This is a genomic window from Pantoea sp. B566, from assembly GCF_024793925.1.
GTDB lineage: Bacteria > Pseudomonadota > Gammaproteobacteria > Enterobacterales > Enterobacteriaceae > Pantoea > Pantoea ananatis.
Window position 1 is genome coordinate 229,375 of the sequence record NZ_JANUQL010000003.1, and the last position, 57,671, is coordinate 287,045.

General features: G+C 51.7%; 59 protein-coding genes (2 of these 59 only partly in view). 32 read left to right on the top strand and 27 right to left on the bottom strand.

Translation table 11 applies throughout. The annotated features are described in order from the left end of the window. Positions 1-104: the end of a LysR family transcriptional regulator gene (locus tag NYE92_RS02800; protein ID WP_196492566.1), read on the top strand. It extends 784 nt beyond the left edge of the window; only the last 104 of its 888 coding nucleotides appear in the window; its start codon lies off the left edge, out of view; it ends in the stop codon at positions 102-104. A 145-nt stretch (positions 105-249) separates the two neighbouring features. Here NYE92_RS02800 and NYE92_RS02805 read toward each other — a convergent pair whose 3' ends face one another. After that, positions 250-528 (bottom strand): hypothetical protein, encoded by a 279-nt coding sequence (locus tag NYE92_RS02805; protein WP_014605934.1) that lies wholly within the window; start codon positions 526-528, stop codon positions 250-252. A gap of 890 nt (positions 529-1,418) precedes the next feature. Here NYE92_RS02805 and umuD point away from each other — a divergent pair. From umuD to NYE92_RS02830, 5 genes are all read left to right on the top strand, one after another. After that, the gene (gene umuD / locus NYE92_RS02810) at positions 1,419-1,838 is read left to right on the top strand and encodes a translesion error-prone DNA polymerase V autoproteolytic subunit (RefSeq protein WP_014605933.1); all 420 of its coding nucleotides are present in this window, start codon (positions 1,419-1,421) and stop codon (positions 1,836-1,838) included. A 2-nt stretch (positions 1,839-1,840) separates the two neighbouring features. After that, complete coding sequence (gene umuC / locus NYE92_RS02815; protein WP_013025641.1) at positions 1,841-3,103, top strand: translesion error-prone DNA polymerase V subunit UmuC; 1,263 nt, start codon at positions 1,841-1,843, stop codon at positions 3,101-3,103. A 148-nt stretch (positions 3,104-3,251) separates the two neighbouring features. Next, positions 3,252-4,097 carry a glyoxalase III HchA gene (hchA, locus tag NYE92_RS02820; RefSeq protein ID WP_015700389.1) on the top strand — a complete coding sequence of 282 codons (846 nt, stop codon included), beginning with the start codon at positions 3,252-3,254 and terminating at the stop codon, positions 4,095-4,097. Between the two features lie 140 nt (positions 4,098-4,237). Beyond that, positions 4,238-4,879: a TetR/AcrR family transcriptional regulator gene (locus NYE92_RS02825; protein ID WP_014593623.1), complete on the top strand. Its 642-nt coding sequence runs from the start codon at positions 4,238-4,240 to the stop codon at positions 4,877-4,879. A gap of 153 nt (positions 4,880-5,032) precedes the next feature. Then, complete coding sequence (locus tag NYE92_RS02830; RefSeq protein ID WP_013025644.1) at positions 5,033-5,236, top strand: hypothetical protein; 204 nt, start codon at positions 5,033-5,035, stop codon at positions 5,234-5,236. Positions 5,237-5,444: 208 nt separating this feature from the next. Here NYE92_RS02830 and ycgZ read toward each other — a convergent pair whose 3' ends face one another. The 4 genes from ycgZ to NYE92_RS02850 form a co-directional block, all read right to left on the bottom strand. After that, positions 5,445-5,684, bottom strand: a complete 240-nt coding sequence (gene ycgZ, locus NYE92_RS02835; protein WP_014605931.1) for a regulatory protein YcgZ — start codon at positions 5,682-5,684, stop codon at positions 5,445-5,447. 233 nt (positions 5,685-5,917) lie between these two features. Beyond that, a complete protein-coding gene (locus NYE92_RS02840; RefSeq protein ID WP_014605930.1) occupies positions 5,918-6,187 on the bottom strand; it encodes a hypothetical protein in 270 nt (89 codons plus the stop codon). Positions 6,188-6,758: 571 nt separating this feature from the next. Beyond that, positions 6,759-6,986, bottom strand: coding sequence for a YgdI/YgdR family lipoprotein (locus NYE92_RS02845; RefSeq protein ID WP_014605929.1), 228 nt, complete (start codon positions 6,984-6,986; stop codon positions 6,759-6,761). A 31-nt stretch (positions 6,987-7,017) separates the two neighbouring features. Then, positions 7,018-7,251, bottom strand: a complete 234-nt coding sequence (locus tag NYE92_RS02850) for a YgdI/YgdR family lipoprotein (protein ID WP_014605928.1) — start codon at positions 7,249-7,251, stop codon at positions 7,018-7,020. Positions 7,252-7,481: 230 nt separating this feature from the next. On the opposite strand from NYE92_RS02850, the gene uraH reads away from it, so the two are divergent. The 5 genes from uraH (at position 7,482) to pdxY (ending at position 11,528) form a co-directional block, all read left to right on the top strand. Then, a complete protein-coding gene (gene uraH / locus NYE92_RS02855; RefSeq protein WP_072138018.1) occupies positions 7,482-7,901 on the top strand; it encodes a hydroxyisourate hydrolase in 420 nt (139 codons plus the stop codon). A gap of 303 nt (positions 7,902-8,204) precedes the next feature. Next, positions 8,205-8,519 (top strand): MliC family protein, encoded by a 315-nt coding sequence (locus NYE92_RS02860; protein WP_013025650.1) that lies wholly within the window; start codon positions 8,205-8,207, stop codon positions 8,517-8,519. Positions 8,520-8,542: 23 nt separating this feature from the next. Then, positions 8,543-9,199 carry a pyridoxamine 5'-phosphate oxidase gene (gene pdxH, locus NYE92_RS02865; protein WP_015700385.1) on the top strand — a complete coding sequence of 219 codons (657 nt, stop codon included), beginning with the start codon at positions 8,543-8,545 and terminating at the stop codon, positions 9,197-9,199. A 137-nt stretch (positions 9,200-9,336) separates the two neighbouring features. After that, positions 9,337-10,611, top strand: coding sequence for a tyrosine--tRNA ligase (tyrS, locus tag NYE92_RS02870; RefSeq protein WP_014605927.1), 1,275 nt, complete (start codon positions 9,337-9,339; stop codon positions 10,609-10,611). Positions 10,612-10,667: 56 nt separating this feature from the next. After that, positions 10,668-11,528 (top strand): pyridoxal kinase PdxY, encoded by an 861-nt coding sequence (gene pdxY, locus NYE92_RS02875; protein WP_013025653.1) that lies wholly within the window; start codon positions 10,668-10,670, stop codon positions 11,526-11,528. 28 nt (positions 11,529-11,556) lie between these two features. Here pdxY and gstA read toward each other — a convergent pair whose 3' ends face one another. Both gstA and dtpA read right to left on the bottom strand, forming a co-directional pair. After that, positions 11,557-12,162: a glutathione transferase GstA gene (gstA, locus tag NYE92_RS02880; protein ID WP_014605926.1), complete on the bottom strand. Its 606-nt coding sequence runs from the start codon at positions 12,160-12,162 to the stop codon at positions 11,557-11,559. A gap of 153 nt (positions 12,163-12,315) precedes the next feature. Then, complete coding sequence (gene dtpA / locus NYE92_RS02885) at positions 12,316-13,800, bottom strand: dipeptide/tripeptide permease DtpA (RefSeq protein WP_013025655.1); 1,485 nt, start codon at positions 13,798-13,800, stop codon at positions 12,316-12,318. A 599-nt stretch (positions 13,801-14,399) separates the two neighbouring features. On the opposite strand from dtpA, the gene NYE92_RS02890 reads away from it, so the two are divergent. After that, positions 14,400-15,098, top strand: a complete 699-nt coding sequence (locus NYE92_RS02890) for a CTP synthase (RefSeq protein WP_014605924.1) — start codon at positions 14,400-14,402, stop codon at positions 15,096-15,098. A 55-nt stretch (positions 15,099-15,153) separates the two neighbouring features. Here the strand turns inward: NYE92_RS02890 and nth are convergent, their stop codons facing one another. The 9 genes from nth to ydgT form a co-directional block, all read right to left on the bottom strand. Then, the gene (gene nth / locus NYE92_RS02895; RefSeq protein ID WP_015700384.1) at positions 15,154-15,786 is read right to left on the bottom strand and encodes an endonuclease III; all 633 of its coding nucleotides are present in this window, start codon (positions 15,784-15,786) and stop codon (positions 15,154-15,156) included. Continuing rightward, complete coding sequence (locus NYE92_RS02900) at positions 15,783-16,487, bottom strand: electron transport complex subunit E (protein ID WP_014605923.1); 705 nt, start codon at positions 16,485-16,487, stop codon at positions 15,783-15,785. Before NYE92_RS02900 ends, nth begins: the two co-directional genes overlap by 4 nt. Further along, a complete protein-coding gene (gene rsxG, locus NYE92_RS02905) occupies positions 16,480-17,112 on the bottom strand; it encodes an electron transport complex subunit RsxG (RefSeq protein ID WP_164886586.1) in 633 nt (210 codons plus the stop codon). The genes NYE92_RS02900 and rsxG overlap by 8 nt, the downstream gene beginning before the upstream one ends. Before the next feature lie 3 nt (positions 17,113-17,115). Then, positions 17,116-18,174, bottom strand: a complete 1,059-nt coding sequence (rsxD, locus tag NYE92_RS02910; protein ID WP_072138019.1) for an electron transport complex subunit RsxD — start codon at positions 18,172-18,174, stop codon at positions 17,116-17,118. After that, positions 18,175-20,619 carry an electron transport complex subunit RsxC gene (gene rsxC, locus NYE92_RS02915; RefSeq protein ID WP_104933350.1) on the bottom strand — a complete coding sequence of 815 codons (2,445 nt, stop codon included), beginning with the start codon at positions 20,617-20,619 and terminating at the stop codon, positions 18,175-18,177. Next, on the bottom strand, positions 20,612-21,190 hold the full coding sequence (gene rsxB, locus NYE92_RS02920) for an electron transport complex subunit RsxB (protein ID WP_013025662.1): 579 nt from the start codon (positions 21,188-21,190) through the stop codon (positions 20,612-20,614). The genes rsxC and rsxB overlap by 8 nt, the downstream gene beginning before the upstream one ends. Then, on the bottom strand, positions 21,190-21,771 hold the full coding sequence (rsxA, locus tag NYE92_RS02925) for an electron transport complex subunit RsxA (protein WP_013025663.1): 582 nt from the start codon (positions 21,769-21,771) through the stop codon (positions 21,190-21,192). The genes rsxB and rsxA overlap by 1 nt, the downstream gene beginning before the upstream one ends. 123 nt (positions 21,772-21,894) lie before the next feature. Further along, positions 21,895-22,338: a DUF2569 domain-containing protein gene (locus tag NYE92_RS02930; protein ID WP_013025664.1), complete on the bottom strand. Its 444-nt coding sequence runs from the start codon at positions 22,336-22,338 to the stop codon at positions 21,895-21,897. A 106-nt stretch (positions 22,339-22,444) separates the two neighbouring features. Beyond that, a complete protein-coding gene (ydgT, locus tag NYE92_RS02935) occupies positions 22,445-22,660 on the bottom strand; it encodes a transcription modulator YdgT (protein WP_014605919.1) in 216 nt (71 codons plus the stop codon). A gap of 666 nt (positions 22,661-23,326) precedes the next feature. Between ydgT and ytfQ the strand changes: the two genes are divergently transcribed. The 5 genes from ytfQ to NYE92_RS02960 all read left to right on the top strand — a co-directional run bounded on the left by ytfQ (position 23,327) and on the right by NYE92_RS02960 (position 29,957). Then, positions 23,327-24,283, top strand: a complete 957-nt coding sequence (gene ytfQ, locus NYE92_RS02940) for a galactofuranose ABC transporter, galactofuranose-binding protein YtfQ (protein ID WP_013025666.1) — start codon at positions 23,327-23,329, stop codon at positions 24,281-24,283. A gap of 54 nt (positions 24,284-24,337) precedes the next feature. Then, entirely contained in the window at positions 24,338-25,858 is a 1,521-nt protein-coding gene (locus tag NYE92_RS02945) for a sugar ABC transporter ATP-binding protein (protein WP_014605918.1), read from the top strand. After that, on the top strand, positions 25,851-26,867 hold the full coding sequence (gene ytfT / locus NYE92_RS02950; protein ID WP_014593626.1) for a galactofuranose ABC transporter, ATP-binding protein YtfT: 1,017 nt from the start codon (positions 25,851-25,853) through the stop codon (positions 26,865-26,867). Before NYE92_RS02945 ends, ytfT begins: the two co-directional genes overlap by 8 nt. Further along, positions 26,864-27,850 (top strand): galactofuranose ABC transporter, permease protein YjfF, encoded by a 987-nt coding sequence (gene yjfF / locus NYE92_RS02955; RefSeq protein ID WP_014605917.1) that lies wholly within the window; start codon positions 26,864-26,866, stop codon positions 27,848-27,850. Before ytfT ends, yjfF begins: the two co-directional genes overlap by 4 nt. 526 nt (positions 27,851-28,376) lie before the next feature. Then, entirely contained in the window at positions 28,377-29,957 is a 1,581-nt protein-coding gene (locus NYE92_RS02960) for a sensor domain-containing diguanylate cyclase (protein ID WP_110015091.1), read from the top strand. 84 nt (positions 29,958-30,041) lie between these two features. Here the strand turns inward: NYE92_RS02960 and NYE92_RS02965 are convergent, their stop codons facing one another. Continuing rightward, positions 30,042-30,500 (bottom strand): hypothetical protein, encoded by a 459-nt coding sequence (locus NYE92_RS02965; protein ID WP_309600955.1) that lies wholly within the window; start codon positions 30,498-30,500, stop codon positions 30,042-30,044. Next, positions 30,493-31,398 carry a winged helix-turn-helix domain-containing protein gene (locus tag NYE92_RS02970; RefSeq protein WP_014593630.1) on the bottom strand — a complete coding sequence of 302 codons (906 nt, stop codon included), beginning with the start codon at positions 31,396-31,398 and terminating at the stop codon, positions 30,493-30,495. The genes NYE92_RS02965 and NYE92_RS02970 overlap by 8 nt, the downstream gene beginning before the upstream one ends. Before the next feature lie 1,764 nt (positions 31,399-33,162). Between NYE92_RS02970 and NYE92_RS02975 the strand changes: the two genes are divergently transcribed. The 7 genes from NYE92_RS02975 to NYE92_RS03005 all read left to right on the top strand — a co-directional run bounded on the left by NYE92_RS02975 (position 33,163) and on the right by NYE92_RS03005 (position 41,039). Beyond that, positions 33,163-33,849 carry a DUF1120 domain-containing protein gene (locus NYE92_RS02975; RefSeq protein ID WP_231858583.1) on the top strand — a complete coding sequence of 229 codons (687 nt, stop codon included), beginning with the start codon at positions 33,163-33,165 and terminating at the stop codon, positions 33,847-33,849. Positions 33,850-33,904: 55 nt separating this feature from the next. Then, positions 33,905-36,265, top strand: coding sequence for a fimbrial biogenesis outer membrane usher protein (locus tag NYE92_RS02980; RefSeq protein ID WP_259018494.1), 2,361 nt, complete (start codon positions 33,905-33,907; stop codon positions 36,263-36,265). After that, positions 36,237-36,941 (top strand): fimbria/pilus periplasmic chaperone, encoded by a 705-nt coding sequence (locus NYE92_RS02985; RefSeq protein WP_013025675.1) that lies wholly within the window; start codon positions 36,237-36,239, stop codon positions 36,939-36,941. The genes NYE92_RS02980 and NYE92_RS02985 overlap by 29 nt, the downstream gene beginning before the upstream one ends. A 51-nt stretch (positions 36,942-36,992) precedes the next feature. Continuing rightward, complete coding sequence (locus NYE92_RS02990) at positions 36,993-37,241, top strand: helix-turn-helix domain-containing protein (protein WP_013025676.1); 249 nt, start codon at positions 36,993-36,995, stop codon at positions 37,239-37,241. A 684-nt stretch (positions 37,242-37,925) separates the two neighbouring features. Then, the gene (locus NYE92_RS02995) at positions 37,926-38,201 is read left to right on the top strand and encodes a helix-turn-helix transcriptional regulator (protein ID WP_022622731.1); all 276 of its coding nucleotides are present in this window, start codon (positions 37,926-37,928) and stop codon (positions 38,199-38,201) included. Next, a complete protein-coding gene (locus tag NYE92_RS03000; protein ID WP_259018495.1) occupies positions 38,202-39,095 on the top strand; it encodes an N-acetylmuramoyl-L-alanine amidase in 894 nt (297 codons plus the stop codon). A gap of 513 nt (positions 39,096-39,608) precedes the next feature. Further along, positions 39,609-41,039 (top strand): cytosine permease, encoded by a 1,431-nt coding sequence (locus NYE92_RS03005; protein ID WP_259018497.1) that lies wholly within the window; start codon positions 39,609-39,611, stop codon positions 41,037-41,039. A gap of 89 nt (positions 41,040-41,128) precedes the next feature. Here the strand turns inward: NYE92_RS03005 and NYE92_RS03010 are convergent, their stop codons facing one another. Beyond that, on the bottom strand, positions 41,129-42,076 hold the full coding sequence (locus NYE92_RS03010) for an AraC family transcriptional regulator (protein ID WP_259018499.1): 948 nt from the start codon (positions 42,074-42,076) through the stop codon (positions 41,129-41,131). A gap of 79 nt (positions 42,077-42,155) precedes the next feature. On the opposite strand from NYE92_RS03010, the gene NYE92_RS03015 reads away from it, so the two are divergent. The 5 genes from NYE92_RS03015 to NYE92_RS03035 all read left to right on the top strand — a co-directional run bounded on the left by NYE92_RS03015 (position 42,156) and on the right by NYE92_RS03035 (position 47,228). Beyond that, the gene (locus NYE92_RS03015) at positions 42,156-43,043 is read left to right on the top strand and encodes an SDR family oxidoreductase (RefSeq protein WP_259018500.1); all 888 of its coding nucleotides are present in this window, start codon (positions 42,156-42,158) and stop codon (positions 43,041-43,043) included. A gap of 581 nt (positions 43,044-43,624) precedes the next feature. Continuing rightward, complete coding sequence (locus NYE92_RS03020) at positions 43,625-44,728, top strand: mechanosensitive ion channel family protein (protein ID WP_015700371.1); 1,104 nt, start codon at positions 43,625-43,627, stop codon at positions 44,726-44,728. 172 nt (positions 44,729-44,900) lie between these two features. Continuing rightward, complete coding sequence (locus NYE92_RS03025; RefSeq protein ID WP_014593637.1) at positions 44,901-45,482, top strand: histidine phosphatase family protein; 582 nt, start codon at positions 44,901-44,903, stop codon at positions 45,480-45,482. Positions 45,483-45,586: 104 nt separating this feature from the next. Beyond that, positions 45,587-46,294, top strand: coding sequence for an alpha/beta fold hydrolase (locus NYE92_RS03030; RefSeq protein WP_019105268.1), 708 nt, complete (start codon positions 45,587-45,589; stop codon positions 46,292-46,294). 106 nt (positions 46,295-46,400) lie between these two features. Continuing rightward, a complete protein-coding gene (locus tag NYE92_RS03035) occupies positions 46,401-47,228 on the top strand; it encodes an MBL fold metallo-hydrolase (RefSeq protein WP_015700369.1) in 828 nt (275 codons plus the stop codon). Positions 47,229-47,688: 460 nt separating this feature from the next. Here NYE92_RS03035 and NYE92_RS03040 read toward each other — a convergent pair whose 3' ends face one another. From NYE92_RS03040 to NYE92_RS03060, 5 genes are all read right to left on the bottom strand, one after another. Further along, entirely contained in the window at positions 47,689-48,072 is a 384-nt protein-coding gene (locus NYE92_RS03040) for a hypothetical protein (protein ID WP_015700368.1), read from the bottom strand. 665 nt (positions 48,073-48,737) lie between these two features. After that, a complete protein-coding gene (locus tag NYE92_RS03045) occupies positions 48,738-49,241 on the bottom strand; it encodes an Lrp/AsnC family transcriptional regulator (RefSeq protein WP_014605903.1) in 504 nt (167 codons plus the stop codon). A gap of 10 nt (positions 49,242-49,251) precedes the next feature. Then, positions 49,252-50,619, bottom strand: coding sequence for an aspartate aminotransferase family protein (locus NYE92_RS03050; RefSeq protein WP_259018501.1), 1,368 nt, complete (start codon positions 50,617-50,619; stop codon positions 49,252-49,254). 14 nt (positions 50,620-50,633) lie between these two features. After that, positions 50,634-51,599 carry a phosphotransferase gene (locus tag NYE92_RS03055; RefSeq protein ID WP_259018502.1) on the bottom strand — a complete coding sequence of 322 codons (966 nt, stop codon included), beginning with the start codon at positions 51,597-51,599 and terminating at the stop codon, positions 50,634-50,636. A 115-nt stretch (positions 51,600-51,714) separates the two neighbouring features. After that, entirely contained in the window at positions 51,715-52,380 is a 666-nt protein-coding gene (locus tag NYE92_RS03060; protein ID WP_013025691.1) for a haloacid dehalogenase type II, read from the bottom strand. A gap of 292 nt (positions 52,381-52,672) precedes the next feature. Here NYE92_RS03060 and NYE92_RS03065 point away from each other — a divergent pair, with 292 nt between their 5' ends. Beyond that, positions 52,673-53,155 carry a cold-shock protein gene (locus NYE92_RS03065; protein ID WP_013025692.1) on the top strand — a complete coding sequence of 161 codons (483 nt, stop codon included), beginning with the start codon at positions 52,673-52,675 and terminating at the stop codon, positions 53,153-53,155. 393 nt (positions 53,156-53,548) lie between these two features. Continuing rightward, on the top strand, positions 53,549-54,088 hold the full coding sequence (locus tag NYE92_RS03070) for a DUF2058 domain-containing protein (RefSeq protein WP_014593642.1): 540 nt from the start codon (positions 53,549-53,551) through the stop codon (positions 54,086-54,088). 88 nt (positions 54,089-54,176) lie between these two features. On the opposite strand, the gene NYE92_RS03075 is transcribed toward NYE92_RS03070, so the two are convergent. Further along, positions 54,177-54,767, bottom strand: coding sequence for an ABATE domain-containing protein (locus NYE92_RS03075; RefSeq protein ID WP_024471574.1), 591 nt, complete (start codon positions 54,765-54,767; stop codon positions 54,177-54,179). 97 nt (positions 54,768-54,864) lie between these two features. Here NYE92_RS03075 and NYE92_RS03080 point away from each other — a divergent pair, with 97 nt between their 5' ends. After that, entirely contained in the window at positions 54,865-55,800 is a 936-nt protein-coding gene (locus NYE92_RS03080) for an alpha/beta fold hydrolase (RefSeq protein WP_014605899.1), read from the top strand. Between the two features lie 101 nt (positions 55,801-55,901). On the opposite strand, the gene NYE92_RS03085 is transcribed toward NYE92_RS03080, so the two are convergent. Together NYE92_RS03085 and NYE92_RS03090 are read right to left on the bottom strand one after the other, a co-directional pair. Beyond that, a complete protein-coding gene (locus tag NYE92_RS03085) occupies positions 55,902-56,600 on the bottom strand; it encodes an RluA family pseudouridine synthase (RefSeq protein ID WP_109706479.1) in 699 nt (232 codons plus the stop codon). A gap of 156 nt (positions 56,601-56,756) precedes the next feature. Continuing rightward, a protein-coding gene (locus tag NYE92_RS03090) for a LysR family transcriptional regulator (protein WP_014605897.1) crosses the window boundary here: on the bottom strand, positions 56,757-57,671 show its 3' portion. It continues 21 nt past the right edge of the window; 915 of the gene's 936 nt are visible here — the last part of the coding sequence; its start codon lies beyond the right edge, outside the window — the gene reads right to left on this strand; it ends in the stop codon at positions 56,757-56,759.

The window sequence follows — 57,671 nt, forward strand, 5'->3', positions numbered from 1 at the left end:
TCGGCAGCTACTGGCTAACCTGGCTCCGTTCAAAGAAGATGACGCCATCGATGGAAATATTCCGTGAATGGATAGGGCGGCGGGCAACAGGCGAAGGCGAATAGCCGGATAAGCCGGACAGCCTGTTGTGAATAACATTACTCGGGTCGAGGTAACCCGCGTTAACCGGATTAAGAGAGCAAGGCGGCCTGTGAGCCGCCAGCGGTTTTTTCACTGGCCCCTTCGTCACAGGCGTAAAAAAACAGGGATTCATTTTATTATGCCCACTCTGCGTTCAGGAATGCTCTGCGCCGCTTTTTCATTTTCGCTGGTTTCCCGGTAATTAAGAAACCAGATGATAAACTCACTGTTATTTTTCACGCCAAGCTTTTTCATGACACGTTGCTTAATATAATATGCAGCGTGCACGGGAAGCGCCATCCAGTCTGCTATTTTATTCATTTCCATTCCCGTCATAAAAAACCACGTTAATGAAATTTCATCGGTTGTTAAAGATACTTTCTGTCCGTGACGGTTTTTTAATTCCATGCTGTGCTCCTTTCCCTTATAAGGCTGTCAGGTCAGGGCGCATCATAGCGCTGGGCGGCGGTGAGAACACTTCACGTATTCTTTACTTATCTTAATAATTATATTAACAGTTAAATCAGGTGTTTATATGTCTTCATCAGATCTGATCTACGCAGGCATGATCAGAAGCAGTCAGGAAAAGCATCTCTTACCGCACCGCGATATCGGGCGCGCCCCGCCGGGGGCCAGCTGAAACGGCTTATCACTGACGGGCCTGGTTTCTGTGATTCCGCTTTATCGAACGGTGTGCTGTGCGTGCGGGGATAAATACCCTGTCCTGGCATCAGGCCGGGAAGAAGAATAAAAACGGCCGGAGGTTAACGCAACAGGCGGCGCCTTGTGTCTTTCATGTTGTGTCTTTCATCAAATCGCTATCTGAATAGCGATACGTCGGTATTAATATAAGGCATAACGACAATCATTATTTGCAGTTTATTATTGGCAGAAAATTAAATCAGTCAGCGCCAGAATACAAATGCTGTCGATGTTTACGCTGCCGTTCATCGGGACCAAACAGAAAAGCGCGTTAATTAACGGGAAACATGCAGGTGAACGGCCCACTGAAATACCGTGCGTGTAACCGTTTCAGGGTCGTGAACATGACGCAGCCACGGCGTCAGACAAAAAGCGCGCCACGAACAAAACAGGCTAAGGCGCAGAGAAAGCCGCAGGTGAAAGAATGACCTGAATGCAGGATTGCTGAACAGTTGCGTAAAACCTGCCCGGCGCGGCTGCAAAAAAATCTGTATCCACATCAACCGCTTCATATAAACCCTTGCCATTTCACTTGATCAAACCCGTTGATCACGATTACTGTAATTATATACAGTTATTTTGGAAGGGAGGTAAATGTGGAGCTTATCAGGCCAGCAAACGTCAGTGCGTTACTCGCGTTGCCGCTGTTTATGGAGCGGGTGCCATGTGGTTTTCCATCGCCGGCTCAGGACTACGTAGAGCAACGTATTGATTTGAACAAGCTGATCGTTCAGCACCCCAGTTCGACCTACTTTGTACGGGTAAGTGGAGAGTCGATGACCGGCGCAGGCATTAATGACGGCGATATGCTGGTGGTGGACAGCGCGCTAAGAGCCTCGCATGGCGATATCGTGGTCGCCTCTGTCGAGGGGGAATTTACCGTTAAGCGTCTTCAGCTTCAGCCCTGTCTGCAACTGATGCCGATGAACCGGCAGTTTAAACCGATTGCGATTAGCACGGAGGATGCGCTGGAAGTGTTTGGTGTGGTGACCTATGTGATCAAGTCGGTTTATTAATCATGTTTGCGCTGGTGGACGTGAACAACTTTTATGCCTCCTGTGAAACGGTGTTTCGGCCCGATCTCAAAGGAAAGCCCATTATTGTGTTATCTAACAACGATGGCTGTGTGATTGCACGCAATGCGGAGGCAAAAGCCCTGGGCATTACGATGGCCGTGCCCTTTTTCAAAATGCGGGAGATTATTGCCCGTCACAACGTGCAGGTTTTTAGTTCCAACTACGCCCTTTATGCGGATATGAGTACCAGAGTGATGACGCTGCTGGAGGAAATGGCGCCCTCGGTAGAGATTTATTCCATTGACGAAGCCTTTCTGGATCTGACGGGCGTCAGTCACTGTATGTCGCTCGACACCTTCGGCCGCGAGATCAAAACCCGAATAAAAAAAGAAGTTCATCTCAATGTGTGCGTCGGCATTGCCCCCACTAAGACGCTGGCAAAGCTGGCTAACCATGCCGCAAAAAAGTGGAGTAAGACAGGCGGTGTTCTGGATTTGTCCAACAGAGAACGACAGAAAAAGTTGCTTTCACTTGTGCCGGTCGCCGATATATGGGGCGTTGGCAGACGGCTCAGCCAGCGACTTGAGGAAATGGGGATTAAAACGGCAGATGATTTAGCCTGCCAGAGCACCAGCCTGATTCGTAAAAATTTCAGCGTGGTGCTGGAGCGCACCGTAAGAGAGTTGCGCGGCGAACCCTGTCAGGATCTGGAGGCGCTCGAACCCACCAAACAACAGATTATGTGCTCACGCTCCTTCAGCAGTCGCCTGTCAGACTATGCGCAGGTGCGGCAGGCCGTCTGCACCTACGCCGAACGTGCGGCCGAAAAACTTCGCAAAGAAAAACAGTACTGCAGACAAATCGGTGTGTTTTTGCGCACCAGTCCACACGCGCCCGGCGAAAATTTTTACGGTAATCAGGCCACGGGGCAACTCCTGACGCCGTCTCACGATACGCGCGACATCATCCGGGTGGCGACCGAGATGCTCGACTATATCTGGATAGAAGGGCATCGCTATATCAAGGCCGGCATTGTCCTGAGTGATTTTTTCGACCATGGCGTAACGCAGCTGGATCTGTTCGACGAACGATCGGTTAACCCCGGCCGTAACGATCTGATGCAGGTGATCGATTTGATTCACAAAGAGGGCAAAGGAAAGATGTGGTTTGCTGGGCAGGGGACGGAAAAACGCTGGGCCATGAAGCGCGAGATGCTGTCGCCGGCTTACACCACCCGCCTGAGCGATTTGCCCGTGGTGAAGTGACGGCGGCCGTCGTGACATCGGTTTCAGGCGCGGTCATAAGACGGAATGCTCTCATAAAGGGTCCGTTTTGTGCTGCCGCTCTGCGTAAACCAGGCTTTCTGGTCTAGGATGAAACAGGTATTCATTCGCCCTTAAGGAGAGCATTGTCATGTCAGAACTCAGTAAATCTCCAGTGGCCGATCAGGCTGAACATAACGCGTTTTTCCCGTCAGCCTATTCTCTTGACCAGTTCACCAGCCCTAAATCCGATCTGAGCGATGCTGAATACGCGCAACCGTACTCAGGGCACAAAAAAATTCTGGTCATCTGCGCTGACGAGCGCTATCTGCCGCTGGATAACGACACGCTGTTTTCAACCGGGAATCATCCCATTGAAACCCTGCTGCCGCTGTACCACCTGTATCAGGCCGGCTTTCAGTTTGACGTGGCCACGCTGTCCGGACAGATGGTGAAGTTTGAACACTGGGCAATGCCCCAGCAGGATGAGGTGGTGGTCGGATTTTACAACCATTGCCTGGCGCTGTTCCGTTCACCTTTAACGCTAAGCGACGTGGTGGCATCACTTACGCCTCATTCAGACTATGCCGGTGTGTTTATTCCGGGGGGGCACGGTGCGTTGATTGGGTTGCCAGAAAGTGAGGCGGTCGCAGAGGCGATTCGCTGGACGCTGGCAAACGATCGTCATCTGATATCGCTATGCCATGGCCCGGCAGCGTTTCTTGCGCTGGGTAAAGGGGAAAACCCGCTTAACGGCTACGCTATCTGCGCATTCCCGGATTCAGCGGATAAGCAAACGCCCGATATCGGCTATATGCCGGGGCATTTAACCTGGTATTTTGGCGAGAAGCTTCAGGCAATGGGGCTCACGCTGGTCAACAGTGATATCAAAGGCACCGTACATAAAGACCGTCGGGTATTAACCGGCGACAGCCCGTTTGCCGCCAATGCGTTGGGTAAACTGGCTGCAGAAGCATTACTTAACGCTAACCGCTAAAGGCTCGCACCTGCGCCCTGAGCGGTCGCCTGCAATGCCTTCGTGCAGGCTTCTGCATCAGGGCTGGGATTCGGGGTATACTTGTGATCCACGCCTGAGATACAATCACGGGTGCATATCGTTTTCGGCCAGTGCCGAAGATGTCGCCTTTCACATTGGTCGTCATGAACAGCCAGCTATCTACAGCCTGTAAACACAGAGAACGCGGTCGGCCCAGAGAGTTCAATATGGAACAGGCTCTGGACAAGGCAATGATTGTGTTTCGGCAAAAAGGCTATCATGCCGCATCGCTGGCCGATCTCGGTGAAGCAATGAACCTCTCTGTCGGCAGCATCTACAAGGCTTTCCAGGATAAGCGTTCATTGTTTTTGCTGGTCTTTCAGCGCTATATCGCCGTTCGCAATGCGGATTTGCGGGAGCGGCTGGCTCAATACGCCACCGGCCGCGCGAAGCTAAGCGAGCTGTTGCAGTTTTATCTGGACTCCTCTCGTGGTGGTGAAGGGCGCACCGGCTGTCTCGTGGTCGGCAGTGCCATTGAGCTACAGGTGCTCGACGCAGAGCTGTCGCAGTTGGTTGCCCAGGTGATCAACCGCAATAAGCACTTTCTGATGTCATTACTGGAAGAAGGGCAGCACGATGGCTCAATATCCGCCGATCTTGATATTGAAACGGCCGCAGGCCTGATTTTGCGTATCGCATTTGGCATGCGCGTCACGGGCAAGGTCGCCGATGTTGCCAATGAGCAAGCGACCATCGCCCTGGCCTTGAAAATACTGGATTAACATTTGTCTATTTAGGAAGCGAATATTTCCTAAATTATAGCGCGAAGATGACAGCTAACGCATGCGATCTGATGCGCTAACAGGACGAATGGAAAAGCGCCATTTTGATAAACGAATGAATATTAAATGAAAAGTAAAGTTTGAGGAAAATGCGTGAAACAAAACAGGACAGAGATCGGTGAAGAAATACACGCGCTTTTAGGAAGGATTGTGTCAGGTATTCTTCAGCCCGGAGAAGCGGTGACGGTACAGGACATTATCAGCGCGCTGCACCAGCAAAGTCTTCAGACGGCGTGCGAAAAGACCAGGCTGACTTGCGAACAGGCCATCCGCATCCTGGCGCATAAACTTCACTAGCGTGTGAGGATCATTTGCCGGACAGGGTTCTGCAAAGCAGCGGAAGCAACAGAAACAGTAAAAGTAGTAGAAACAACAGAAACAGTAACAGCACCAGAAACAGTAACAGCACCAGAAACAGTAATAGCACCAGAAGCAGTAACAGCGGTTATGCCGCTACTGCTCTGACAAAGATGACCCGCCCGAATAACGGCAGTCAGTTGCCGTGTCACCGCCCAAACAGCAACCCAATCAATTCACGACAAAGACGCTCTTCTTCCTGACTTGCCGACAGCTCAAGGCGGCGCAGCAGTTTAGTACAGATAGATTTACGGTTTACGTTCTGACCTGCGCGTAAAATATCAACAACGATCTGTCCCAGCAGCTCTTGCTGTGAAGGCAGGTTCGCCGCAGAAAAATAACGTGAGATATCGTCGGCGCTCTGAGGTAGGCGATGATTGTGTTGCATAGGTGCTCTCGCAGTGGTCCAAAAGTCGTCAGTTGAAAGTAGCATAAAGTTATACAATAAAATAAAACTTGTACAGCTATTTCGATGTAAAAATGAACGGTTGCTGGCGGAGAGGGAAAAAGCAGGCTGCAACAGCCCGTTAACAAGGGAAAACAAAGAAGAGAGCAGGGCCGCACCAAGGTAACGCGGACGCACAGCGCGCCCGCGTGGAGGGATAACCCCTGACCGGAGGGTTAGTGTTCGGTCAGGTTGGCAGGCACCTGGCCAGTAACGGCCATCCAGTTGAGTTCTGCCCGCTCCCGTGTCGCGACGTTAATAAAGCTCTTCAGCCATTTACGGGCATCCGCGATTTGAATGACCCGCTCGTCGTCGATTTCATTATCCGCCATAACGCTCAGCTGACGGATCAGCGAAACCACAGTTATCTCCTCATCCTGTAGGGCCAGGTTCACCGCAGCTTCACCAATAATCTTATGGCCGGTAGCTTCATCGTGAAAATACATATGCACCTCCTGAGTGAGTGAGAATGTCGTCGACCCAGTAATTAGTCTAGTAAAAGAAATGCATAGTGAAAGCCTAATTTCATTAGGCATTACCTATCAAATAAAGCCGTGAAAAAAGTGAACTTTGTGATAAGCGCGCTAAGTTCTTAAAAAGCAGGGAAAAAGCGCAATCAGAGAGATTTTCCAGAAAGAAATTGAAGTGATTAAAGCACTAGATACGCGGTCATTGGCCTGAAATTAAGATAGGTGCTTGACAGTTAAAGGCCGAAATTGCGGCACTATTCGGATCGTAGCAGGTAAAATAAACCTGTTATGAGGCCCTGAAAGCGTTAAAAAAAGATCGCCAGACCGGCGAAAAGTCAGACGCAAGATGAAAAATCACCTTAATCTGGAAGCCGATAGCAGAAAACAGAACGGGTCTGACGTCACCCTGTTTACATTCGATTCTGACATCAGAATAAACTGGAGCGTGAGCGGCGTATTAACGAGCAGGGGAGACGATAAGGCGAGGGGAAACAGAACAGGGCTGCGGGCAATAAAAAAAGCCGCCCTGTTTGGGGCGGCGCGTTTATTAGTTTGGAACTTCTGAAACGGCTTTAACGTCGGTTTTATTAATCTGCTGTTTCACACCGTTTGCATCGGTGTAGCCCAGTAAACCGGCATCAGATTCAGAAGGTTTGCCGTCACTAATAATGGTACGGCCATCGTTAGTGTGAATGGCATAGCTGGTACGAGTACAGCCACTTAATGCGGCCATGCCGATCAAAACGGCCAGCGGTAAAATCAGCGTCTTCTTCATAGTCTTCACCTTATATCCATGATGGAATTAATTAGTTATCAAGTTCACTCATGTTGCTGATCTGATCGCGATTAATTTGTTCGGTTTTGCCTGTTTGTGCATCACGATAAGAAACCAGCCCCGTATCGCTGTCAATTTGAGGCTTACCGTCGGTCACTATCGTGCGGCCGTCTGATGTTTTAATAGATTGGTTTGAAGAGCAACCTACTAACGTTGCCAGGGACAGGGCAAGTAAAACGGCAGCTGAGAAGGATTTAGTATGCATTTCATCTCCTTGAAGTGGACCTTGAATTAAACAGCATAGACGCTTTTGAGATTTTTGCAGGCCAAAGCGCGAAACGACATAAATGATGAAAAGAAAATAGCGCGAATAGCTAAAACAGAGCAGGAAAGCATCCTGTCTCTCAGAAAATTCACATTTAACGCCTGTCGTTAGGTATTTCATCGGGCGCTCTGTAACCTTGGTAACAGGTTAACTAAATAAAGGAATCGACAATGAAATGGCAAATGAGTGCAGTCGCAGCGTTATTAATGGGTTCAGTGAGTGCTTATGCAGCAGAATCAGACAGCATGAAAAATCCTCTGAGCGTTCATGTATTAAATCTGGAGTCGGGCACGCCAACGCCGGGTATTTCCGTTGACCTTGAACATAAAGAGCAGGATAAGTGGGTAAAACTTTCCTCCGGTGTTACCGATAAAAACGGCAGAATTAGCGCGCTGTTTCCCGAAGGGAAAAAAGTTGAAACAGGCGATTACAAAGTCGTCTTTAAAACAGGCGATTATTACCAGAAAGTTCAGCACAAATCCTTTTTCCCGGAAATTCCGGTGATATTCCACATGGAAAGCAGCGAGCCTCATTACCATATTCCGTTACTGCTGAGTCCCTATGGCTATTCAACCTATCGCGGTAACTAATTTCACCCGGCAGCGTCACTGCTCAGAGGCACTGCCGGCCCAGTGAGGGGCACTTCGCGTAGGCAGCATGCCGCTGCTGACCCTCTACCTGCCGCCCTGCGTCTCCTGCAGGGTGGCGGAACGCGCCCGCCGTATTCGTCTTTATTCCACTGCCTTATTTAAACACTTTTGCTGATGCCCAGGCTATCATCGGTTAAATTGCCCTGACAGGCCGGTGCGCCCGCGTGGCTCTCCGGCGAAGGTCAATGACACCTAATCAAGCAGAACGCCCCATGCCCTGCTTTCCGTACAGGAGAATCGCTGATGTTAAAAGGATTAACCGTGGCTGCTGTGTTAGTGCTGTCGGGCTGTAGCCTGATGCACAAGTCGTCGCCCGCGCCAGAAACGTTACACTACCGCTGTGGCACATTGCCGCTCACCGTGACGCTGGATAATGCCAAACAGCAGGTAAGCTTTATCATGGACGGCAAGCCGCTGACCCTGACACAAACGGTTTCCGCTTCCGGCGCTCGCTACAGCGACGGTCACTATGTTTTCTGGTCCAAAGGAAACGGCGCCTTTATTGAGCGCAATGATAAGATCGTTGTAAACGATTGCGAGTTGCAACCTGCCCGTTAACGTTACCGGAGTGAATGTGCATCATGAGTGACAGTGACATGCTACAAACTATTGCCCATCTGCGCCGTGAATATACGCGAGGTGGGCTGCGTCGCAAAGATTTACCCGATAATCCGCTGGCGCTGTTCGAAAGCTGGCTAAAGCAGGCCTGTGAGGCGCAACTGCCCGATCCCACCGCCATGACGGTGGCCACGGTGGACGAGCAAGGGCAGCCGTATCAACGTATCGTGCTGCTCAAGCACTACGATGAGCAGGGCATGGTGTTTTACACCAACCTCGGCAGCCGTAAAGCACAGCAGCTGGGTCACAACCCGCGTATTTCCCTCCATTTTCCTTGGCACTTTTTAGAGCGTCAGGTGATGGTGTTGGGCGAAGTCGAGAAGCTGTCGCCGCTGGAGGTATTGAAATATTTCAGCAGCCGTCCCCGTGACAGCCAGATTGGCGCCTGGGTTTCCCGACAGTCGAGCCGGATCTCTGCCCGCGGCGTTCTGGAAGGCAAGTTTCTGGAGCTGAAGCAAAAATTTCAGCAGGGTGACGTGCCACTGCCCAGTTTCTGGGGCGGTTATCGGGTGAAATTTAATACGATGGAGTTCTGGCAGGGGGGCGAACATCGTCTTCACGATCGTTTCCTCTATCAGCGAGATAACGACGGCTGGAAAATTGACCGACTCGCGCCGTAAAACTGCGTTTTCCCCCTCATCAGCGCTGGCACAGAAGGCGTCAGCGCTTTATGCTATAGCCCTTAATTTTTCCTTCCGCAACTCAGCGGAAAGCTGTGTACCAGCATAGGTGCAGCCTGATCAATTTGGAGTCAGTGATGACCAGCAGTAACCTGATACAACAATTGCAAGAGAGGGGCCTGATCGCCCAGGTGACGGATGAAGACGCGTTAGTAGAGAAACTGGCGCAAGGGCCAATTTCGCTCTATTGCGGCTTTGACCCCACTGCTGACAGCTTGCATTTGGGCCATCTGGTTCCACTGCTCTGCCTCAAACGTTTTCAGGATGCCGGGCACAAGCCGGTTGCGCTGGTAGGCGGCGCCACGGGCTTAATTGGCGATCCCAGTTTCAAAGCTGCAGAGCGTAAACTCAACACCAGCGAAACCGTCGGTGAGTGGGTAGAAAAAATCCGGACGCAGGTCGCACCCTTCCTGGACTTTGACTGTGGTGCCAACAGCGCGATTGCGGCCAATAACTATGACTGGTTTGGCAATATGAACGTGCTGACTTTCCTGCGTGACATCGGTAAACACTTCTCTGTTAACCAGATGATCAACAAGGAAGCCGTTAAACAGCGCCTGAACCGTGACGACCAGGGGATCTCGTTCACCGAATTCTCCTATAACCTGCTGCAGGGTTACGACTTCGCCTGTCTGAATGCGCTGCACGGCGTGTCCCTGCAGATTGGCGGATCTGACCAGTGGGGTAACATCACCTCCGGTATCGATCTGACGCGTCGTCTGCACCAGAACCAGGTATTTGGTCTGACCGTTCCGCTGATCACCAAATCGGACGGCACCAAGTTCGGTAAAACCGAAGGCGGCGCGGTCTGGCTGGATGCGAAGAAAACCAGTCCCTACAAGTTTTACCAGTTCTGGATCAACACCGCAGATGCGGATGTTTACCGCTTCCTGAAGTTCTTCACTTTCCTGAGCATTGAAGAGATTCATGCCCTGGAAGAAGAAGATAAAAACAGCGGAACCGCGCCGCGCGCGCAGTACGTGCTGGCCGAGCAGGTCACGCGCCTGGTGCACGGCGAAGAGGGGCTGGCTGCCGCGAAACGAATCACCGAGAGCCTGTTCTCTGGCGCGCTGAGCGATATGACAGAGGCCGACTTCGAACAGCTGGCGCAGGATGGTATGCCGACCATCACGCTAAGCGCCGAAGACGATCTGCAACAGGCTCTGGTCAAAGCTGAGCTGGTGCCTTCACGTGGTCAGGCTCGCACCATGATTGGTTCGAATGCCGTGTCGCTGAACGGTGAAAAGCAGTCTGATGCTGAGTACCGTTTCAGTGACAGCGATAAGCTGTTCAACCGCTTCACGCTGCTGCGTCGCGGTAAAAAGCATTACTGCCTGATTAACTGGCAGTAACCTTTCAGGGCCGGTTTCCGGCCCTTTTTTATGGCAAGGCACTACAGGGCAAAAAAGTGAAAAACGTTTTAGCAATTCAGTCGCACGTGGTGTTTGGTCACGCGGGCAACGCGGCGGCAGAGTTCCCGATGCGCCGTATGGGTGTGAACGTCTGGCCGCTGAATACCGTGCAGTTTTCTAACCATACGCAATATGGCCACTGGACCGGTACCGTGATGCCGGCCACGCACTTAACCGATATCGTCAAAGGCATTGCCGATATTGACCGCCTGAAAACCTGTGATGCGGTACTCAGCGGTTATCTGGGCTCGGCCGAGCAGGGCGAAAACATTCTGGAAATCGTGCGCCAGGTAAAAGCCGCGAACCCGGAAGCCTGGTATTTCTGCGATCCGGTTATGGGGCACCCGGAAAAGGGCTGCATCGTTGCACCCGGCGTGGCGGAGTTCCACTGCAAACTGGCGCTTCCCGCCAGCGATATCATCGCCCCCAACCTGCTGGAGCTGGAAATGCTCAGCGAACGCAGCGTAACCAGCGTAGAAACGGCGGTTGACGCGGCACGTATGCTGATTAGCCAGGGGCCGAAAGTCGTGCTGATTAAGCACCTGGCGCGCGCAGGGCGCCGCAGCGATCGGTTTGAGATGCTGCTGGTGACCGCCGGTGAAGCCTGGCACATCAGCCGTCCGCTGGTGGATTTTGGCGTTCGTCAACCGGTGGGCGTGGGCGATCTGACCAGTGGCTTGTTGCTGGTCGATCTGCTGCACGGGCTGTCGCTGCAGGCGGCGCTGGAACACGTCACTGCTGCGGTCTATGAAGTGATGCTGAAAACGCATGAGATGGGCGAGTATGAACTGCAACTGGTTGCCGCTCAGGATGCCATTGTCCGACCGACGCACGTCTTCCCCGCTGAGAAGCTGTAAAAAAGGGCCGGTTACGGCCCTCATCGTATCAGTTAAGTCCTTCCGCTTTGAGCGCGGCCTGAACCGACGGCCGCTCTGCAACGCGTTCAAACCAGTGTTGCAGGTGGTCCCGCGCGGCCAAATCCAGGTTCAGCGCTTTTGCCCAGCGGGTAACCACAAATAAATAGGCATCCGCGACGCTGAAGTGCACGCCCATCAGCCACTGTTTGTCTTTAAGCTCATCGTTTACCCAGGCAAATTTCGCCTCCAGCTGGCGGCGCACCAACGCTTTGTACTCCTCAGGCGCATCGTTGCGAAACAGGGGAGAGAAGCTTTTGTGTAACTCGCTGCTGATATAGCCGAGCCACTCAATGGTGTGATAACGCGTCAGGCTCCCCACCGGGGCCAGGAGGTGACGATCGGGTTTAAGATCGGCCAGATACTGCACAATCGCCGCGCCTTCCGTTAATACATTCCCATCGCTCAGCTGCAGGGCCGGCACCTGACCTTTGGGGTTGATCTGGCGAAAATCTTCACCGCGCTCGGTGAGCTTAGTCTGCAGATCAACATTAACCTGCGTAAAGTCCAGACCACATTCACGCATGACGATATGCGGTGAAAGGGAACAGGCACCAGCTTTACAAAACAGTTTCATAATGAGGCCACCATGTTGCGAATCGTGTTTGCATAGTAATCTCATGGCGCGGAATTGCCAGTAATAAGGCGCAGGAATGTGCGAGGCATTGATCGGCGACAAAAACAAAAAAAACCGGGCAGGCCCGGTTTTCGTGAAAAGTCATGACGTCAGTCAGGCTTTGTCTGCTGCCGTATCTTGAGTCATGCGGTTCAGCAGAGGGGCGGTAATCAGCATCAGCACGGCGATGACCGCCGTCGCGATACCAATCTGCTGGAAAACTCTGCCGTAGGTGGCCAGGGAGATCAGCGGATCGGTAACGTTTTCAGGAACGGCCATCAGGTTTGCCACTTTACCGGCAATGACCGCAGCGCCCGCCGTCGTCAGGAACCATGAACCCATGATAAAACCCATAAGACGCTGCGGAACCAGCTGCGCCACCATCGCCAGGCCAAGACCGGAAATCATCAGTTCACCAATGCTCTGCAGGCCATAGCTGAGAATCAGCCAGTTAACAGACACAATCCCCGCATCGCTGGCAAACTTCGCGCCGACCGGTAACACCAGGAAGGCTGCGGAACACAGCACCATACCGATGGCGAACTTGTGCGGCATGGGCAGTTTATCGCCCAGCTTGTTGTAGACGGCTGCCAGAATCGGGCTGGCAAGCATGATCCAGAACGGGTTCAGCGCCTGGAATTGCTCAGGGGCAAAGGTGATACCCAAAATGCTGTGCTCAACGTTGCGAATCGCAAAGAAGTTAAGCGACGTTGGCATCTGCATATAGAGCACGAAGAACACGATGGCTTCCACCATCAGCAGGAACGCAACAATCATACGACGACGGGCTGCGCCGTGAAGGGCAAAGGCTTCTTTGGCAAAGATGACAAAGATACCGAACGCTATCACGCCTAACAGCACGCGGGCGATTGACTGGTGGTGCAGCATCCAGTTTGCCAGGGCGACCAGGACGACAATTCCCACCAGAGTCATCAACAGTTTGCCGAACTGAAGTGGGGCAAAGTCCGGTTTAGAGCCGAAGTCTTTCACCAGGCGTTTGCAGAACAGGAAGTTAAGCAGCGTGATGACCAGGCCGACAACCGAGAGCGAAAACGCCACGTTGTAGCCGTACTTCTCCGCTAACCACGGAGTCAGCATCATTGAAAACAGCGAACCGATATTGATGGACATGTAGAACATGGTGAAGGCCCCATCAATACGGGGATCGTCTTTGTCATAGCACGTCGAGAGCAGCGAAGAGGGGTTAGCTTTAAACAAGCCACTTCCCACGGCAATGGTCGCCATACCAACATAAACGATGCTGACGTTGTGGCCCGAGAAGGCCACCAGGGCATAACCTATTGCCAGAACCAGCACGCCAAGAACGATAACGCGTTTGGTCCCGAGGACTTTGTCACCCAGCCAGCCACCGATGGCGACAAGGCCATATACCAGGGCGCTAAATGAGGAGAACAGGGTAATAGAGTCGGACTCCGACATCCCCAGTTGTCTCACCAGGTAAACCGCCATAATGGCCTGCAGGCCGTAGTAACCAAAACGTTCCCATAATTCGATAGAAAAGATCAGGTAAAACGCTTTGGGCTGTTTGAACGCGTTAAGGCTGACGGCCTCGTCGGTGTGTTTGTTTGCAGTTGACACTTGTACCTCTGTTATTTCATATCCTGTGTCGCGACAGGAATTAAGTCCGCGCCATGTGATCAGACCATGGGCCAGATTTTTATTAGATGGGAAAAACGGCGACTAATTTGGCTGAATAAAGGCGACAGGGCAAGCGTTTTCTACCTTCTGCCGGAAAGCGATCGTGTGGCGTGAAAACCTAAATAAATATTATTAGTTGGAATTTAATTCTGATTTTAAGCGTTACTGTGAAGTAATGGCGTCACGTTAGGGTTGCAGGAGTGTTAATAATGACATTAACTACTAAAACGGCGTTACGCCGAGCTTTACAACGGAAAGTGATATTTTCTCAGGACAATCTGGCTATAAAGCAGGTTTTGACGCCGATTTGATGAAATAGTCTGCGTATTATGACGTTAATCTCCACCAAAGGCGTAAAAAGATTGATTAAGGTCACATTTTTGCCTGTTAATTCAGGCAGAGAAAAAAGCTTATCTGGGTACGGCGTGCCCGTAGCGCTTCGCTGTATCGGGTGGGAGACACGACAGAGCCGCACTTCGGGACTCGACATCCGTTGCCCCCTGCCGTAGCATCCTTATTTCGTTAAGAGGAATTTTGCTATGCCGTTACCTTTACGTCTCGCGTTAGTCGGCGACTATCGTCCGGAAGCCGTTGCGCATCAGGCTATTCCCCTGGCGCTTTCCCGTGCCGCTGCCCATCTTGCTATCGATATTGAACCTGAGTGGATCCCAACACCTGAGCTGGGCGATTTAACCGCCATCAGGCAAAGCCATGCCGTATGGCTGGTGCCGGGAAGTCCCTATAAAAATGATGAGGGCGTCTTCAGTATGCTGCGCTGGGTACGGGAAGGGGAAAAACCTTTTCTGGGTTCCTGTGGCGGTTTTCAGTATGCCGTTATCGACTATGCACGTCACGTACTGGGCTGGCATGATGCGAATCATGCAGAAACCAGCGATGAAGGGCGGATGGTGATTGCGCCGTTAAGTTGCTCGCTGGTGGAGCAGCGCGGTGAGGTGACATTTGAACCCGGTTCACGTATTGCCACCGCCTACGACAGCCTCTCCAGCGATGAAGGCTATCACTGCAACTTTGGCGTTAACCCGGACTTCAGTGCAGCGCTGGAAGGCAACAATTTGCGTATCACCGCCTGGGATCTCAATGGCGATGTACGCGGCATAGAACTGACCGATCATCCTTTTTACGTCGCCACGCTCTTCCAGTCCGAGCGTGCAGCCTTACAGGATAAGGATTCTCCGCTGGTGATTGCCTGGATGCAGGCGGCTCTGGATCAGCGTTAGATCAGAAAATAAAAAGCCTGTGTGTTCACAGGCTTTATCAGACAACACCTTCGCGTTATTCCACTTTATCCGGGTATTCGCACAGGTCCTCAATCAGACAGGCGCCACAGCGCGGCTTACGGGCCACACAGGTATAGCGACCGTGCAGAATCAGCCAGTGGTGGCAGTCCACTTTGAATGCCTTAGGCACAACCTTTAACAGTTTTTCTTCGACCTGCTCGACATTCTTGCCGGGGGCGAAATTTGTCCGGTTGCAGACGCGAAAAATATGGGTATCCACTGCGATGGTGGGCCAGCCAAAGGCGGTGTTGAGCACCACGTTTGCCGTTTTACGGCCCACACCGGGCAGCGCTTCCAGGGCTACACGATCTTCGGGCACCACACCGCCGTGCTGTTCCAGCAGAATGCGGCAGGTTTTGATGACATTCTCTGCCTTGCTGTTGAACAGTCCGATCGTTTTAATGTATTCCTTCACACCGTCCACGCCCAGCGCCAGCATTGCAGCGGGCGTATTCGCGACCGGATAGAGCTTTGCGGTGGCTTTATTCACGCTGACGTCGGTGGCCTGGGCAGAGAGCAGAACCGCAATCAATAATTCAAACGGCGAGCTAAACTGCAGCTCGGTCGTAGGATGAGGATTAGCCTGCTGCAAACGGCTGAGGATCTCGGTACGCTTTGTCTGGTTCACACGGCTTTTCCGGTATTGCCTTGCGGTGCAGCCAGCGCCTGCTCTTCAGCACGGCGCACAGCACGCTGCTTCATTTTTTGATCGATCAGGTATTTACCCGCCAGCATCATGCCCAGACCAATAAAGGCGCCTGGTGGTAACATCGCCAGCAGCATCGGTGAATCCAGATGAATCACCTCAATTTTTAATGCTTTTGCCCACGGGCCTAACAGCTGGTCTGCACCGTTAAACAGCGTCCCGCTGCCAATAATTTCACGGAGGGAACCCAACACCACCATTGCGCAGGTTGCGCCCATCCCAATGGCAAAACCATCAAGGGCTGCAAGAGGGATGCTGCTTTTCGATGCGACGGCCTCGGCACGGCCTACCACGATACAGTTGGTCACGATAAGCGGAATAAAAATGCCCAACGACTGATACAGGCCATAGGCATAAGCATTAATCAGCATCTGTACACAGCTCACCACGGACGCGATGATCATCACGTAAATGGGGATGCGAATCTCCGAGGGCACCCAACGGCGCGAGGCGGAAATAAAGCTGTTGGTCAGGGTCAGCACCAGCGTGGTGGCCAGCCCCAGCCCCAACGCATTGGTGGCGGTGGCGGTCACCGCCAGCAGCGGACACAGGCCCAGCAGCTGCACCAGCGCCGAGTTATTTTTCCACAGCCCGCCTACCAGCAGGTTTTTAGCTTCACTCATTTGCGTCTCCACATTCGGGTAACGAAGAGAGTTTCCCTTTCAGGGATTCAATTAATAATGCCGTACGTTTGGTGGCATTCACGACGGCTCGTGGGGTAATCGTGGCGCCGGTGAACTGATCGAATTCGCCACCGTCTTTTTTAACGGCAAACGCTTTATCATCCGGACCTGTTACCACTTTGCCATTAAAGCTGTTAATCCAGTCAGAAATGCGCAGTTCTATTTTATCGCCTAAACCGGGCGTTTCATGATGTTCAATCACGCGGACGCCCAGCACCTTACCGTTAAAGTCAGCCCCGACCAGCATCTGTATCGCGCCGGAATAGCCGTCCGGTGCCGTCGTTTCCAGCGCCGCGGCAACAGGCTGGTTGCCTTTACGTGCCAGATAAAGATGGTGAGGATTGGTGTTACCCAGCGCCGGATCAGTGACAACGTAACATTCCTGCTGAATGTGGTTGTCGTACATATCGGTCGGCACCACCTGGTCCAGCAAATTTTTCTGCTGCAGTTGCGTCTGATGCTCAACGGTTGGCTTAGTGACCGTATTCACTATGGCCGTCACGCCGGTCGTAATGGCGGCAAACAGCGCCAGTGTCACGCCATTTTTGCGTATCGTGTCCAGCATCATTTAATCCTTTTGATGGCCGTAAACACGCGGCTGAGTGTAATAGTCAATCAGCGGTACGCATATATTAGCCAGCAATACAGCGAAAGCAACGCCGTCCGGATATCCGCCGAAGCTGCGAATTAACCAGATCAGCAGCCCAATCAGCGCACCGTAGAGTAAACGACCACGGTCGGTCGTGGAAGCGGTGACCGGATCGGTAGCAATAAAAAATGCCCCAAGCATAGTGGCACCTGAGAACAGATGAATCACTGGGCTGTTGAGCGAAGCGGGCGAGAACAGCCAGCCCAGCGTTGCGCAGAAGGCCAGCGACAGCAAAATGGCAGCCGGGATATGCCAGCGAATGGCGTTTTTCCATAGCAGGAACAGACCGCCCACCAGATAACCCAGGTTAACCCACTGCCAGCCGAGACCCGCGAGCACACCACTGTAAATGGGCTGTGCCAGAAGTTGCGCGGCGCTGTGGCCCGCGCGCAGGCCGGTTTTGAATGTATCGAGCGGCGTGGCCTGGCTGACGCCATCGGCACCGAGCTGCAGCTGCTGCATCGTGTCGCCCGCAAGAGTATGGCCGGTAAAAATCATACTGAGTGAATCGAGCATCCCCGGTTTAATCATCTGTAACGCGTCCGGCGGCACCCAACTGGTCATCTGTACCGGAAACGAGATCAGTAGCACCACATAGCCTACCATCGCCGGATTAAAGGGATTTTGTCCCAGTCCACCGTAAAGCTGCTTGGCGATCACAATCGCAAAGACTGTACCGATCACTACCAGCCACCAGGGCGCCAGAGAGGGGATGCTGATTCCCAGCAGAATGGCCGTCAAGAGGGCTGAATTATCCGCAAGATTGGCAGCAACCGGGCTTTTGCGTAAACGCAGGATGGCCGCTTCGGTAAGCAACGCCGTTACCGAGGCCAGAATCACCTGCAACAGCGTGCCCACGCCAAAGAAATAACACTGCGCTGCAAAGCCCGGCAGTGCAGCCAGCACCACCAGCATCATGATGTTGCCGGTGCTGCGCCGGTTGTGGGTATAAGGTGAACTTGCTATACGAAAAGCCATTTAGTCCTCAGGTGTCAATGTCGATTGCGCTTTACGCGCTTTGGCACGTTCGATAGCAGCCGCAATAGCGGCTTTGCGCGCGTCAGTAGGGTGCTCAAGTTCCGGCGCCTGTTCGGCTTCAGCATTCGCATTATTGGCTTGTTCTTGCGCCATTTCCGCCTGCTCGACGTCACGGTGCGCCTCTGTTGCAGCCAGTGCAGCATCGCGAGAAGCGTCCTCCGCGCGAGCCAGGGCGGCGGCGGCTTTCTTCGCTTTGGCACGCTCCACGGCGGCGGCCACGGCGGCCTTGCGCGGGTCTTCCGGCGGAGCGGGCTGCACATCCTCAGTACTTTCAGTGACGGCGGCCTGCGCGGCTTTCTTCGCTTTGGCGCGTTCCACGGCGGCGGCCACGGCGGCCTTGCGCGGGTCTTCCGGCGGAGCGGGCTGCACATCCTCAGTACTTTCAGCGACGGCGGCCTGCGCGGCTTTCTTCGCTCTGGCGCGTTCCACGGCGGCGGCCACGGCGGCCTTGCGCGGGTCTTCCGGTGGGGCGGGCGGCACATCCTCAGTACTTTCAGCGCTGGCGGCCTGCGCGGCTTTCTTCGCTCTGGCACGTTCCACGGCGGCGGCCACAGCGGCCTTGCGTGGATCCTCCGGTGGGGCGGGCTGCACATCCTCAGTACCTTCAGCGCTGGCGGCCTGCGCGGCTTTCTTCGCTTTGGCTCGCTCCACGGCGGCGGCTACGGCGGCCTTGCGTGGATCCTCCGCCACCTCTTCAGACGCGTCCGGAACGGCTGATTTTTTTGCTTTAGCACGCGCAATAGCGGCTTCAACCGCCGCTTTGCGCGGATCGGTCGTCTGGCGGCTCAGTGCCTGGGTTTCCGACTGGGCTTCAGCCTGGCGCAGGCGAGCCTGAGCATGGCGAGCCTCGGCGACGGCCTCTTCGTTTCCACCAGGTTTTGCTTTCGCGCGTGCCTGAGCCGCAGCCAGTTCAGCACTGTCGCTGCGCGCTACGCGCTGCTTCGCCTCTGCATGACGAGCTTCACGTGCCTGTTTTTCCCGTTCGAGTCGTGCCTGACGCGCTTCAAACCGTGCTTTCGCTTCCAGCGTCCGTTTGGCTTCCAGATCGATAGCCCGCAACTCGGCTTTTTCCTGGCGGTAATACTGCACCAGCGGGATGTTGCTGGGGCAAACATAGGCGCAGGCACCGCATTCAATACAGTCATCAATATGGTGCGCACGGGCTTTATCATGATCGCCGCCCTTGCTGTACCAGTAAAGCTGCTGCGGCAGCAGCTTAGCCGGGCAGGCATCAGCACAGGCAGAGCAGCGAATACAGGACTGCTCCTGCTCGTCGTTGCCCATTTCCGTGCTGGACGGAGCCAGAATACAGTTGGTGATTTTAACCACCGGAACATCCAGTGACGGCAGGGTAAAGCCCATCAGCGGGCCGCCCATAATCACCATCTGGCGTGGCGAGGGATGAAAACCGACCTGATGAAGCAGATGACTGATTGGCGTACCCAATCGGCTCCACACATTACGTGGCTGGGCGATGGCTTCACCTGTCAGCGTAACCACGCGCTCGGTGATGGGCTCGCCATTAATGATGGCGCGCTTAACCGCCCAGGCCGTGCCGACGTTTTGCATCAGCACGCCAATGTCCGTCGAGCGTCCGCCGTGCGGCACTTCCATACCGGTAAGAATTTTGGTGAGCTGTTTGGCACCGCCCGAAGGATACTTGGTGGGAATGACGCGAATCTGGAGATCGCGCTCACCGCCCAGCGCCTGCTTCAGAGCGGCGATGGCTTCAGGTTTGTTATCTTCGATGCCAATTAAAACGCGATCTGCCTGTAAGACCCAGGCCAGAATCCGGCTGCCTTCCAGCACTTCGGCTGCGTAATCCTGCATCAGCCGATCGTCAGCGGTGATATAGGGCTCACACTCGGCGGCATTGATAATCAGCGTTTTAACGCCCCGCAGGCCGCCTTTCAGCTTAGTGGCGGTCGGGAAGCCTGCACCGCCCAGGCCGGCGATGCCGGCATCGTGAATGCGTTTCAGGATGACGGCTCGTTCATGCTGGCGGTAGTCCGGCAGCGGTTCCAGCGGCATCCAGCGGTCCTCACCATCCGGCGTCAGGAAAATACACAGCTCTGACAGGCCCGAAGGGTGAGCCGTCATGTGCTGGGCAATATCCTCGATGACGCCGGACGTCGGTGCGTGCACCGGCAGCATTCTGCCCTGGCCAAACGTCAGTGGCTGACCGCGCAGTACGCGATCGCCGGGCGATACGCAGATCTCACCTTCATGACCAATATGCTGTTTCAGCGGAATAATAAACCGGTGCGGCAGCGGCAGCTCGGCCAGCGGCGTACCGTTAGACTGGGTTTTCATTTCAGGCGGATGAATGCCGCCCTGAAAATCCCAGGTTTTCTCTTTTTTAAAAAAATTTAGCAGATTAAGCATGACTCTCTACCGGGATCACCCGAACAGGAATGGTTTCAAGATCCCATTTCCAGTTGGCCGTGGTGGTGGCAACCGGACGCATCTCAATACAATCGGTAGGACAAGGCGCGACACACAGGTCGCAGCCCGTACACACGTCGCTCAGCACGGTGTGCATGGCGCGTGTTGCGCCAACGATGGCATCAACCGGGCAGGCCTGAATACATTTCGTGCAGCCAATACAGTTCGCTTCATCTATCCATGCTACGGTGCGCACGGGCGCTTTGGCTTCTTCGTCGCCATCAATCGGCTGCGGCTCAACGTTGAGCAGGGCCGCCAGCTTCAGCATGGTCTGTTCGCCACCGGGCGCACATTTGTTGATGGCTTCACCGTTATTGCCCACCGCATCGGCATAAGGACGACAGCCAGGATAACCGCACTGACCGCACTGGCTTTGCGGAAGAACAGCGTCGATCTGCTCAACAATGGGATCTTCTTCAACCTCAAAGCGTCGTGAGGCGTAACCCAGCAGGGCGCCAAACACAAGGCTCAGGGCGCTTAATACCGCAACCGCTATCCAAATCGCACTCATCAGAATTTCACCAAACCGGTAAAGCCCATAAACGCCAGTGCCATCAGGCCTGCGGTGATCAGCGCAATCGAGTTTCCTTTGAATGGGGCAGGCACGTTTGCCAGAACCAGGCGCTCACGCATACCGGCAAACAGCACCATGACAAGCGAGAAGCCCAGCGAGGCGCTGAATCCATACAGCGCCGCCTGCAGGAAGGTGTGGTTGAGGTTAACACTCAACAAGGGAACGCCCAGCACCGCGCAGTTGGTGGTAATCAGTGGCAGGAAAATACCCAACAGTCGGTAAAGCGACGGGCTGGTTTTGCGCACCACCATTTCGGTGAACTGCACAACCACGGCGATCACCAGAATATAGGCCATGGTGCGCAGGTACACTAAGTCCAGTGGCACCAGAATAAGATGGTTCACCAGCCATGCACAAATAGAGGCCAGTGTGATAACAAATGTGGTGGCGAGGCCCATGCCAATCGCCGTTTCCAGCTTTTTGGAAACGCCCATAAAGGGACACAGGCCGAGGAACTTCACCAAAACGAAGTTATTCACCAGCACAGTACCCACAAAGAGAAGGAGATAATCGGTCATTTTTTCGCCTGAATACCAGAAAGCGGCTTATTATCATTGATAAAACGCGGTATCACAACTGTGACACAACATTGTCTACGGACAACCGCACTCAGGATTAAACTGTTGGCGATAATTTTGGCCTCACCGCTGAGTAAACGTCGCTTTTACCCGTGCTGAACGCTTGAAATAAGGCACAAAAATTGCCGCTGCCGCCAGAGACAGCAGTAACGTCTGAATCGCCCGGGCGTCAGAAACCGGCGTAAAGGCAAACGTTTTCAGGGCCAGCAGCACGGTAATCAGCAACCAGACAATATAGTGGCGTGGCAGCCGGGAAGAGCGCTTAAAGAAAATCCACACAACCCACATGCTGTAAGCCCACAGCGCGGTGGCGGTGAAAAGCGAAATGGCCCAGTAGGTGGTGACGAGCGAACTGTGATTAAACAGGGTGGCGCGCCATTGTGTATCAAACAGCGGTGTCAGATACATGGCCATCACCAGCGCCGTGGTGAGCAGCGTCATCAGCAACCATGCCAGCGGCACTAAAAGCCAGCCACCAATACGAGGTGCGGCATCCTGTGTGTTCATTGCGGTTAATCCTGTCTCAATGTCAGAAGCGGCTCAGAATAGCATGTTAAGACAGAAGGGAAACATTATGGCTAAGCGCTTTCAGACAATATTCTGAACCTCAGAATTATACCACGTAGCGCCATACCGATTTAGGTACGCAGCCCAGATCAAACAGACGACCACCGGATACCAGCTCTGCGCGACGATGATCTGCAGCCCGGTACATATTGATGATATCGGTGTTGTCAGAAAGGGAATAATTCAGATGGTCGTAGAGTTTTTCCAGACTGTCGAGGTTATTCACTTTGCGGAATTTTAAAAGATAATCGTGCGCAGTCATTTTTATCGTAACGGATGGATGGGAAAGAGTGCCAAGTATAGGGAGACACCCGGCCGTGTCCAGTTCTGCCACTTAAAAAAAGCAAAAATCAGACAATCACGAGAGATTGATCGCTAAACAACCCTTTTCAACATTTTCGTGCACAGTAAACGTCGCCGCCGTTATCAGGTCAGGTGCTGTACAGGGCGTATGTTGTTTGGGTTGATCAGACCAGGTAACTTTTTATTTGTTTATATGTACGAATCGACTGCCATTAATTCCCGTTTCCCGCGTCAGATGAAGAGAACGTCAGTAAACCCTCAACAAAGGCTTATAGCCGAATCGTTTCATTCGATATACAGGGCCGTGTAGGGATGTGCTGGAAATCACAAAATGCACTTTTTGTCGCCGAATAATTGCCGTAACTCATTCTGTACGCCTCCCTGTAATCGTTTTCAACTGGCCTACACTTAAACGATTCTGTTTATTACATTTATTTATCATAAGTTGAAAAAACACACAGGCGTTTTGTCCATAACCCCTGATGAAATGCCCCCTCATGAAACGCGTAACTCCTTTAAATCGCTCGATTTTGTGAAGCGTGTCGCCCTAATTTACTTTTTTTTACGTCAGTCTTAATGGGCACTTTACCCTATACAGCGAACGCCCTTCAGAGGAATAAAAACTATGTGGAAACGTTTACTCCTGACCACGCTGGTCAGCGCCGCATTAAGTGGCTCAGTGTTAGCGGCGGAAATGACAGTGGGATTCTCACAGGTAGGTTCTGAATCCGGCTGGCGCTCCGCTGAAACCAATGTGGCAAAAAGCGAAGCCAAAAAACGCGGCATCAATCTGAAGATTGCCGATGGACAACAAAAACAAGAGAACCAAATCAAGGCCGTGCGTTCATTTATTGCGCAGGGCGTTGATGCCATCTTTATCGCACCAGTGGTTCAGACGGGCTGGGAGCCGGTATTAGAAGAAGCTAAAGACGCGAAAATCCCGGTTTACCTGCTGGATCGCGCCATTGTGGTGAAAGACAACTCGCTGTACCAGGCTGTCGTAACGGCAGATAACGTGCTGGAAGGTAAGCTTATCGGTGACTGGCTGGTGAAAACGGTGGGCGACAAGAAGTGTAACGTCGTTGAACTTCAAGGCACGGTAGGCGCCAGCGTCGCCATCGACCGCAAAAAAGGCTTTGCCGAAGCGATTAGCGGTCATCCTAATATCAAAATCATCCGTTCTCAGTCTGGCGACTTCACCCGCAGTAAAGGTAAAGAAGTCATGGAAAGCTTTATCAAAGCAGAGAATAACGGCAAAAACATTTGCATGGTTTACGCCCATAACGATGACATGGCCATCGGTGCCATTCAGGCCATCAAAGAGGCCGGCCTGAAACCGGGTAAAGACATCCTGACCGGTTCGATTGACGGTGTACCTGATATCTATAAAGCCATGCTGGCAGGCGAAGCCAACGCAAACGTGGAATTAACGCCAAACATGGCAGGCCCGGCGTTTGACGCGCTGGAAAAATTCAAAAAAGACGGCACGCTGCCGCCAAAAATTATCAGAACGCAATCAAAACTCTTTTTACCTGCTGACGCGCAGGCCGAGTTAGATAAGAAAAAGAACATGGGTTACTAAGCCGCAGGCCGCCCTTCGGGGCGGTTTTCCATGATGTAGGGCGGAGTTGACAGCATGACCACACACAACGAACAACCTCTTTTAGCCATCAGCGGCGTCAGTAAAGGCTTCCCCGGCGTCAAAGCGCTGGACGATGTGTCTTTCAGCCTGCGTAAAGGCGAGATCATGGCGCTGTTAGGTGAAAACGGCGCCGGAAAATCCACACTCATAAAAGTCCTGACCGGCGTTTACACCCGGGACAGCGGCACCGTAACGCTAAACGGCCAGGCGATTTCGCCGCACAGCACCGCCGAAGCCCAGGATATCGGTATCGGTACGGTTTATCAGGAAGTTAACCTGCTGCCCAACATGTCGGTGGCAGATAACCTGTATATCGGGCGTGAACCGCGTCGTTTTGGCATGATCGATCGTAAGCGCATGGTTCGCGATGCCGATGCCCTGATGCGTAATTACGGTTTTGCCCTTGATGTCACCCAGCCCCTTGGCCACTATTCAGTCGCCATGCAGCAGATCATTGCCATCTGCCGGGCTGTCGATCTTTCTGCGCAGGTCCTGATTCTGGATGAACCTACTGCCAGCCTGGATGCCAGCGAGGTTGAAATGCTGTTTACCCTCATGACGCAGCTGAAAAATCGCGGCATGAGCCTGATTTTCGTCACGCATTTTCTGGATCAGGTTTATCGCATCACCGACCGCATCACCGTACTGCGCAATGGTAAATTCATCGCCACGCATGACACGGCAACGCTGCCGCAGATTGAACTGGTGAAACTGATGATTGGCCGTGAGCTGATGGCGACCGCGCTGCAGCGTCAGGGCAGCACGCTACGCAGTAATCAGCCTGTGGTGTCTTTTGAAGATTACGGCAAGAAAGGCACCATCGAGCCTTTCAGCCTGCAGGTCAGGCCCGGCGAAGTGGTGGGGCTGGCCGGACTGTTGGGGTCCGGACGCACTGAAACGGCCGAAGTGTTATTTGGTATTCGTCGCGCCGATCGCGGTACGGCAAAAATCAAAGGCAAAGTTGAACACATTCGCACGCCTGCTCAGGCCTCACGCCTGGGCATGGGGTTCTGTCCGGAAGACCGCAAAACCGACGGTATCATTGGTGCGGCCTCGGTGCGGGAAAATATTATTCTGGCCCTGCAGGCGCAGCGCGGCTGGTTACGGCCGATTAAAAAACGGGAACAGCAGGCGATTGCCGAACGTTTTATTAAAAGTCTGGGTATTCGCACGCCGCATGCAGAGCAGCCCGTTGAGCTGTTATCGGGCGGCAATCAGCAAAAGGTTCTGCTGTCACGCTGGCTGGTGACAAAACCGCAGTTCCTGATCCTGGATGAACCGACGCGCGGCATTGATGTGGGCGCGCATGCGGAAATTATCCGCCTCATCGAGTCGCTGTGTGCTGATGGTCTGGCGCTGCTGGTTATCTCTTCAGAGCTGGAAGAGCTGGTCGGCTACGCCGATCGTGTATTGATCATGCGTGATCTGAAACAGGTGGCTGAAATTCCACTGGAGCAGCTTTCAGTGGCGGCAATCGTTAACGCTATTGCTGACGGAGGTACGCAGCATGCTTGAATCCCCGGTCACCGCGACCAAACCTCAACGTCGCAAGTTCAGGCTGCCGCCCGGCATGCCGCAGATTATTGCCCTGTTGCTGGTGCTGTTAGTTGACAGCCTGGTCGCGAATAACTTCTTTGCGATTCATCTTCAGGACGGACGGCTGTTTGGCAGTCCGATCGACATTATCAACCGCGCCGCACCCGTTGCTTTACTGGCCATCGGCATGACGCTGGTCATCGCCACCGGCGGGATCGACCTGTCAGTCGGCGCCGTGATGGCGATTGCCGGCGCCACCGCCGCTACGCTGACCGTCGCCGGGCACGGTGTACCCTTTATCATTATGGTGACGCTGGCCAGCGGTCTGGCCTGCGGCATATGGAACGGCATTCTGGTGGCCTTACTCCGTATCCAGCCGTTTGTTGCCACGCTGATTTTAATGGTCGCCGGACGCGGTATTGCTCAGCTTATTACTCAGGGGCAAATCGTAACCTTTAATAATGACAGCCTTGGCTGGTTTGGGAATGGGGCGCTGTGGTTGTTACCGGTGCCGGTCTGGATCACGGTGGCGGTTGCGTTGCTGGTCTGGCTACTGGCGCGTAAAACCGCCCTGGGGCTGTTTATCGAAGCCGTGGGCATTAACCTGCGCGCCGCGCGCAATGCAGGCGTGAATGGCTGGCTGGTGGTGATGTCCACCTATGCCATCAGCGGCCTTTGCGCGGCGGTAGCCGGCCTGATTGTGGCGGCGGATATTCGTGGCGCAGATGCTAACAATGCCGGATTGTGGCTGGAACTGGATGCGATTCTCGCCGTGGTCATCGGCGGAGCGTCCCTAATGGGCGGCCGGTTTAACATCGTGCTGTCATTGATAGGTGCGCTGATTATTCAGTCGATGAACACCGGTATTCTACTCTCTGGCTTTCCGCCAGAGTTGAATCAGGTGGTGAAGGCTATAGTGGTCATGTGCGTTCTGCTTCTGCAATCCCCGCGCTTTATTGCGATGTTTAAACGGAGACGTCCATCATGATTAAACGTCATCTGCCTCTGATGATCACCCTACTGGTGTTCGTCATGGGCTATCTGTTTTGCCTGAGCCAGTTTCCCGGCTTTGCTTCCACGCGGGTGATCTGTAACATTTTGACGGATAACGCCTTCCTCGGCATTATCGCTGTCGGTATGACCTTTGTGATTTTATCGGGCGGCATCGATCTTTCCGTGGGGGCCGTCATTGCGTTTTCGGGTGTATTTTTGGCAAAGGTTATCGGTGACTATCACCTCAACCCCGTCCTGGCGTTTGCCCTCATCCTGAGTATGGGAGCGATGTTTGGTGCCATGATGGGCTGGCTGATTGATGCGCTGAAAATTCCCGCATTTATTATCACCCTGGCGGGCATGTTTTTTCTGCGCGGCTGCAGTTACCTGGTCTCTGAGAATTCTATTCCGATCGATCATCCTCTTTACGCCACGCTGTCCAGCATGGCATGGAAGGTGCCGGGGGGCGGGCGGCTAAGTTTGCTGGCGCTGATCATGCTGGTGGTGGTGGCGGGCGGGATCATTCTGGCGCATCGCACTCGCTTTGGTAATCAGGTTTATGCGATTGGCGGCAGCCTGACCTCCGCGCAACTCATGGGCGTTTCAACCCGCGCCACCACCATTAAGATCTACATGCTGTCGACTACCCTGGCGACGCTGGCCGGCATTGTGTTTTCCATCTATACCTCGGCGGGCTATGCCCTGGCTGGATTGGGCGTGGAACTGGATGCGATTGCCTCTGTAGTGATTGGCGGAACCTTACTCTCGGGTGGCGTAGGCACGGTGCTGGGCACCTTGTTCGGCGTGTTAATTCAGGGGCTTATTCAAACCTGGATCAACTTTGACGGCACGCTCAGTTCCTGGTGGACCAAGATTGCTATTGGCATTCTGCTGTTTGCGTTTATCGCGTTACAGCGCCTGCTAACGGTAATGTGGGATCGTCAACGGAACGCGCCGGTGAAACGGCTGATTCAATAAGCTAAGGGCGGCGCTGATGCGCCGCTTTTTTAAGTAGCAGGTGGCGCAACCCATAATCGGTAATGGTAGGTGAGAGAGCGTGAATGAATAAGCATTGCCTGAACAGGGATTATTCATCGTGCGGGTGCATGCGTTGTATCACATCATGCCAGCCTGCATGCTTTCTCAATCACGGATAAAGCATGTCCATTCCCTCTGCGTTATGTCGGTTTATTATTGCTAGCAGGTCATAACGCATTTGCAATGAATGCCTGTCCTGTACGTATTTGGCCTGTTTCAGAAGACGTTAACGACGGCCCGCCTCTTTTTTCACGGCAGAATAAGGTTAATGATGGAGAAGAGGGTGCCAGCGGTATAACTGCGTCACCGGATTGCCAGTCTGGCAAGCGCTGGATTTACGCCTTTATCAGCGCGATGTCGCTGATTAGCGAGAGTAAGAGGGTGACGTTTAGCCGTGAAACGCTTTGTTTTTTCCAGGCAGTGCTAATATCTTTGAAATAATGATGGCAAATAACAGAGACCTGCTGTGGGAATGAATAAAACCTATAAACCCTCGTTAAAAGGGCTTCTGTGCCTGCATTCTGTTGGTTGCATAGTGATTACTGCACTCATGCTGATATTGGTGGTGGGCGTTGTTCTTAAGGTTCTGACTGAAAAAAGAATCATTGAATCTAACACCGCCTATGCCCGTAAGCTTGCTGATATGACCGACAGCACATTCAGAACGGCACAAAAAGAGCTTGCATACAGTGCCACTCAGATTAAACGTTTTGATGACAAACAGGCATTACAGCAAGAAGCTGACAGATTAAGACTGCAATCGGATATGTTCAGTTCAGTCGTGATGCTAACCCCAGACGGTTACGTTGCGGTATCCTCTCCACCAGGTTTACTGCCTGTTGGTACGTCTTTAAATGTTGCCCCTGAGCAGTTGATGGCGGTTAAAAAGGGAGCGTTCGTATCAGAACCCCTTACGCCTTACACAGGTAACTATCTCATTTTCTTGTCGAACCCGGTCTATTCCTCTTCGGGGGCGTATCTGGGTTATATTGCAGGATCTATCTACCTGAAAAGAAAAAGTATTTTAAGCCGCCTCATGAGTCATCATTTTTACACTGATAAAACAACGATCAGCATTGTTTCAGATACTGGAGAAGTCATTTATTCACCTGATGAGACGCTGACAGGAAAAAACAATCCTTTGCCTGGCAGCCTGACCACACACCTGAATCAGGCCAGCAGCGGTGGATTAAAGACAACGTTAGAACAGCGTGACTGCCTGTTAGGCTATTCAGACGTTATCAAAACCAACTGGCACGTATTCGTATGCGTTTCGCCTGACGTGGTCACCACGACACTCACGCTTATCGCTAAAGATGTGTTGGTTTATGGACTGGTGATAGCATTGCTATTGGTCGGTGTGAGCATCTTTGTTTCCACGCAGATTTCCAAACCGCTCGAAAGACTCGCTGGCCTGACCCGGTCTACTACAACGAAGGATTTGCCTCCCAAAATAAAGGATATAAAAACGTGGTATAAAGAATCTGACAGGCTGAAAAAATCTTTTTTGGCTTATTCGAACACAATTAATAAAACGTTGGCCATATTACGAGATGATGCAATAACCGATCATCTGACCAAACTGTATAACCGACGTGGATTTGAGCAACTTACCGCGCCTTACCTCTCTGCTAAAAACGAACATAGTCTTGCCTCTTTCGATATCGATTACTTTAAGCGCATTAATGATCACTATGGGCATGATATCGGTGATAAAACGTTAGTGGCCGTCGCGATGTTTTTAAAAAAAGGCTGCCGCACTAACGATATTGTTTGTCGGTTTGGTGGCGAAGAATTTGTTGTTTTCTTTCCGAATACACAAATCTCAGAGGCTGAATCTATTGCAAATCGTATCCGTGAACATATCGCATGTGCGCAATTTAGCGAAATAGGAAAAATGACAATATCAGCTGGCGTGGAGAGTTTAGCTCACCATAACAACGATATTGAGGAAACATTGCTTTCCGTTGACCAATGGTTGTACCAGGCAAAGCATGAGGGGCGAAACAGAGTTGTTTCTGCCAGAAGTAAACTGATTTCGTCGTAAAAAATGCACTGCACGACGTCAAGATTATCAACATTGAGATCTCAGCGTCGTGCAGTGGACAAGGGTGAAAAATCGTTAAAAAAGCTAACTACTTCTTTCACAGACGAAAAGTGGCGTAGTCTCAGAGTAAAAAAGCCAGGCTTTATCACCGTAAGGCCTGATTTTCAGCAGCAGAGGCTTCCCTTTTTCAATAAAGAAATCAGGTAACCATTTTCTTTGATCCTGAACGCTCATGGTCATTTGTGGCGAGTTGATGACCAAATCTGAGTTAATGTGATAATAATAGCCCTGTTCTCGATAGGAGAAAGATATGGTTTTACTTAAATAACCATCGGCTTTATTTTTTTCATGAAGCGTACCAGAGAGAGCCAGTATACCTTTGCCATTCTGGATGTTTTGAGAAATGAATAAATTTAGCGTGCTATCTTGCCACTGATAAGAAATATCCGCTTTACATGATATACGGTGTTCCCGGTTTCCACTAAATGGATACAATAAAAGAGCGATAAAGCATAGCCCTGTCAGAACCAGAATTTTATTCATCATTGAAATTCTTAACATAATAATGAGAGAGACAGTTTGCTCGAATTGTAGCGTGCAAGGGGTGCTGGCATTGAAAGTAAGAGAGTCTGTCAGCATTTTTAAAAGATGTCATATAGATATATTGACTGTCTTTACAATTGATATCCAAATCATCTACGCGTTTTTTTAACTCAGCGCTATTGAGCCAGGCGTCTGAGTTATTAAAAATCACGCAGCCTTTATAGTCCATGCTGTGAGCGAAAACGGGCTCTGCCGATTGCGGTTCGACTTTGATAAAAATAAAAATACAGCAAAAAGAAACGAAAGTGATGGCGGTAAAAAACACATTTTTAAAAGAGAGTCGTGCTAACAACATTTCTGTTGTGGGTAGCCATGGCGAGTGATCACGTTGACGTGTTGAGGGTAAAACCGTCTTATCATCTTTATCATCCTCGACATCTGCGTGCTGTAACACGGCTGGAGATGCTCCCTCGTGCGATTCTGTGTTTTCTTCTGACGAAAGAGGTTCATAATTTTTCTCACTCAAGACAGTTGCTGAAGAGGCTGTAACGGTATTTTCTTTCATCACCACGGTTTGTGGTGACAGAATAAAACCACGCCGGGGCATCGTTCGAATGATGTCTTCCTGCAGTCCGGCTTTACTCAGTGCGCGCCTGAGGCTGGATATATTCTGATAGAGGGACGTAGAGGTCGGCTCCATGCCAAAACGACGCCATGCATAGTCAAAAAACTGTTGATGAGTGACTAACTCACCGACATTTTCAATGAGCAACTCGAAGCATAGTGATGCTGAAGCACTAATGATCGCCGGATTGCCTCTGCCAGTAATTCTTTTTTTCTCGGGTTCAAAAACCAGAAAGTGATTAAGTGTAATCTTTCGGCTCAAAGTGCTCTCCATCTGTACCAAAAGAAATGGACATGAATACCCATCTATTGAAAGGAATTAATAGATAAAAATTTGTTATCTGAATCGACATCAGCATAGTGCTGAATAATTTCCAAATCAAATTAAATAAAAGAGTTTTATTTGCATGCCTTTGGCTTTTTTAATTTAAGTGGAATATAAAATACATGATTTAAGTTGTAAGTAATTGATTTTATTGTTTATAATTTTAAATTTAATTTAATAAAAAATAGTAATGTTTTTAGAGGGAACCTGAAGCGGGTTTAGGCTTCTTATGTAGCCCGCTGTCGCACGCGAAAGACAGCAGATAACGATGTTAAAACGCGCAATTAACTTCTCAAAAATTTCTCTAATAGTAATTATATACATTCTCATTTGCCCTGTCAGTCAGGCGTTCTGGTCAACGGCAGGTGTCAGATTCATTTGAACTCTCATTGGTTGACGCGCTTGCTGCCGTTCACTGCATCATTCAAAACAGACGTTGTTGTCAGCATACGCACTCATATGAAAAACGCACATACATACTTTAATAAGCCGTCAGCGCTATCCACATCAGAGGTAGGCGTAGCTGCATGCGCGCAATCCTCAGGTCGCGCAGACAGACATCATGCGACCAGGGGGGTTGGGCGAGGATAAAATCTGCAAGAAAATAATGTGCAGGGTTGTTAAACCAACCAGATTAAGCCCAGATTGCAGACTGAGCGGAACGAATACACCCTCCATTTTCAAAGAACCTCTACCTCAATGATACTCATCGTCACTGCAGCCTGAGATCACGCATCAGCCGTTGTTTAAGTAAATCACGCGAGAATTCCAGGTGGGCATCACAGAATCTTAGGTTGCTTCGTTTAACGTTAAGGTATTGCATTTCAATGGGGCGTTGATGATGTTTTTAACTGTCCTCACTTACCTGTGTCATGCTGTATTTATCCATACCTGCGACATTATGGCTTAGCAACGCATCGTAGACATCATGTAATCAATATCCCGCTGTAACAAACACCACTCTCATCGACCTGACAGAATGTCTGTCGTTTCCTGATCTCCTGACGTTAAGTATCGAAAAGTGCGCTACCCAGGCCTGAGGCCCAATGTTCTAAGAGCGTCACGGTTTGCACCGCACTTTCTTTTTCAAACATATTGCTGATTTAACGGGAAGGTAGGATAAAACGGTAAGCTTTTCTGGTACGACTATCTGACTAAAAGATATGGCTGTGAGTCAATGTAAACCAGTAATGAACTAAAGGAATGAAAATGGTCAGGAATGAAACATCTTAAGTAATGCATTCAGGTTGAGTGACTAACGACAGCGTCAGGCTGAACGTTTGTCTATTTTAAACGTGATTAGTAGGGCAATGAAACAGCGTCAATCAGATGTGACGGCATGGCGTTGTGTGTACTGACGCTTCGACACAGAAAAAAGTATGAAAAGGAACTGGAGAGGGCAGGCTAATCCGGCAGGTGTCCATTGCAATCTTTAAAAGACGGGTTTTCACGCAGTGATAAGTAAATATTGGGAGTTGATGTGTATGTTCTTTTCTGAATTTATTTATAAATCAATCAAAAAAACATTGCTTTAAATTTGGCATAGGGTATGTGTCTATCTTATTGATTTTTAACAATAAAAAACAAAAGATTATTTTATAAAAAAAGAGATTAATTCATATGGCGATTTCAATGTTTAACGTTATATTTCTCACCGCATTAAGCCTGAGCGGCTTGTGTCGATTTTTTTATACAGAGATAAGGAAGAATAACGTGTCTTTTAATAAAACAGTATTAGCGTTGAGTTTCACCACCAGTGCATTATTTTGCCATTCAGCCATGGCGGGAACCGACATTAATGTTCATGGCATCATTGCGCCGAACGCCTGTACAGCAAATGTTGTAGGCGGTGAGGCTCTTGACTGGGGGATTACTCAGCACGAAGATCTTAATCAAACCGCGGTCAATACCTTTGCAGCGAAACAAGTGACATTACAGGTAAGTTGTCCCTCAGCGCAGAAAGTGGCATTCTGGGCGACCGACCCCAATGAAAGCAGTGCTATGGTGGGTGTGAATACCAATAACAGAAGTGGGCATGCAGATAGTACGCGTATTTTTGGTTTAGGGATGGATCCGGTAACGGGAAATAAATTGGGGAATTTTACCATCAGCCCTGTTTCATCAACGGTAGACGGCGTGACCAATACGACCTCTTTCGGTTACCAGAATAGTGGTTCGCACAGTGGTACTGCGTTTGGTCGTGTGTTAAATGCCAATTGGAGTTATAAGAAAACGGAAGACTGGACACCATGGGATGAAACGACCAGTGCACCAGCCTCAGGGAAAGTTATTTCATGGGTGTTTGACATCGAACCGCAATTAAACGCCGGAAATATGATAACCAATGCACAACAGGTTGACTGGCAGGGTACTGCACAGATTAACGTACGTTATTTCTAATTTATTTTTTTGAGAGCGACAGCAGGCATCTCCCTATGAGGTGCCTGATTTTGACATGCAAAAAATATATTATGTTGTTACTGTTATTTTCTTTTTAATTTTTATAGCACCAGTGCGGAGTGAAACGCTACATTTTGATTCTAATTTGATGGCTGCGAATGGTATCACTTCTGCGCAGCTTGATAATGCACTTAATCAGCATGTAATGCCAGAGCGAGAAACGGAATCTGATATTTACATCAATGGAAAATATATTTTATCAGGAAGGGTTTTTTCGGTTAAAAATGCAGCGGTTTATTCGGAAGACATAAAATTAAAAGCAGGAATAAAAGCGTTAGCATGGTCGCCCTACAAAGCCAGAAATGGCAGTAAATATTTTTATCTGGATAAACAGATTCAGGCTAAATTTGATCGGGCTAATAATACCTTACGGTTATTAGTCCCTGTAAAATATCTGATTAATCCAGAGGGGAAGCAAAGGTTGAGTGGCGGGAACGGGGCATTTATAAATTACAATACCTATGCCTATCGCTTTTCAGGAGGAGAAACCTCCCTCAACAGTATCAATACAGATTATGAAGCCGGAATTAATATGAACAATACGATTATTCGCTCACATGGTTACTACAGTTCCTTTAGCAGCCGTAACGCACGTACGGCGGTTAACACGATACGTGATGGCTATATTGAGCGAGACTATCAAAATGTTCGCGTCCGCGCAGGACGAACAATCGTTAGCGATGGTGGGTTTGGCACTGGCTATATTGATGGTGCCATCATCTCCTCCGCCAACGGCAACGCGACGGCATTTGTGAACTTTAATTATGAAGCTGCAGAAACGCTGACTGTCGAGTTCTGGCAAAATAACTTGCTTCTCTGGAAACAAATCATTCAGAAAGGCCATGCGGAACTGCGTAATATTCCGGTAGCTGGCTTTAGTGATGACGTCAGGGTATTGGTTAAGCGAGACGGGCAGATCGTTGACTCGCGCATCATCTCACGCGCGCAAATCACCTCTGACCAGGATGGTAACGCGGGCTATTATGCTTTTACGGGACGTACCGTTAGCGGCAGCAGAAGCACGGTAAGCGGCGCCGGTTTCTCCAGAACGCTAAATTCAATCTTCGCCCCATCGGTCGCTATGGTCACTGCGTCAGGCTATCGCGGGCTTACGGTTAGCAATACGGCTTTCGAAAAAGATTTTCGCTTTCGCTCCAGCCTGACAAGCGTACAAAATGAGAAAAACCAGAAGGGCCTGAGTTTGGATGTTTCAGGCAGCTATAAAAATACCAGCCTTAATTTTAGTCGTAACAGCCGGCATTTTAGCTATATTGGCCAGGCACGACTCGGGAATTACAATGCACAGCGGAGCAGCATTGGTTTAACGCAGACGCAGCAGTTTTCCTATGGCGTGACAGGAAGTATCTCGTTAACACATTATCGTTTCTACGATGCGCCTGGTTTCAATTCATTGTCAGGCAGTCTGAACTTACCTGTGGGAAAAGCTTCGTTGGGCGTAGGTGTCTCCTACATGTCATTAAGCCCCGGACAAACGCAAAAAGATAAGATCAGCCTCAATCTTTTCTTGAGCCTTCCACTAAGTTTCAACAAACACAGCGCTAACTGGCGAAGTCAGTATTACACGTACGGTAACAGAGCGCGCCTGTCGAATTCGCTCAGTGCGCCGGTATCTAAAAACTATACCGTGACTGCCAGCCAGATGCATACGTCGGGCGCGGGTCGTTCAGAAAGCTACTCGCTGGATAATGCCGTCATTACACCTTACACCACTGCGGATGTCTCGCTCTCCCAGGGACGAGATGCCGGAGGCGTATCGCAGACCACCGCGGCATATTTATCCGGTGCTGTTGCCATTAGTAAAGAAGGCGTTATTTTCTCACCAAACCGTATTGGCAATACCTGGGCGGTGGTCGACACAGGCGTCCATCATTATCTTGATGTCGCCTCATTACAAAGTAGTGCGGTCACCAATCATGATGGAAAAGCCATAATTACGCCTGTCGCTGAAGGACGAAATGATTTTATTCGCGTTAGCCCGGAAGGTCTGCCATCAGGTGTAATCATTAAAAACAACGTCAGAGATTTTTCAGCTGTTCGCGGATCGGTGCCGTTCTTTAAATTTGGCATAGCGGATAACCGTTCAATGCTGTTGAAATGGAGCCACAAACCTTCTGACATTCATCAGAGTGATCTTTTTTATGACGGTTCTGGAAAATTAATTGCCCGTTTCATCGACAAAGATATTCTTTTAATCGATGAAAAAGATATCGGAAAGCTGGAATCAGAAGGTATGTCGTCACCTACGCATTTAAATATGCAATGTAAACTTTCATCTCGTCGTCTGAATCAACAGGAGAGTATTAAAAATGTTATTTTCAACTGCCATGCTTCGTAACGTTTCTATGAGTGTTTTCATATTTACAGGTCTTATTCATGATGCCAGTGCCGAAATTCTACCTTCATCATCAGCGGTGTTGATCGAGTCAGGTAAGCAGGAGTCGACTATTGATATTAAGAATAATGGCGATAAAAGTGTGCTGCTTTACAGCAAAATCCGGCGTCTACCAGACGATAATCTTGCCGGTGGCACACTGTATACTGAACCTCAGGCTATTGTAATAGGTCCAGGCGACATCCAGAGCATTCGGGTAATTTACCGTACCAATACGCCGGATGTAAAAGAGCATATCGCGCGCGTCGTATTTACAGGATTACCACCTAAGGATGAGGTCAGCGATGGAAAGGTGAAAATTCTCATTGGGCAAGATCTGCCGGTCGTAGTTAACGTCAGAAAAGATATCGAGCAAAAAGATATGTGGCAGCGCGTACAATATCAGTTAGTCCGCGGCGATCTCTGTATAAGTAATCCCAGCGCTAAAGTGTTCCGTTTCTCACCTTTGGTTAATACAGATGAAGGCGGATCGAAAATCACTTTTACGAAGCCTTATGTTCTTCCGCAGGAGACGTTGTGCGCTACACCTTCTCATCCACTTTCAAAGGGTATGCATCTGAGCATCACCAGCGTCAGTGATTATAATTATCAGTTAAAAACAAACAAAGTCACCCTGTAGTTTATTGCAGGCGCGCCTTTGAGGTTTACTGATTCGCTATGGAGATAACATGTGCTTAGGGTTATCGGGAAACATGGAGAAAATGTTTTTTTAACGGACAAAGAAATTGCCGTAATAGGGTTTTACATGACCGGAATGAAATTACAGCAGATTGCGTGCCGGACAGGCATGGATGTGCTGAAAATTCGTTACCACAAACGCAGGGTGATGCGTAAATTAGGTGTGAAAAACAATAAGGAACTTATTCTCTGGTTCATCGCCAACCGTCCCTCTTTTAGTCTTGAGGAGAGGGAGGGTTAGTGCAAAACGAGGATTCATCCAATTAATAACCAACGGGTGTACGTGGTTTGAATATTTTGGCGAACGCTCTCGGCACTGTGCCGGCGATATGCCTTCCTCTCCGCAATGTAAGTGGGCAGGTGCAGGGAAGGTTTATGGCGTTGGAGGCGGTGCTGGCAAAACGTTGCGAGGAAAAGGGGGCTTTTGGCCGCTGTAGGGGGGAAAGATATTGCCGGAGGATTCTGCGCCTTTCTGTAACTGGCGGGGATGAGTTACAGACAGGCGCAGATAATACCCTTTCTGGTTGTGTAACGTCCTAAAATTGTTATCTCAATGTTCTGAGCTGAACGCTTTATTGAATATGAAAATAGCGAGAGGCGAATAAAAAACAGTACATCCAATATTCTGAGAATGGAAATCTGTTCTGTGTGGCTTCGTGCTTAGGGTTTCTATCAATTAAATGCGGCGTTTTTAGAAATTATGATGCCGGGTTGAGGGAGGCATGTTAATCCGGTACGTACAATCCGGAATTATCTTAGCTAGTCGTTCACTGAATGCCACCAGGTTAGGGAAGGTGGCATTTTTATATGGCGTTGGGATGATGAATGACAGGTTGGGATTTGAAGTTGATTGTTAATTAAATATTTTTTGGTTATTTGTGGAGAGATAAAAAATTATTGCTCCAGTGGAGGGGTTGTGACTTTTATGGATAATGCAAAACGTTGTCTGACATTTACTGAAAATGAAGTAGCGGTTACCTGGTTTTTTATGACCGGGATGACAGTAAGGCAAATAGCCGAATGGATGAATCTGCCGGAGAAAGCAGTCAGTTATTATAAACGGAGAGTGATGAAAAAAATCGGCGTGAAGAATGATAATGAATTCATTATGTGGTTTTTGGAAAACAGGCTTTCTTATCAGAGGAGCGAGATTGAATTTTCTATCCTCCGTCAGAATAGAAGAGCGATCAGGATAAAGTAAATGTTGCAAAAGGATTTAATTGATATGGGAATTAAAAAGAATGCAAGATGCATCCTTACCAGCCTGTTTTTACTGTTATCACTTACAGGTTGTAGCCCTAGCATTTCGTCAAAAGCAAACAGGCAAGACTATACGCTGAGCCATGATTATTCTTCACTCGCCCAAAACGAACGTATTCGTTTCCTGGTTTTTCATTACACGGCCGCTGATAACGCGACATCGTTAAAACTTCTTACAGGTAATAATGTCAGCGCCCATTACCTTATTCCTGAGTCGCCTGACAATACAGCAGATAACCCCCTCATCTATCAACTGGTCCATGAAGATAAGCGCGCCTGGCACGCCGGTGTCAGTAACTGGAATGGGCGTGTCAATCTCAATGATTCTTCTGTCGGTATTGAGATTGTTAATCGTGGTTTTTCAGAAAATATGTTGGGACATAAAACCTGGTATCCCTACGATGAAAAACAAATCAAGGCGCTTGTCGGGTTGTCCAGGCGCATTATCCAGCGTTATAATATTACCCCTGATAACGTAGTCGGTCATAGTGATATCGCCCCCCTGCGAAAACAAGACCCCGGTAAGCTGTTTCCCTGGAAACAACTGGCTGCTCAGGGGATCGGGGCCTGGCCGGAAGCAGAGAAAATAAAAAAATATCTCAACGGTCGTCTGCCAACCGCACCTGTGAATGTTCATAAAATGCAGGTGCTACTTAAAACCTATGGATATGATGCTATTCCACAAACGGGTGTGCTGGACGAGGAGACTATAAAAACCATTCAGGCGTTTCAAATGCACTTCAGACCGGCGCTTGATAACGGCATACCTGATGCGGAAACAGAGGCAATTGCTCAGGCGCTTAACGAACAGTATCACCCAAAGGCCATTGATTGAAGGGATCATCAACTCAAGGCCAGGCAGCGACTTTGAGCATCGGGCTGTTACGGACGCCAGTCACGCAGAGGCGGTGTGCTGGGTGGGCGGCTAACGGGCAAACGTTATGTTTAGGCTGACTCCTTATAAGGGCTCCTGTCAGTTTGTGAACGGAGCCAGACGGAGATTCATATCGCAATTTTCCCGTGTTGGCTGTTGTGGATTTAACACCTGGTAAGGCATGTGGCGCGTTTCGCCTGTACTCGGCTTTGCCTTCAATACGTCAATCTGACGGGTTGAGGGCAGGAGCCAGCGCAATTGTTCGTTTTCACGCCCGACATGCTAGCAAGCGATGCGCGGTCACCTGTCAGGCTTGCCTGCACCATCACATTTTCCAATGACGCCTCATCTTGTAACTTCTCAACTCGCATGACAGTATCGTTACATGTATATACATGTACTACCGTTTACGCATCCATCCGTTCAACAATAGATCTCAACGCACCGCGTATGCTGTGTTCCAGTGAGGAAACTATGCCAGCTGAATCACCTGCAGCAGATTATTCAGGCGCAGAGAAACCGCGCCTGTCAGAAACCCGTTCGATTGATTACATCCCGCCGCGCGAACGTCACGGGCAGCCTTTCAGCCAGTTTACCCTCTGGTTTGGCGGTAATCTGCAAATCACCGCCATTGTCACGGGCGCGCTGGCTGTGGTTCTGGGCGGCGATGTGGTGTGGTCGCTGGTTGGGCTGCTGGTCGGCCAAATCATCGGGGCGGGCATCATGTCGTTACATGCCATTCAGGGCCCGCGCCTGGGGTTACCGCAGATGATCACCAGCCGCATGCAGTTTGGTGTATTCGGTGCGGTCATTCCCCTGGTGCTGATCTGTATAATGTACGTCGGCTTTTCTGCCAGTGGTACGGTGCTGGCGGGACAGGCGCTGGCGAAGCTTATTCACGTCAGCAACGCGACCGGAATGGTGGTGTTTAGCACCCTTATTGTGGTGATTGCGGTGCTGGGCTATCGTGTGATTCATCAACTGGGGAAACTGGCGAGCGTGATCGGCGTCCTGGCTTTTGCCTATTTGTTCATCACGCTGCTCTCCACTCACGACTTATCGGCGGTATGGCAGAATCGCCATTTTACGCTGGCTAACTTTCTGCTGGCGGTCTCGCTGTCTTCCTCCTGGCAAATTGCGTTTTGCCCCTATGTCTCTGACTATTCGCGCTATCTTCCCGCCGATGTTTCCGCAAGGACGCTGTTCTGCTCGGTGTTCTTTGGCAGCATGACCGGCACCCAGGCATCAATGACCCTGGGCGTGATCGTTGCCGCGATCGCCGGTAAGGCCTTTTCAGGCAATGAGGTTGGCTATATTGTGAGTCTGGGCAGCAGCGCCACCATGGCGATGGTGATCTATTTCGCCATCTGCTTTGGCAAAATTACGTTCACCACGTTAAATGCCTATGGCAGTTTTATGTCTCTGACGACCATTGTGTCGGGTTTTCGCCAGCAAACCTCGCTCAGTCGGGCGGGGCGCGTTATGTTTGTCACCTCAATGGTGACGCTGGCCTGCGTGATTGCCCTGCTGAGTGAACCGGCTTTCCTGAAATCCTTTACGCACTTCCTGCTGTTTCTGCTGGCTTTCTTTGTGCCCTGGAGCGCGATAAGCCTGACTGATTTTTATCTCATCACCCATGGCAAAGTAGATATCCCGGCGCTGTCGCAGCCAGACGGGCGCTATGGGCGCTGGAACGGGGCCGGTATTTCGGTCTACTTTCTGGGCGTGCTGGTGCAACTGCCGTTTATCGATAACCCGCTTTATCATGGTTCGCTGACCTGGATCTTTGCCGGCAACGACATCTCGTGGATCATCGGCTGGATTGTGACGGCGCTGCTGTGGCTGCTTGCCTGCCGGTGGGATCGGCGGGGCAAACTTGAAGCGTCTGTCTGCCCGGCCAAATAACCGCGAGACGATCGCCAACCGCGACGATCGTCTCGCATCATGTCCAACATTCCCGTCTGTCGCCGTCTGCCAGGGCAGGCTTGAACCTGTTACCCTGCGGGGAATTTTCTAGGTGTGCAGCCGATGACGCGCTTAAAGGCTTTTCTGAATGCACTTTCTGACTCGTATCCCAGCGAGGTGGCAATATGCAGTACAGAGTCATCAGTCTGTTGTAAGCGGTCGCAGGCCAACAGCATTCGCCACTGGGTGAGATAGGCAGCAGGAGCCATACCGACGGTTTGGCTAAAGTGTTGTGCGAACGCCGAACGTGACATTCCCACTTGCGTGGCGAGCGTTTCCACTGTCCAGCCCTGTCCGGGGGCATCGTGCATACAGGCTATCGCCGCGCTCAGCTTTTTATCGCGGAGAGCAAAGAGCCAGCCAGTGCGGGAAGTTGTGCTGTCATCGGCGTGCAATCGCAGGGCCTGTATGACCAGCATAAAAGCCAGTTGCTGCACGATAAGCTCGCTGCCCGGCTGAGGGGCGCGCACTTCCTGAGCCATCCGTTCCAGTGCCCAATACATCGCCTTTTTATCTGCGTCTCTGTGAACATGCACCACGGGTGATAAGGAATGCAAAAGCAGGCGTGCAGCGCGGCCAGCCAGTAAAAAATGCCCGCCTACCAGAAAACAACCTGACGTTTCGTGCGTTTTGCTTGCGATATCGGAAATCATTTCAGTCCGGACGGTCTGAAAATCGACCGGTTTTCGCGTTAAGTCTGTTGCCAGTCTGAAAGGGGGGCCGGGAGGTAAAAGATAACACTCTCCAGCGGTGAGTCTGACGGGCTCTGCCAGTCCCTCCACGGACAGCCAGCAGGATCCAAACACGACGGCATAGCATTTGACCCCGTCATGAGCGGGCCATTGGACTGCCTGCGCAGGATCGAGAACAACACCGCCTGAAACGTAACTTTCAGTTTTGAGTAGCGATAACAACTGTGATAGCGGGTCCATACTCTGCTCCGGACGATCGGACATAAAACAGCGACGTTCCAGCATAGAATGTATTACGCCTCCCGTCTAAATTAGCTGCATCGGGTTGTTAAATGATGGCTGATTCACAGTAAGGACGGACAGGATGCGAATTTTTCTTACCGGCGCGACGGGATTTATCGGCACCGCGGTTGCCGCTCAGCTTATTGCCTCCGGCTACCAGGTTGCAGGGCTGACCCGCAGCCAAAAAGGCGCGGAAGTGCTGGCTGCTGCGGGTGTCGAACCCTTTTTGGGCGACATTAACGACCTTCAATGCCTGCGGCGCGGCGCGTCACTAAGCGACGGGGTTATTCACACAGCGTTTAATCATGATTTTTCCACGTTTGTCGCCCAATGCGAAAAAGACAGGCTGGTGGTTGAGGCGCTGGGTGAAGCCCTGGCGGGAACGCAGCGGCCGCTGATCGTCACGTCCGCCGTCGCGCTGGGCTCAGCAGGGCCTGGCAGCCTGGCAGTTGAAAACCACGTTAACGTTGAACACCGCAATCCGCGTAAGGCGACAGAACGGGGCGCAATGGCGGTCTTAGAAAAAGGGATCAATGTTGCCGTCATCCGGCTCTCTCAGGTGCATAATCCCTTGAAACAAGGGCTAGTGACCTCATTGATTGAAACGGCCCGGCAAAAGGGCGTCTCGGCCTGGGTGGGCGAGGGTCAGAACCGCTGGTCGGCGGTACATATCAGTGATGCTGCACGGCTTTATGTCCTCGCCCTTGAAAAAAATCTGTCGGGCAGGCGCTATCATGCCGTAGCAGAAGAAGGTATTCCCCTGCGCAGCCTTGCCGAAACGATTGCGCAGGTGCTTGATGTGCCGGTGGTTCGCATTGAGGCGAGTGAAGCATCAGCACACTTTGGCGCGTTGAGCAAATTTGTTGCAGAGGACATGTCTGCTTCGGCTGCAATCACCCGCAGGGATCTGGACTGGAAACCACAGGGGCCCGGCTTACTGGCTGACCTTGAGCAGGTTCGTCTGCGTTAAAGGGATAACGACACTGCTCTGCCAGGTCCGCTGCACTCTAAGTGGACCTGCTCAACGTAATATGCCCCGCCAAAGCGACATCGTTCTGCCCGTCGCCCACCGCAGGCGTGAGTGATGCGCCGGGAGTATGCTTTCCCCCGGGAAAACCCCTTTTTCAACTGACGGGTAGGAGTGCGTGCCTTCTGCAAGATGACGGCTTTGTCTTTGACGTGGCGGTTATGCGGCAATCGTGCCTGTCTCGCTCGGCATGTTTTGCACCGAAGCCAGGCCTGCCAGGCCTTGCTGCGCTTTCGCGTATTTCCCCCGCTACCAGCAGAGCATGTCGGTTGAGTGAAGCCGATGGCGATATCTTACTTGCCCGAAAGTAAATAAGTCTTATTTTCAGTCGGTTATGAACACAACGCCGCTAAAAATGGCCGCCTTACGCGGTTTTTATCCGATTAAAGAGGCAGTGGGTCAAATTTTTCATAGACTACTATACGTAATCACGTCGTTCGCAGATAACCGAGAAAACAGCGGTTACTGATTTTAGTGACCTTTCATACAGCCGAAGGCTGTCGATTGCTTGAGAAGGGAAAATGATGTCGTTGATCTTTGATGAGTTCTCAGGGGTGCCAACCTGGGTGCCTGCGGTTTTGCTGGTTATCTTTTCGTTAATTGTGGGCTTTCTGTCCCGATTTGTTCTTTTTGTGTTTATTCGCTACTGGCAAAATCGCGACAGAAAACTGTTCAAATCGCTTGAAAAGCATCTACGTGGATCCCTGTTTCTATTTATTCCCCTACTGCTCATCAATATCGGGGTGAATTATATTAATATCCCCCCAAAATCCCTGAATTTTATCACCGCCACCGCCAATATTTTTATTATCCTGTCGGTCTGCTCGGTATTAATTCGGTTGACGAATGTGGCGCAGGATATGCTCTTCATCCGTTATGACATTAATCTGTCGAATAACCTTCGCGCCCGCAAGATTCGTACGCAATTAATGTATGTCAAAAAGGTCGCCATCGTCATCCTGGTGTTATTCTGTCTGTCCATGATTCTGCTGAGCTTTCCGGGTGTGCGTAAATTTGGCACGACGATTCTGGCGGGTGCTGGCGTAGCCGGAATCATCATTGGCTTTGCACTGCAGAAGTCGCTGGTGAATCTGTTTGCCGGAATCCAAATTGCCTTCACGCAACCGATAAAAATTGACGATGCCGTGGTCGTGGAAAAAGAGTGGGGCTGGATTGAGGAGATCAATCTGACCTACGTTGTCGTGCGTATCTGGGACCTGCGCCGACTGGTTCTGCCCATTACCTACTTTACCGAAAATGCCTTTCAGAACTGGACGCGGAATAACGCGCAAATACTCGGCTCGGTTTTTCTTTACGTGGATTATTCCATGCCGCTGGAACCTCTCCGCCAGCATTTTGAAAAAGTACTCAGTGAAACGAGGCTTTGGGATCAGCAGACGCAGGTGCTCCAGGTCACCGATACCAGCGAAAAAACCATGACCATCAGGTTGTTAATGACCGCACAGAACTCTCCCACGGCCTGGGATTTACGCTGTTACGTACGTGAGAAAATGATTGAGTTTATTCAGCAACATTATCCGCAGAGTTTGCCGCATGTCAGAGCGACGCTGACCGATTCGGAGATGAACGGCCAGGAGGCCAGGTCGCAACCGGGTTCGCTTGGGTGACAGCGCACAGAATACAGATGTGCCGGACGGGGCATAAGCGCTATTGTGCCTGTGTCTGGCGCACTTGTGCAGCCAGTCAGCGGATTCATTCGTTCATCGACCGTTTATCTGTTGTTAGTGAACTGCTCTGAAATCAGGCCCTTGCTGGCGAATTTATGACTCACAGGACGTCATGATGAAGAAATTTTTGGCATTAATGTTTGCGTGTACTGCCCTTGTCCCCTTGAGTGCTGAGGCCGACAGTACCTATGTTTTTTTTCGTCATGGCGAAAAACCCGACAACGCAAGTGGTCAACTGACCTGCAAAGGTCTTAATCGGGCCTTGAAACTTCCTGCAGTGTTGCTGAGCCGCTATGGAAACCCGGATGCGCTTTACGCCTCTGCACCGAAAGAGGATAAAACAGGGAGTTCGCTGCGGCCACTCTCCACGCTGATCCCTCTGGCGGTGCAGGTTTCCAGGCCTGTAATACTGCGCTTTCACGCGGATAAACCCCGTAAACTGGTCTCTGACCTTCTCAATGAGAAACGCGTTCCGCTGACCATGATCGCCTGGGAGCATAAAAATCTGGTCATTGCTGCCCGGACACTTGTTGAAAAAACGGGCGGAGATGCGGGGCTTGTACCTGACTGGCCGTCAGCGGATTTTGATTCAATTTATGTGGTAAAAATTGACGATCGCCAGCACTTCAAATCATTTACTCAGGATGCAGAGGGGCTCAATGACGTTTCATCCCAATGTCCTGACCAGTCATAATTCACGAAGCCGGGGTTTACTGTGTGGCAGAACGGCATCCAACGCGTAAAGGTGGCGAGAGCCTGTTAATATTTTTGACAATCGGTTAAGCGGGATGCGTTTTGATGGACAAAAGTGATCTTACTGAAACGTCTCGGATCAAACATGGGGAAGAGGCGTTTGACGTCACCTTATTGCAGGTTAAGGGGGCGACGCGCTGTATCCTTTTTGCTGCGGGGCTGGGCGGCAGTCCGCTGCGCCATCTTGAACTTCTCCAGACCTTTGCCCGCCATGGCGTTTCCGTTGTCGCGCCACACTTTGAACGGTTGACCTCACCCGTGCCCACCAGAGCTGAATTACTGGAACGCTGCCAGCGGCTTGCGCGGGCTCAGAATGAATTTTGTAGCGGTTATGCGTCGGTTACCGGTGTTGGCCACTCCCTGGGTAGCGTGATTTTATTGCTGAATGCCGGGGCTGTAGCGATGACAAGCGCTGGGGAATCGGTTGTTTTCGCAGGCGACCGGATGTTGCATCGACTTATTTTACTGGCACCGCCCGCCGATTTTTTCCAGGTTCCGTCTGCGCTGGCAGCGGTGAACGTACCTGTTCACATCTGGGCAGGTGAAAAGGACAGCCTGACGCCCCCGTCCCAGGCCTGCTTTCTTAAACAGGCACTGGAGGGTTACACGCAGACTTATCTCTGTGTGATGGAAGAGGCCGGGCATTTTACCTTCATGAATACCTTGCCTCCGCAGGTAACCGATTCACATCCGTCGCGAGAGGCCTTTCTTTTAGATTTGGGCGAAAACATAGCCCGGCTGGTGACTGATTAGCACAGAGGGCGGGGCGATGAGATTTTTGCAGGGATAACCTCTTCCAGCTGATACGATTCAATCATACTCATCAAAAGCATCATTTCATCCTGTCTTAGGGGCTACTGTGAAACAGAAATCGAACTATCGCGTGGGTGACTGTGACGTCTTCAAGGTTTCTGAACTTGAGGCGTCATTATCTGTGAGCATGCTATATCCAGACCAGCAGCTGGACGGCCTTTCTCCTGAAAATATCGCGCTTTCGGTGCATAGCTGGATTGTCCGGACGCCGGATAACGTCATTGTCATTGATACAGCGAGTGGTAATGGACGTGAGCGCCCCGGCTCTCCGCTTTCCCACCAACTGGATACGCCTTATGAACAACGTTTTCGCGAGACAGGCATTGATCCCGATGAGGTGGACATCGTTTTGCTCACCCATCTGCATGGCGACCATGTTGGCTGGAATACCCATCAGGTTGAAGGCAAGTGGACGCCATTTTTCAAAAATGCGCGCTATCACTGTTCCGCTATTGGCCTGAAAAGCTGGCAAAACGATCCGGCAAGAAAAACGGTTTTAGAAGACAGCTTTAACCCGCTGATCGATGCCGGGTTACTTGAGACGTTCGATGTGAGTCAAACGCCGCATTTCGCAGAAGTGTTACGCGTTGTCCCGACGCCAGGGCACAGCCACGATCATGCGTCGATTATCCTGCACAGTGCGGGGGAATATGCCTTATTCAGCGGTGACCTGATGCATAACGAGCTTCAGGTCAGGCAGCCTCATCTGGCCTCACGCTTTTGTGCCAACGCAGAGCAGGCTGAAGTTCAACGCCGCTGGGCGATGGAATGGGCTGTCGAGAATCAGGCGCTATGGTTCAGCGCTCACTTTGCCCGAAGTTCCGCCGGTCATATCAATAAAACGGCAAACGGCTTTGAATGGCGTTTTGTCTGAGCCGGTTGGGTTATCTCACGTTGTCATCCTTGCCTGACCTCAGTGCGCCCCGTGTTGAATGGCGGTGCCGGGGCAGGCGGCATCAATCTAGGATTTCCCCACGTTGCACGCGTCCCCGCGACGTTTGCGCGCAACGGAGAAACGGTTCGCATGGATGCGCCCGGACGCCTGACTGTTTATTGGGGTTAACGGTGTATCTGGTGCAAGCGATCTGACCCTAAAAGGTCAGGGCGTGACCGCGACGTTCGAAAACGGGCTGCAGCCTCACGTTAAGACAGGCGAACTCATGCCGCTGCCTGACGCGTGGTGGGCCTTTTTTGCAGGCTCCTGGTGATATTTTCCCCACCGGTTAATGTCTGCGCCGTTGCGCGCAGTTATTGATTGTCTTAAAAAGGATTGCAAGGCTTCTGCGGATTCCGGCATGCGCTTAGGTTTCGCGTCGGTGACGGGTAGGCGAGCGCTAAGGTGCAGCAAGGTTGTCGCAGTCCGACTGTTTTCGGCACATCGTAAAACGGCGACAAAAAGAGGCCGCAACAGCGGGCATTAAATCGTTTTTCCAGGCAATATCCAGGTCACCGACATTGTCACATGTCACACCTGCCGACACATCGCGGCAGCTGTGACGTTCGGCGGTCGTCATCGCACTTTGTAAACCGGTACTCAGATGGGATTGATAGTCATCAAGCGCATCACGAATGTCAGCCGGTGCGAGCCATTCAAGATGTTTAGCTGGGCACTGGCGAGCGAGTTCAGCCTGATAGATCTGCCAGACATTGGCAACGGGGGGCGCTGCCAGCGCAGCGGTTGTTCCTGCAAACAACAAGACAGCCATCTGATATCGCATGATCATTTTCACCGCTCAAAGCCTTAACGTTCGGCCTGGTTTATTGCGGATAATACCGCTGCATCAGGCTCATCCCTAAAGTCACCCTCAGCTACGGTCGAAAAGCCGGGGTTAACAGGGTGCAGAAAGCCGATCAGCGCCTTTACGTCAGTCTCTGCTGCGCGCTGAGCGTAAAGGGCACTATAGCACTGCACTCCCTCTTCCAACAGGGGCTCTTATCAGCCAAAAACGGCGTAGAAACCGGGCGCGGTGATCCCGTTGGCGATGCTGGCCTTAAGCCTCGTGAGACGGTGTGATGCATCGGCGTGCTGTCAGAAAAGATGCGTTGCATGGTGGTTTTTTTGGATGCTTCAAGGCGCCGTACGGCAATGTCTTTGATCGCATTACCACATGGACAGGTCGCAACGCCGTTCTGCTGCTGGCGCGCTGTTTCGCAGTGCCTGGCAGTCGGCTTACACCAGGGGCACGTGGACATACAGGATGTTTTCAAAGCCGGACCGGGAAGGGGGAACAACCGTCCAGTACAGTCGGCACCCCTCACAGAAATGTCCGCCCCTGATGAGGGGCAAATCGCGCTTTTGGCCTGAACTCGGGTCTTATCGACAGGCGGGTAACGGTCAGGCGCATTTCCTGTGATTTGACGTGCCGTCAGCCTCCATAAGTCCCTACGACCAGCTTGCCTGCCCGGTTGCAATCTCGCTCAGTGGCTCTTCGCGCCACTGCCAGGGTTGCCGAAGAACGACCCGGCTGGCGAATTTGGCAATACCGATCTCATCGTCCAGCAAACGATCCATCAGGTCCTGAAACCTGTGAAGATTCGGGGCGATGATTTTCAACAGATAGTCATAGCCTCCGCTGATGTTGTAGCACTCTACAATCTCCCGGTACTTACAGGCGCCGGATTCGAATTTGATAAAATCGGACGGGTAATGACTGTTCAGGGTGATTTCGGAGAACACAACCAGGTTATTACCCAGTTTATTCAGCGTAACCCTGGCGGCGTAACCCGAAATAATTCCGCTCTGCTCCAGGCGTCGGGTGCGCGCCAGGCAGGGACTGGGGCTGAGGCTGATCGCCTCAGCCAGTTCCACTATCGAACACCGCCCCTCGCGCTGAAGATGCTCAAGTATTCTGATATCGGTACGATCGAGGGGTTTAGTGTGCGTCATGGTCAGGTGATTACCTCAGAACAGACTGGGAAGCCCTGGCGGCCGTCGCTTCTGTCAGCGACTGATCGAGGACATCGATTATCATTCCCGCCTGATCTGCCGTCAAGACCAGCGGTGGGCGAATTTTCAGCACGTTGTGGCCCATTGCGCATGCGCTCAGCAGCACGCCTTTTTGACGCATTCTGTTCACCACCTGACTGGTCAGCCAGCGATCCGGGGTGCGCGACAGAAGATCGGAAACCAGTTCCACGCCAACGAAGAGGCCGGCACCGCGAACATCACCGATCGCCTCATGCTTTTTACCCAGCGCGGTTATGCCATCAAGCAGCTGTTTGCCTACATCGCGCGCATGGGCAACCAGGCCATCCCTTTCAATGGTTTTCAGAACGGCCAGTGCGGCTGCGCAGGAAACGGTATTGCCCGCAAAAGTATTGAAATACCGTGAGCGTTGACCAAACTCCGCAAGCACGTCAGCGGTGGCCAGCAGGCCGGCAATCGGCTGACCGTTGCCCATCGGCTTGCCCAGCGTCACCATGTCCGGAATAACGCCGTGGCGCTGGAAGCCCCACATTGTCTCGCCTGTGCGCCCAAAGCCGGGCTGAACTTCATCGGCAATAAACACGCCACCGGCCCGCTTGATGGCTTCAACTGCACCTTTCATAAAGCCCACCGGACCAGGCAAGATGCCATCGCTGGTGAACAAGGAATCGACGATCAGCGCGGCGGGTTTGATGCCGTGACGCTGCAGGTCGGCGATTGCGTTTTCCACGTCGCGCGTGAAGCGCTCGCTAAGATCGGCTCCCTCAGCATGATAAAGCCGTGGGGCAGGAATCAGGCGCACATGGGCGCCAAGATCCACCGACGTGCCTAAAGAGGGCGAAAACTGAGACACCGCGTCCGTGATGCCGTGATAGGCCGTCTCGGTCACAATAATGCCGGTGCCCCCGGTACGAACTTTGGCAATACGGTAAGCCAGGTCATTGGCCTCACTGCCTGTGCAGGTCAGCATCAGATGCGCAAGCGCGGTTTCCGGCACGGTGGCCAGCAGGCGTTCGGCCAGTTCCAGAATGGTGTCGTGCAGGTAGCGGGTATTTGTTGCCAGCGTCTGAACCTGCTGACAGATGGCCTCGGTGACGGCAGGATGGCAGTGCCCAAGCGAGGTGACATTATTATAAATATCCAGATAGCGACGGCCCTCAGGATCGAAGAGCCACACGCCTTCACCGCGTACGATATGTAAGGGATGCTCGTACATCAGGCGATAGGCCGGGCCGAGCAGCGCATCGCGCCGTTGAATCATCGCGGCGGTGACCGGTCCCACGTCGACCTGGCCGGGGATATAGGCGTTTACCATATTGAGATCTGTCGTGCTTTTCATACAATTCTCCGGTTTCAGAGTTCAGCCAGCAGTCGGTCACGTGCCATATCGCGAGACAGATCCGCCATTAAAGACAGCGCCTCCCACGCGGCTGGGTTGTGCCGCATGATATAGGCGCGATTGTGTGGATAGCGAACCGCGCGCCACTCGGTAATCAAAACGGTAATCAGATGACGGGTCGCCATCAGATCGGTCACGACCGCCTGCTCCAGATCGGTAAGCGGGAGCGTCTGGTGGTAGGCGCCGACAAACTGGGCGGCGCCGGCAAAAGGATCGACGCTGCCTGTCATCTGAAAGGCCGCCGCGGTTGCGACTTCGCCGACCAGGGGGGCATAAAGCATGTCGCCAAAATCGATAATGCCCGTAATATGATCCTGCGCCTCTGGCGCAACCATCACGTTGTAGAGATGGAAGTCGTTATGGATAACCTGCGCCCTCAGCGCCGGAAGGCGCGGCAGGATATGGGTGATAAAACGTGTCATAAATTTTTCAGCCAGCCTGCGACGGGTGGGATCCACGAGGTCTTCCAGCTTATCCATCAGGCGATGCGCGGCTGAAACGTTCCAGAGAAGATCGTGGCTGGCAGCGGGATGGCTGAATGCCTGTAAAGCCAGGTCAAGCCGGGCCAGACAGGTGCCCATCGCGCAACGCTGTGCTGGGGTTCTCTCCGTATCCTTAACCTGTATACCGTCTAAATAGGTCAGCATTCTGACGGTCGTTATTTCTCCTCCGTCAAGAGTGACGTTGTCACGCAGGGAGCCCTCTAGCGTTCGCACGACGCGCGGCGTGGACAGCCCGGGCGCAGCCTCGGCGATGTGATTAAGCGCGGCAATCTGAAAGTCCACGATGGACAGCGCTTCAGAGGGATTACTGATCTTTAACACATAGCGCGTGCCGTCGGCCTGCTCGATGCAACAGTTCTGATCGCGCTCACTGGCCAGCGGCAGGACGGTGCCCTCAATGCCATATTTTTCAGACACTAAAGATTGGATAGCCGGCAGCGAAAGCGCTGGCGCAGCTGTGCTGAGTGCGACCGCCTTGGGCCTCTGTTCATCAGGCATCATATTTCCTCGTTTCTCCGCACCCAGAGACGCATTAAAGACCAAGCAGGCCGGCAAGCTGGCGGAAGTCGGTGAGCCGATCAACGCCATAACCTTCTAAGGCGGGTTCATGCCCACGATCGATAAACGCTTTGGCCATAAAGCCAAGGTCGGATGCCGTCATCAGGTCATAACGGAAGCTGGAGGAGCAGTGCATCATCTGCTCGGGTCCGCAGCCCAACTGGTCAAACATGTATTCGAAAATCTGTGCACGCGGCTTATAAGCCTGAGCCGCTTCAGCGGTGTACACCGCATGAAAAGGCGCTTTAAGATGGGCGACGCTGTGGGGAATAAGATCCACCATCGAATTCGACAAAATCACTAACGGAATATGTTGAGAGATCAATTCCAGCGTTTCCACAACGTGAGGATGTGGCTGCCAGGTCGGCACCGCGTTATAGAGAGTGAGTGCATCAGAATCGCGGTACGCCACATCATGCGCTTTACAGGCCCGCTGAATAGCGTTTTCAACGACCTGAAAAAACGGCTTCCAGTCACCCAGCACTTCATCAAGCCGGTAGAAACGGAAGCTGTCCAGAAACGCAGGCATTCGCTGTTCTGCAATCCGGTCGGCAAAAAGCCCCTTAGCGGTCGGCCCCATTTCAAAGTTTATGAGCGTTCCGTAGCAGTCGAAGCTGATAAATTTTGGCTGATAAATCATGCGATTAACCTCTTTAATTTGTTTTAAAGAAGTATATCGCTGTGACCGAACAGATAATTTCTTATTGACCCGGTAACGGAGTGGTTTTTGCTCAATTCACAGTGGGGGGCGGCATTATTCATCTGCCGCCAGCCACGCCCTCATGGTCTTCCCGACCTCTCTGCCCGAAAAGCTTAGGTGCAGAGCAGAAATTTATCGGCCACACTTAGCCCAAAGACGTAGTTTGCACCCGCATTGTGTTTTACACTGCGCGCTGAAAAAATTGAGTAGATAAACGATTAGGTAGGCGGTAATGGCGATGAATGGAACAATCACAACCTGGTTTCAGGATAAAGGCTTTGGCTTTATCAAAGATGAAAACGGTGATAACCGGTATTTTCACGTGATTAAGGTCGCCAACCCTGATCTGATTAAGAAAGATGCGGCGGTGACGTTTGAACCCACCACCAACAATAAAGGGCTGTCGGCCTTTGCGGTGAAAGTCCTGCCAGAGAGCAAATACATTTTTATCGCGGGTGAGCGAATCAAGCTCACTGCCATCAAGTCTTATGTGGTCTTCAGCGAGGAAGTGCCTGCCAGCAGCCGTATCGATAAAGAAAATACGGTGCTGTCTGTGGGCATCTTGATGAACAATATCAAACCTAAATCCGCAGCCCAGGCCGATGAGATGCGTACGTTGAAAAAACTGGCCATCACCACCTTTCAGGGCGCAACCTTAATCTTCTCTGAAGATGAGATAGACATTGATGCCACGGTAAAAATGCTCAAGGTCTGACATCATCAGACCTGTCTGCCAGTGCCTCGCCTGACAGGGCGCTGGCGGCGTTTATGCCTTCTTTTTATCTCTCTTCGCGCTTTCCCGCCTGTGACTAACAGGTTTGTTATATTCCAGTGCGCGTCTTGATGAGTTTACAGACTTCCCTCAACGTCGTCTCTGTTGCGCATAGCCGATTGCGTTAGCGAACCACCGGCTCCCTCTCAGCCAACATCTGCAGGACGCTAACCCGGGGATGAACGGTTGACGGATACCGGACCCAACGGTGGGAACCTCACGACTTCGCACATACAACGTCCGCTCGAATCTTAAGTGCGCACCACATCAGCGTCTGCAATCTGCTATCGCCTCAGGTATAATCCCGCCCATTCCTCATCAGATTCAGAGAACAAGATGGCAAAACTCACCTTACAAGAGCAGCTGTTAAAAGCAGGATTAGTCACCAGTAAGAAAATGGACAAGGTCCAGAGAACGGCCAAAAAATCGCGTGTTCAGGCCCGCGAGGCGCGCGAAGCTGTAGAAGAAAACAAAAAAGCCCAGCAAGAGCGTGACAAGCAGCTCAATGAACAACAACGGCAGGCTGTGCTTTCAAAAGAGTACAAGGCGCAGGTGAAGCAGCTGATTGACATGAACAAAATCGACATTTCCCGAGGTGATATCGGTTTTAACTTCACAGATAACAACCTGATTAAAAAAATCATGGTGGATAAGCCCACCCAGGCACAACTTATCAATGGCCGTCTGGCGATCGCACGTTTGCAGGTGGATAACAGCGAAGAGAGCCATTACGCCATTATTCCCGCGAGCGTTGCTGATAAAATTGCCCAACGTGATGCCAACAGTATTGTTTTAAACAGTGCGCTGAGTCAGGAAGCCCAGGATGAAGACGATCCCTATGCCGATTTCAAAGTACCCGATGATCTGATGTGGTAATGATTGCAATCAGGCGGGATAACCGATGAGCCTTGCTGCAAAGTGCTGCGCACTCTCGCCGCAGGGCTCGCGCCGTTTGCAGCCATAATCAAACCTGATCCGATCGCTTTCGGGATCGAAACGCCGCGACTTTCATGCGATTGCCACAGGTCGCCATGCTGCACCAGCGGCGGCGGTGCGATTTACTGAGGTCATGGAAAAGCAGGATACAGTCATGTGCTTCACACTGGCGCACGTACGTAAAGCTGTCACTGACAACAAGCTCGACCAGTGCGTTGACCACCGGCCAAAGCAGGATGGCTGTGCTTATCTCCTCGTGGCTAACCGCGATCTGATATCGCTGCGCGTCATCATCCCACGCCAGTCGCTTCGTCGGGCGCCCGTCCTTATAGAGCCTGTTAAGAACAGTCAGATCCGCAGATAAGCCATTCATCGCAGCATCGACTAGTGCACGTGCACTGTCGCGCAGCGCCCGCGCTTCATGTAACAGCCCATCAGGTGCCTGCAAAGGCGCGCCATCCGGCAAGATCCCTGCCATCTCCAGCCAGAGCATCACGCGTCGATCGTCGCTGAAACAGTCATGTCGCTGCTCGTCCACGCCGTATTCACTATTGATAAAGTCCAGTGCGAGGTTATCCGCCAGGAAAAGGAAGTCGTGGGTGTTGAGATCGGGGTTCATAGCTGCCTGTAACTGTTAAAAACATATTTGACAGGTTAGCAAAACAGATCGTAACCTTCAAATAATAACTTTAACGGTTACATCATAAGGAAACATCATGGCGGCTTCAAAATCCATTACGACGACAGACAGTTTGCGTACGCAAGACGTTAACGATGCACAGCAACGGGATGGCGTAAAATACCGCTACGAACAGGTTGGCGACGTCAATGTGTTTTACCGCGAAGCGGGCGATCCCAACAGGCCGACAATACTGCTGTTACATGGCTTCGCGGGATCCTCATTTATGTTCAGAGACCTGATCCCGCATCTTGCCGGGCACTACCACGTGATTGCACCCGACCTGCCTGCGTTTGGCTTCACGGAATCTCCGGCACGAGGCGAATACGTTTACGCCTTCAGCCAGCTGGCAATCACTATTGAACAGTTAACGCAACAGCTTAAGCTGGAGCGCTATGCGCTGATGGTTCATGACTATGGCGCCCCCGTCGGCTGGCGGCTTGCCGTCAGTCATCCGGAACGGATTACGGCCATTATTTCTCAAAACGGTAACGCCTATGAGGAAGGACTGGGTGAGGGCTGGAAACCGATCCAGCGCTACTGGCAGGAGCCCAGCCAGGAAAACCGTGACGCGCTGCGAGACTTCCCAACGCCAGCTTCGATCAAATGGCAATATCTTGAGGGCGTGCCCGATAAAAGTCGTGTCTCACCGGATGGTTACACGCTTGAGGGTTTGCACATTCTTCAGCCGGGTAACGCGGAGATTCAACTCGATTTGCTGCTGGATTACGCATCTAACGTGGCGCTGTATCCGGCGTTTCAGAACTACTTCCGTCAGTTTCAGCCCCCCTTGCTGGCGGTGTGGGGAAAAAACGATCCTTTCTTCCTGCCGGCTGGTGCCGAGGCGTGGAAACGGGATCTGCCCGATGCGGAGATTCGCTTCTATGATACCGGACACTTTGCGCTGGAAACGCACGGTCTGGCGATCGCTGCGGCTATTACCGACTTTCTGAACAACCTGCACCTGAAGTAAACTGGTGCCGTGAGCCGTGACAAGAAGAGGCGTTTGCGGGCTGGAGCGGCCCGGCACAACAATGTCAGCCGTGTTCCTGGCGCCCATGTGAAGGCGTTGCGTTAAAACGGGCTGGGGCTGACGATGTGAAAGGGCTCACCGGTAACGGGATGAATAAACTGCAGTTCACTGGCATGAAGCATTAACCTTGGCGTCTGTTCCATGCCCGGCAGCAAAAGCCCCCCGTAGAGGTCACAGCCTAAAATCGGATGGCCCAGCAGTTGGCAGTGAATACGTAACTGATGAGTGCGACCGGTTTCTGGGATCAGCGTCACGCGCGTCAGGGGAATCACTCTGGCGTCATCCCGTTTAAGGTTAAAACGCTCAACAACCCGATAACGGGAACGGGCAGGCTTGCCCCATTCGGCGCAAATAGACATCCGTGGAAACCGGGCTGGGTCTTTCGCGATGGGAGCATCAATGATGCCTTCTTCATCCGGTAAATGCCCGCACAGCAGGGTGCTGTAGTGCTTAGCCACCGTGCGCGCGCTGAATTGCTGGCTGAGCGCCGCGTTAATGGTTTTGTTACGCGCCACAACCATCAACCCGGAGGTGCCAAAATCCAGCCTGTGCACCAGTGTGCAGCCGGGGAAGATCGTCACCAGGCGATAGTGTACCGAGTCCAGGTTTTGGGGGTTTTTGCCTGACAGGCTCAACAGCCCACTGGGCTTGTCGATCAGCACCAGATGGTCGTCCTGATAGAGAATGCGTATCTCCTCATGGCACGGCGGGGCAATAAAAGTATCAACAATCGTAGACATCAGTGTGCCTGGGGCGTGAACAGGCGCTGATGATAACGAATTTTCACCCCCCAGGCGAATGGGGCGCTATAAGCGTCAGCCCGGAAAGGAAAAAAGTCTGATACCGGCTTGCAAGATCGCGAGTCTCTGTGTCGACCCGGTATCACATCGCGCTATTCATTTGGTTTTACCCTGTTCCCGGCGGCAAACGGCGACGATCGTATCACGAAGCCAGCGGTGCACCGGGTCCGCGTGCAGTCTTGGATGCCAGATAGCCAGCACCTTTATCACCGGTGTAGCCACAGGCAGATCGAAATGCACCAGGTCGGCGCGCCGGTTGGGCCCGACCAGCGCGGATGAGGGTACCAGCCCAATGAGGTCTGTCTGGCAAACAATATTGATGGCGCTGCTGTAAGTCGGAACGGACATCAGAATGTCCCGGCGCAGTTGAAGCGCATCAAGCGCGGCGTCAACAGGCCCAGAGCGGGCATTATTTCTGGACATGACGATATGCGAAAAGCTGGCATAGCGCTCTGCCGTCACGCCTGGGTTATCCAGCAGCGGATGATCGCGTCGGCAGATGCCCACAAAGTGGTCGCTGAATAGCAGCCTGGTTTTGAGTTCCGGCGCATCCGTACCCAGCACACCAATTTCAAGATCAATCTTGCCTTCACGCAACGCCTGCGGCGCTTTATCTGATTTATTGACGAAAATGAGTCGTAGCCTGGGCGCGGTCTGGCGAAGCTCGTTAAGCAGCGCGGCGGCGGTTAAATCGATAAATCCTTCATTCGCCCGTATGACGATGCTGCGCGCGGTTGTAGAAAGATCGAGGCGTTTATCTGCGGGGCGCAGCAGGGCGAACGCGTCCATAGTCGTCTCATGGACGCGCGTGGCCAGTTCAGTGGCATAGGGCGTTGGAACCATATTATGCCCGGCCTGAACCAGAAGCGGATCGCCGGTCGCCAGGCGTAAGCGGCCTAGCGTGCGGCTCATGGCGGAGGTACTGAGCCCCAACCGCTTCGCTGCGCGTGTCACGCTGCACTCTGTCAGCAAAGCATCCAGCGCAGTGAGTAAATTCAGATCAATATCAGG

Coding starts and splice junctions, on each gene's coding strand:
- NYE92_RS02805 (WP_014605934.1), bottom strand. CDS start 528: ATGGAATTAAAAAACCGTCACGGACAGAAAGTATCTTTAACAACCGAT.
- umuC (WP_013025641.1), top strand. CDS start 1,841: ATGTTTGCGCTGGTGGACGTGAACAACTTTTATGCCTCCTGTGAAACG.
- hchA (WP_015700389.1), top strand. CDS start 3,252: ATGTCAGAACTCAGTAAATCTCCAGTGGCCGATCAGGCTGAACATAAC.
- NYE92_RS02825 (WP_014593623.1), top strand. CDS start 4,238: ATGTCGCCTTTCACATTGGTCGTCATGAACAGCCAGCTATCTACAGCC.
- ycgZ (WP_014605931.1), bottom strand. CDS start 5,684: ATGCAACACAATCATCGCCTACCTCAGAGCGCCGACGATATCTCACGT.
- NYE92_RS02840 (WP_014605930.1), bottom strand. CDS start 6,187: ATGTATTTTCACGATGAAGCTACCGGCCATAAGATTATTGGTGAAGCT.
- NYE92_RS02845 (WP_014605929.1), bottom strand. CDS start 6,986: ATGAAGAAGACGCTGATTTTACCGCTGGCCGTTTTGATCGGCATGGCC.
- NYE92_RS02850 (WP_014605928.1), bottom strand. CDS start 7,251: ATGCATACTAAATCCTTCTCAGCTGCCGTTTTACTTGCCCTGTCCCTG.
- uraH (WP_072138018.1), top strand. CDS start 7,482: ATGAAATGGCAAATGAGTGCAGTCGCAGCGTTATTAATGGGTTCAGTG.
- NYE92_RS02860 (WP_013025650.1), top strand. CDS start 8,205: ATGTTAAAAGGATTAACCGTGGCTGCTGTGTTAGTGCTGTCGGGCTGT.
- pdxH (WP_015700385.1), top strand. CDS start 8,543: ATGAGTGACAGTGACATGCTACAAACTATTGCCCATCTGCGCCGTGAA.
- tyrS (WP_014605927.1), top strand. CDS start 9,337: ATGACCAGCAGTAACCTGATACAACAATTGCAAGAGAGGGGCCTGATC.
- gstA (WP_014605926.1), bottom strand. CDS start 12,162: ATGAAACTGTTTTGTAAAGCTGGTGCCTGTTCCCTTTCACCGCATATC.
- NYE92_RS02890 (WP_014605924.1), top strand. CDS start 14,400: ATGCCGTTACCTTTACGTCTCGCGTTAGTCGGCGACTATCGTCCGGAA.
- NYE92_RS02900 (WP_014605923.1), bottom strand. CDS start 16,487: ATGAGTGAAGCTAAAAACCTGCTGGTAGGCGGGCTGTGGAAAAATAAC.
- rsxG (WP_164886586.1), bottom strand. CDS start 17,112: ATGCTGGACACGATACGCAAAAATGGCGTGACACTGGCGCTGTTTGCC.
- rsxD (WP_072138019.1), bottom strand. CDS start 18,174: ATGGCTTTTCGTATAGCAAGTTCACCTTATACCCACAACCGGCGCAGC.
- rsxC (WP_104933350.1), bottom strand. CDS start 20,619: ATGCTTAATCTGCTAAATTTTTTTAAAAAAGAGAAAACCTGGGATTTT.
- rsxB (WP_013025662.1), bottom strand. CDS start 21,190: ATGAGTGCGATTTGGATAGCGGTTGCGGTATTAAGCGCCCTGAGCCTT.
- rsxA (WP_013025663.1), bottom strand. CDS start 21,771: ATGACCGATTATCTCCTTCTCTTTGTGGGTACTGTGCTGGTGAATAAC.
- NYE92_RS02930 (WP_013025664.1), bottom strand. CDS start 22,338: ATGAACACACAGGATGCCGCACCTCGTATTGGTGGCTGGCTTTTAGTG.
- ydgT (WP_014605919.1), bottom strand. CDS start 22,660: ATGACTGCGCACGATTATCTTTTAAAATTCCGCAAAGTGAATAACCTC.
- ytfQ (WP_013025666.1), top strand. CDS start 23,327: ATGTGGAAACGTTTACTCCTGACCACGCTGGTCAGCGCCGCATTAAGT.
- NYE92_RS02945 (WP_014605918.1), top strand. CDS start 24,338: ATGACCACACACAACGAACAACCTCTTTTAGCCATCAGCGGCGTCAGT.
- ytfT (WP_014593626.1), top strand. CDS start 25,851: ATGCTTGAATCCCCGGTCACCGCGACCAAACCTCAACGTCGCAAGTTC.
- yjfF (WP_014605917.1), top strand. CDS start 26,864: ATGATTAAACGTCATCTGCCTCTGATGATCACCCTACTGGTGTTCGTC.
- NYE92_RS02965 (WP_309600955.1), bottom strand. CDS start 30,500: ATGAATAAAATTCTGGTTCTGACAGGGCTATGCTTTATCGCTCTTTTA.
- NYE92_RS02970 (WP_014593630.1), bottom strand. CDS start 31,398: ATGGAGAGCACTTTGAGCCGAAAGATTACACTTAATCACTTTCTGGTT.
- NYE92_RS02980 (WP_259018494.1), top strand. CDS start 33,905: ATGCAAAAAATATATTATGTTGTTACTGTTATTTTCTTTTTAATTTTT.
- NYE92_RS02985 (WP_013025675.1), top strand. CDS start 36,237: ATGTTATTTTCAACTGCCATGCTTCGTAACGTTTCTATGAGTGTTTTC.
- NYE92_RS02995 (WP_022622731.1), top strand. CDS start 37,926: ATGGATAATGCAAAACGTTGTCTGACATTTACTGAAAATGAAGTAGCG.
- NYE92_RS03000 (WP_259018495.1), top strand. CDS start 38,202: ATGTTGCAAAAGGATTTAATTGATATGGGAATTAAAAAGAATGCAAGA.
- NYE92_RS03005 (WP_259018497.1), top strand. CDS start 39,609: ATGCCAGCTGAATCACCTGCAGCAGATTATTCAGGCGCAGAGAAACCG.
- NYE92_RS03010 (WP_259018499.1), bottom strand. CDS start 42,076: ATGCTGGAACGTCGCTGTTTTATGTCCGATCGTCCGGAGCAGAGTATG.
- NYE92_RS03015 (WP_259018500.1), top strand. CDS start 42,156: ATGCGAATTTTTCTTACCGGCGCGACGGGATTTATCGGCACCGCGGTT.
- NYE92_RS03020 (WP_015700371.1), top strand. CDS start 43,625: ATGTCGTTGATCTTTGATGAGTTCTCAGGGGTGCCAACCTGGGTGCCT.
- NYE92_RS03025 (WP_014593637.1), top strand. CDS start 44,901: ATGATGAAGAAATTTTTGGCATTAATGTTTGCGTGTACTGCCCTTGTC.
- NYE92_RS03030 (WP_019105268.1), top strand. CDS start 45,587: ATGGACAAAAGTGATCTTACTGAAACGTCTCGGATCAAACATGGGGAA.
- NYE92_RS03040 (WP_015700368.1), bottom strand. CDS start 48,072: ATGCGATATCAGATGGCTGTCTTGTTGTTTGCAGGAACAACCGCTGCG.
- NYE92_RS03045 (WP_014605903.1), bottom strand. CDS start 49,241: ATGACGCACACTAAACCCCTCGATCGTACCGATATCAGAATACTTGAG.
- NYE92_RS03050 (WP_259018501.1), bottom strand. CDS start 50,619: ATGAAAAGCACGACAGATCTCAATATGGTAAACGCCTATATCCCCGGC.
- NYE92_RS03060 (WP_013025691.1), bottom strand. CDS start 52,380: ATGATTTATCAGCCAAAATTTATCAGCTTCGACTGCTACGGAACGCTC.
- NYE92_RS03065 (WP_013025692.1), top strand. CDS start 52,673: ATGGCGATGAATGGAACAATCACAACCTGGTTTCAGGATAAAGGCTTT.
- NYE92_RS03070 (WP_014593642.1), top strand. CDS start 53,549: ATGGCAAAACTCACCTTACAAGAGCAGCTGTTAAAAGCAGGATTAGTC.
- NYE92_RS03075 (WP_024471574.1), bottom strand. CDS start 54,767: ATGAACCCCGATCTCAACACCCACGACTTCCTTTTCCTGGCGGATAAC.
- NYE92_RS03080 (WP_014605899.1), top strand. CDS start 54,865: ATGGCGGCTTCAAAATCCATTACGACGACAGACAGTTTGCGTACGCAA.
- NYE92_RS03085 (WP_109706479.1), bottom strand. CDS start 56,600: ATGTCTACGATTGTTGATACTTTTATTGCCCCGCCGTGCCATGAGGAG.